The organism is Rathayibacter sp. AY1B8 (assembly GCF_002932775.1).
Lineage (GTDB): Bacteria > Actinomycetota > Actinomycetes > Actinomycetales > Microbacteriaceae > Rathayibacter.
In genome coordinates this window covers 1-55,110 of record NZ_PSWJ01000013.1, presented here as the reverse complement: position 1 = coordinate 55,110, position 55,110 = coordinate 1, and the positions used below count along the sequence as shown (strand labels likewise).

The window sequence follows — 55,110 nt, the reverse complement described above, 5'->3', positions numbered from 1 at the left end:
TTGGTCGGGTTCGCGCCGAGGTTCGGCATGTCCCGGATGGCCTGCTCGATGTCGCGCAGCGAGCCCTTGTCGTAGGGCGTCAGGACGAGCGTGCGGGCCTCCTGGTTCTGCATCGAGGCGAGCTGCGACAGCGGCGTCGGGGTGCCGTAGTAGCTCACCAGCACCTTCTGGAACATGCCGGGGTTCGCGCGTCCGGTGCGGACCGTGGAGAAGTCCTCCTTGGCGACCTCGACGGCCTTGCCCATCTTGGTCTTCGCGTCGGCCAGTACATCCGAGATCACAGGGAGCTCCTTAAGAGAGGGAAGTGGTCAGTCTAGTTCGAGACGAGCGTGCCGAGCTCGGCGCCGCGGATGGCCTTCGCGACGTTGCCCGAGGGCTCCATGCCGAAGACCTGCATCGGCATGCCGTTGTCCATGCAGAGGCTGAACGCGGTGGAGTCGACCACCTTGAGGCCCCGCTGGAGCGCCTCCTGGTAGGTCAGCGAATCGAGCTTCTTCGCGTCGGGGTTCGTCCGCGGGTCGGCGTCGTACACGCCGTCCACACCGTTCTTGGCGACGAGGACCACGTCGGCGTGCGTCTCGAGCGCGCGCTGCGCGGCGACCGTGTCGGTCGAGAAGTACGGGAGTCCGGCGCCGGCGCCGAAGATGACGACGCGGCCCTTCTCCATGTGCCGGATCGCCCGGCGGGGGATGTAGGGCTCCGCGACCTGCGTCATCGCGATCGCGGACTGCACGCGCGTCTCGGCGCCCGCCTGCTCGAGGAAGTCCTGGAGGGCGAGGGCGTTCATCACCGTGCCCAGCATGCCCATGTAGTCGGCCCGGCCGCGGTCCATGCCGCGCTGCGAGAGCTCGGCTCCGCGGAAGAAGTTGCCGCCGCCGACGACCACCGAGATCTCCACCTCGGTCGCGGCATCGGCGATCTCGCGCGCCAGGGCGCTGATCACGTCCGGGTTCACGCCGAGCGTGCCGGCTCCGAACGCCTCCCCCGACAGCTTCAGAAGCACCCTGCGGCGCTTGCCCGTCGTCATCGCATCCGTCTCCGTCATGGACGTTTCCTCCCGTAGACCCGTACAAACCTATCCCGCGCGGAGCGGACCCCGCGACCACGCCCGGGGCCGCCCCGGGCAGAGCGAAGGGAGCCCGGGTCGACTGAACGACCCGGACTCCCTCCTGCAGTGCTGTTAGGCGCCGACCTTGAAGCGGGCGAAGCCCGACACGCTCAGGCCCGCGTCGCTCAGGACCTTGCTGACGGACAGCTTGTTGTCCTTCGCGTAGTCCTGGTCGAGCAGGGCGACCTGCTTGAAGTACGCGTTCACGCGTCCCTCGATGATCTTCGGCAGGGCGGCCTCGGGCTTGCCCTCGCCGCGCGAGATCTCCTCGACGATGCGGCGCTCGTTGTCGACCTCGGACTGCGGCACGTCCTCGCGCGAGAGGTAGGACGGGTTCGCGAACGAGATGTGCTGGGCGACGGAGCGCGCGGTCTCGGCGTCCTCACCCGCGTAGCCGACGACCACGCCGACCTGCGGGGGCAGGTCCTTGTTCGTCTTGTGGAGGTAGATCGCGAAGTGCTCGCCCGAGACGGAGGCCACGCGGCGCAGCTCCACCTTCTCGCCGAGGATCGCGGCCTCGTCGTTGATCAGGTCAGCGACGGTTTTGCCGTCGGCGGGGGCCGCGAGGGCCTCCTCGACCGTGGTGGAGCCGGCGGCGACGACCGCGGCGAGCACGGCGTCGGCGAGGGCGATGAACTTCGTGCCCTTGGCGACGAAGTCGGTCTCGCACGCGAGCTCGATCATCGTGGCGACGCCGTCCTTCTCGGCGGCGGCGACGAGGCCCTCGCTCGTGGAGCGGTCGGCGCGCTTCGCGTTGCCCTTGGCACCCTTGAGGCGGAGGATCTCGACCGCCTTGTCCAGGTCGCCGTCGGCCTCGACGAGCGCGTTCTTCGTGTCGACCATGCCGGTACCGAGCTGCTCGCGCAGCGTCTTGACGTCAGCGAGGCTGAAATTTGCCATGTTCTCGGAACTCCTCTTGGTTCGGAAACCCTGTGGCGCCGTCACTCGCGGCGGCGGGCTCACGGGAGGAGCCCAGCACGCCGAGGTGACGGCGGTTCTTACTCGTGGTGAACGTGCACCGACCGAGCGGGGGCCGGACGACCGCGGGTGCGGCGTCCGACCCCCGTCACGGAACGGGGTGTCAGGCGGTGGCGGTCTCGTCGGTCGCGGTCTCGTCGGTCGAGGTCTCGGCGGCGTCGGCCTCGGGGGCCTCCTCCGCGGCGGGGGCCTCGGCCTCGACGACGGCCTCGTCGGCGGTCTCGGTCTCGGCGTCGGCGACCTTCTCGGTCTCCGCGCCGGCCTGCTCGTTCGGCTCCTGCACGTCGGCGGCGGGCGCACCGGTGGAGAGCAGCTCCTGCTCCCACTCGGCCAGCGGCTCGACGGCGGAGACGTTGCCCTCGGCCTCGGGCTTCTGGTGGCGCTGGATGAGGCCCTCGGCCGCGGCGTCGGCGACGATGCGGGTGAGCAGGCTCACCGAGCGGATCGCGTCGTCGTTGCCCGGGATCGGGTACTGGACCTCGTCCGGGTCGCAGTTCGTGTCGAGGATGCCGATGACCGGGATGCCCAGCTTCTTGGCCTCGTCGATCGCGAGGTGCTCCTTCTTGGTGTCGACGACCCAGAGGGCCGACGGCGTCTTCGAGAGGTTGCGGATGCCGCCGAGCGACTTGTGCAGCTTGTCGAGCTCGCGCTTCTTGATGAGGAGCTCCTTCTTGGTGAAGCCGCTCTTCGACGTGTCGTCGAAGTCGAGCTCCTCCAGCTCCTTCATGCGGGCGAGGCGCTTCGAGACCGTCTGGAAGTTGGTCAGGAGGCCGCCGAGCCAGCGCTGGTTCACGTAGGGCTGGCCGACGCGGGTCGCCTGCTCCGAGATCGCGTTCTGCGCCTGCTTCTTGGTGCCGACGAAGAGGATGGTGCCGCCGTGGGCGACCGTCTCCTTGACGAAGTCGTAGGTCTTGTCGATGTAGGCCAGCGACTGCTGGAGGTCGATGATGTAGCTGCCCGAGCGCTCGGTCAGGATGAAGCGCTTCATCTTCGGGTTCCAGCGACGGGTCTGGTGCCCGAAGTGGACGCCGCTGTCGAGCAGCTGGCGCATGGTGACGACTGCCATGAGTCGTTCTCCTTGTCTCGGGGCCCGGGCGCACGACGGCGCCGAACTCCCGTTCGGTTGTCTGCGACGGCCGGTCGGCACGTCGCCCTGGCGCCCGGCGCACTCCCGCCCCGGCCGCATGAGCGGAGAGGGACCGTGGGGAGCGGAGGCCGAATGGGCGCGCGTAGTCACCCCGACGAGCGAGGTGCTCCGTGGAGTCTAGCACCAGGACGGCCGCCTCCCCCGCTGCTGCGGGAGGGCGGCCGTCGGGGCGCGGGAGGCCGGTGCTACTTGCGCGCCGACTTCATCACGGTGCGGATGTGCAGGGTGTCCATCTCCTCCAGAGAGCGGCCCTTGGTCTCGGGCACGAACATGAAGACGAAGACGAACGAGATCGCCGCGAAGGCGGCGTAGAGGCCGTAGGCCAGGGTGAGCGACACGTCCTGCGAGAGGATCGGGAAGGTCACCGTGATGGCGAAGTTCGCGATCCACTGGGCCGAGGCCGCCAGGCCGAGCGCGGCCGCTCGGATCCGGTTCGGGAAGATCTCGCCGAGGAGGACCCATACCAGCGGGCCCCAGGTCGCACCGAAGAAGACGACGAACGCGTTCGCCGAGACGAGGGCGATCGGCCCCCAGGCGCCGGGCAGCGAGACGTCCTCTCCGCTGATCGTCGACTGGCTGAAGGCGATGGCCATCAGTGCGAGCGAGACGGCCATGCCGGCCGAGCCGACCAGCAGCAGCGGCTTCCGGCCGACCTTGTCGACCAGGAAGATCGCCACGAAGGTGACGACGACGTTCACGACCGAGGTGAAGACCGAGATCGCGAAGGAGTTGGACTCGTCGAATCCGACCGCGCTCCAGAGCGAGGTGGAGTAGTAGAAGATCACGTTGATGCCCACGAACTGCTGGAACACCGACAGCAGGATGCCGACCCAGACCACGGGGAGCAGGCCGAGGGCGGGGCCGCGGAGGCTGGAGCGCTTCGCGTTCTCGGAGTCCTCGTCGATCTTCTTCTGGATGTCCGCGAGCGCCTCGTCGACCTCGTCGCGCGGCGTGACCGTCGCGAGCACCGCGCGGGCGTCCTCGGAGCGGCCGCGGGTCGCGAGGTAGCGGGGCGACTCCGGCAGGGTCAGGGCCAGGAGGCCGTAGATGACGGCCGGCACGGCACAGGCGATGAACATCCAGCGCCAGGCGGCGACGCCGAACCAGAAGGGCTCGGAGGCGCCGTCCGCGCCGTTCGCGATGAGGGTGTCCGAGAGCAGGGCGGCGAAGATGCCGAGCGTGATCGCCAGCTGCTGCAGCGACGCGAGAGCTCCGCGGATGGCCTTGGGCGCGATCTCCGAGATGTAGGTCGGAGCGATCACGGAGGCGATGCCGATGCCGAGGCCTCCGACCACGCGCCAGAGCACGAGGTCCCAGACCGCGAACGCCGCGCCGGCGCCGATGGAGGAGATGAAGAAGAGCCCGGCGCCGAGCAGCATGACCTTGATGCGGCCCCAGCGGTCGGCCAGGCGCCCAGCGAGGTACGCGCCGAGCGCACAGCCGAGCAGCGCGGAGGCGACGGCGAAGCCGATCAGGGCGGCCGAGAGCTGGAACTCGCCCTGCACCGCCTCCACGGCACCGTTCACCACCGACGAGTCGAAGCCGAAGAGGAAGCCGCCGACCGCCGCCGCGATCGCGAGGCCGATCACCTTCCTCTTCAGCTTCGCCGCCGAGGGGTTCGGGATGTCCGCTCTCCCGCTGGTCGTGTCAGATCGTCCGCTGGTCATGGTCGTCTCCGATTCTCGCCGCCGGTGGGGGCGGGGTGCCGCTCCCGAGCCGGATCACCGGCACGTTACTCCTCGCCGCGGCACCGCCGGGACGGGTTGCGCTCTCCCCCGGCCGATGTCCTCCCTCCACAGCCGGGCCCGTCGCGCTCTCCTCCCCTGATCCGCTCGGCCGACCACCGGTCTCGGACCGGCTCCAGGAGGGTGGCCGCATGCTCCGATCCCGACTCCTGCGCCCGGGCGTGTTCGCCCTCGCCGCTCTGCTCGTCGGGGCGCCTCTCGGCGCCTCGCCCTCCGGCACCTCGTCCCCCGGCCGGTCCGACCCGCGGTGGACCTCCCCCGTCGCGGGCTTCTCCGTCGTGGAGCCGTGGGGCGCGCCAGCGCACCGCTACGCCCCCGGGCACCGCGGGATCGACCTCGCCGCAGCGGCCGGGCAGCCCGTGGTCGCCGTCGCTGCGGGTACCGTGTCGTTCTCGGGCAGGGTGGTCGACCGGTCCGTGGTGAGCATCGTGCACGCGGACGGTCTGGTCTCGACGGTCGAGCCGGTCGACGGATCGGTGACGGCCGGGCAGGTCCTCACCGCGGGCCAGCCCGTCGGAGCAGTGGGTGCGGGCGGCCACTGCGACGGGAGGTGCGTGCACCTCGGCGTCCGCGAGGGTGGCGACTACGTCTCGCCGATGCGGTTCTTCGGCGGGATCCCCCGGGCGGTGCTCCTGCCGATGGACGACGTGGCGCAGGGTGTTCAGCGAGTGGCGCGGAAGGGTGCGTCCAGCGACTCGCGCGTCCGGTCAGGCGCGGGGGTGGGCGAGGCGGTAGGCGTCGCGGATCCGCTCGGTCGAGACGTGGGTGTAGATCTGCGTGGTGCCCAGGCTCGCGTGGCCGAGCATCTCCTGGACGGCGCGGAGGTCGGCTCCGCCGTCGAGCAGATGGGTCGCCGCGGTGTGGCGGAGGGTGTGCGGACCGGACGGTCCGGAGCCCTGCCCGCCGTCGAGGAGCCTCGCCACGACGCCGTAGACGGTGCGCGGGGTGAGCCTCGCCCCCCGTCGGCCGAGCAGGAGCGCGCGGCCTCCGTCACCGGTGGCGAGAGCGGGACGGGCGCGGTCGAGGTAGGCGACGAGCGCCTCCTTCGCGGGTACGCCGAACGGCACGACCCGCTGCTTCGCGCCCTTGCCCGTGACGAGCACGGTGAGCCGGCCGAGATCGACGTCGCCCAGGTCGACGGCGACCAGCTCCGAGACGCGGATGCCGGAGGCGTAGAGCAGCTCGACGATCGCGAGGTCCCGCAGCGCCACCGGGTCCTCGGTTGCGCCTCGCGCCGCGACCGTGTCGAGCACCTGTTCCGCCTGCGGGAGCGTCAGGACCCGCGGCAGTGTCCGTCCCGACTTGGGCGTCTTGAGGCGCGCGGCGACGTCGAGGGGAAGCCGCTCGGTCCGCTGCGCCCAGGAGGAGAAGGAGCGGACGGCTGCGGTGCGCCGGGCGAGGGTCGCGCGAGCGATGCCCGACTCCGACTCGCGCCAGAGCCAGTCGCGCAGCAGCTCGAGGTCGAGCTCGGCGGTGAGGAGCCGCCCCTTCTCCTCCGTGTGGGCGATCAGGCGCGCGAGGTCGGAGCGGTAGCCCTTCGCGGTGGCGGGCGAGAGGGACCGCTCGTCGAGGACGTAGCGGAGGAAGTGCTCGACCGAGTCGGCGAGCGTCTCGCCGGTCATGATCCGTCTGGCATCCGCGACCAGAGGTCGATGCGCCCCTGCTCGTCGAGCCCCTCGAGCCGTTCGATCAGGTCGGTGCCGAACCGCGTCGCGATCGGGGCCGGCGCCGTCGGCACGAACGAGGCGGCCACCGTCTCCGGGTGGACGTGGACGAGCGAGAGGCTCTGCGCTCCGTCGATGCCGGCGAGCTCACGCTCGGGCGCTCCGAGATCCATCGTGTAGCTGGTGGCGCCGGCCACGAGCACGGGCACGCCCGCGAAGGTCGCTGCCGTGGGGTAGTGCAGGTGGCCGCCGAGGATCGCGCGGACGTCGGTACCGCGCACCACCTCCTCGAGGCGGTCGATCCCCCGCAGCTCGAGCACGGTCATCGCGCCGAGCGGCGTGGGCAGCGGAGGGTGGTGCAGGGCGAGGATCGTCCCCAGCGGGGCCGGTGCGGCGAGCTCGTCCTTCAGCCAGGCCAGCTGGGCGTCGGTGAGGTCGCCGTGGTGGAAGCCGGGCACCGCGCTGTCGAGCGCGATGAGCCGGAGCCCGCCGAGGTCGACGACCTGGTCCACGGGTCCCGCGCCCGCCGGGTCCTGCTCGAGGAGCACCCGCCGGAAGGCTCCGCGCTCGTCGTGGTTGCCCATCACCCAGACGATCGGGCAGCCGAACCGCTCGCCCACGGGGTCGAGCTGCTCGCGCACGCGCCGGTAGGCGTCCTCCTCGCCGCGGTCCGCGACGTCCCCGGTGACGACGATCGCGTCCAGGCGTCCGCCGCGCTCGGCCAGCCGGCCGACCGCCTGCGCGAGGCGGGCGGCCGTGTCGACCTTCCCGTAGAGCGGAGCGCCGTCGGCCAGCAGGTGCGTGTCGCTCAGATGCGCGATGACCCTGTCGGCGGCGCGGAAGTGCCCGAGCCGCGGGCGCTCCCCGCCGTGTCCTGCTGCCGTGGCGTCCATGCCGCTCCCCTCGCCGATGCCCCTTCAGCGTAGGGCGGACCGCCGACAGCGCCGCGGCGGCGGGGCCGCTCACCCGGGTGCACGCTCCCAGTCCCCGTCCTCGGAACGGCGGACGTGTCCGTCGGCGAGGAGCGCACCCAGCGCCGACAGTGCCGAATCGAGCGATTCCCCGGAGAGCCCGGCGACGGTTGCGGCGTCACAGCCTCCTTCGGATTCGACGACGGCCAGGACTCGCGCCTCAGCCGCGGTCAGCGCTCGGCACGATCCGTCGGCGTCGCCGACAGCGAGCAGTTCGAGCACATCCGCCGGCGAGGTGACGCAGGTCGCCGCGTACTCGCGGAGGAGCCGGTGGCAGCCGGCGGAGGAGGCACTGGTGACCGGGCCCGGGACCGCACCGAGGGGGCGGCCCAGGGCAGCCGCGTGGCCGGCGGTGTTGAGGGATCCGGAGCGGGCGCCGGCCTCGACGACGACGGTGCCCACGGTGGAGGCGGCGATGAGGCGGTTGCGCTGCAGGAATCGCCAGCGGGTGGGCGTGGTGCCCGGCGGGACCTCCGTCGCGACGGCGCAGCCGGGGGTGGCGATGATGCGGTGGAGGAGGTCGGCGTGAGCCGTCGGGTAGAGGCGGTCCGCTCCCCCGGCGAGGAAGGCGACCGTCCGGCCTCCGGAGCCGAGGGCGGCGCGGTGGGCGACCGCGTCGATCCCGAAGGCACCGCCCGAGACGACGGAGACGCCTCGCGCCGCGACGCCCGCGGCGAGCTCGGCGGCCACGTGCTCGCCGTAACCGGTCGCAGCGCGGGCGCCGACGAGGGCGAGGCGGTGCGGCGGATCGAAGGCGGCGGGATCACCGCGCAGCCAGAGCAGGAGTGGCGCGTGCGGCCCGAGGTCGTCGAGCGACTCGTGCCACACGGGAGCCCCGGGCAGGAGCAGTCGGGCGCCGAGTCGCTCGGCGATCTCGAGACGTCGGAACAGGAGCCTGCGGTCCAGGCGCGGTCGCCAGCGCGCCAGCCCCGACTGGAGCGCGGCGACCTCGGAGTCGAGGGGCGCGAGCGCCCCGCCTCCTTCGTCGGAGGGAGCGCGATGCGGGGGCGCGAGGATCTCCTCCGCGGACGACGAGGACACGACGTGGGCGAAGGCCTCGGCCGCGCCGACCCTCTCGATGAGGAGGGCGGCGACGGAGTCGCCGGGCTCGGTCAGAGAGTTCCAGCCGCACCGGGCAGCAGCGTCGACGAGTGCGCTCCGAGCGCAGCCGGACTCACCCGAAGGCTCGCCGTCGGCCGCCGAGTCCGGATCGGCTGCGCCGCTCGGCAGCAGTCGGCGAACAGCGTCGAGCTCCGCTCCGTCGAAGAGCGCGTCGGGCCGGATCACGCGGCACCTCCTCGAAGGGCGAGCGCGCGCGCGAGGTGGGCTGCTGACGGCCGGTCGGCTGCGTCGAGGTCCGCGAGCGTCCAGGCCAGGCGCAGGACCCGGTCGTAGCCGCGCATGGTCACCAGACCTCGCTCCAGAGCCCGGTCGAGCGTGCGGGACTCGGCACTGGTCGGGCGCACCGCGTCCGAGCGCAGCCAGGCGCCGGAGACCTCCGAGTTGAGCGTCCACGGAGTTGAGGCGAGGCGAGCCGCTGCCAGGGACCGCGCCGCGGCGACACGGGCGCGAGCCTGCGCCGTCGACATTCCGGACGTGTCTCGACGTGCAGCCAGCTGAGCCGCGCTGATGCGGCGGACCGTCAGGCGGATGTCGACGCGGTCGAGCAGCGGTCCGCTGAGCCGCGCGAGGTAGCGGCGGCGGACCGAGGGAGCGCAGGTGCAGGTCTCTCCGGGGATGCCGAAGCGGCCGCACGGGCACGGGTTCGCCGCGAGGACGAGCTGCACCCGCGCGGGGAACTCGGCGACGGCGTTCGCGCGGTGGATGCGGATCACGCCGGATTCGAGCGGCTGGCGCAAGGCGTCGAGGGCGACGGACGAGAACTCGGGGGCCTCGTCGAGGAACAGCACGCCCCTGGTGGCGCGGGCGACCGCGCCGGGACGGATGCGGCCGCTGCCCCCGCCGACGATCGCTGCGGAGGAGGCCGAGTGGTGCGGACTCTCGAACGGCGGCCTGCGCACCAGCGCGCCACCGGTCGGCGCTCCGACGAGCGAGCGCATGCAGGTGGCCTCGAGCGCTGCATCGTCGTCGAGGTCGGGGAGGATGCCCGGCAAGCGCGAGGCGAGCATCGTCTTCCCGGCGCCGGGAGGCCCCAGCAGGAACACGTGGTGCCCGCCCGCCGCCGCGACGACCATCGCCTCGGCCGCCTCCTCGTTCCCCACCACGTCGGAGAGGTCGAGGCGGGCCTCCGGCTCGGACACCGTCTCAGACGGCGGCGCGGCCTCGGGGAGCACCGGCACTTCCCACTCGGCTCCGTGCCAGACGGCGGCCGCCGCCAGCGAGGAGACCGCGATCACCTCGACGCCGTCGACCAGCTCCGCCTCGAGCCGGTCCTCGACGGGGACCATCACGCGGCGCCTGCCCTCGCGGGCGGCCGCGAGCACCGCGGGCAGCACGCCCGGGACGGAGCGCAGCCGGCCGTCCAGGCCGAGCTCCCCGATGTGGACGACCGCGGCGACCGACTCCGCATCGACCTCACGGAGCGACGCGAGCGCGGCCAGCCCGATGGCGAGATCGAAGGCGGAGCCGTGCTTGGGCATCGCGGCCGGCGAGAGGTTCACGGTGATCTTGTACTCGGCGATGGTGCTGCCGGAGTTGATCGCCGCCGAGCGCACCCGCTCCTTCGCCTGCGCGAGCGCGGCGTCGGGCAGGCCGATGATCACCATTCCCGGGGTGCCGTCGGCCGAGTGCGCCTCCACCCCGACCACGGCTCCCGCGAAGCCGACGAGACCGACCGCCGTGGTCCTTCCCAGGCCCATCAGGCCACCGCCCGCAGGTGCCGGATCTGCGACGGGACTCCCCCGGGAGCGACGACGCCGACCGCGTCGATCCGCAGATGCCGGGAGCGCTCGTGGTGCTCGTCGGCCCAGGCGTAGGCGAGTCGGCGCAGGCGCTGCGCCTTGGCCCGCGTGATGGCCTCGACCGGCAGTCCGAAGCGCGTCGATGAGCGCGTCTTCACCTCCACCACGACCAGTGCCGACCCGTCGCGGGCCACGATGTCGAGCTCGCCCTCGCGGACCCGCCAGTTGCGGTCGAGGATCTCGAATCCGTTGTCTCTCAGGTGCGCCGCCGCGATCTCCTCGCCGCGCCGCCCCAGTTCGTCCTTGTCCATGCGTCCTCCTGCCGGAAGCGTGCAGGACCAGGGAGGAGCGCTGGACGGCCGAGAGGGGGATCCGGGGAGAAGACGGCCGAGGAGGTGCGTGGGGAGGGACCTCGGTCCGGGGTCTGGATACGGCGCCGGGACCGCTACGCGACCAGCAGGAGGAATGCGCGCCGCGTGAAGACGAGACCCTCGGAGCCGCGCATCCGAGAGAGCTCCGGAGCGGGGTGGGGCTCCTGGCACCGGGTCTCGATGCGCCGTCGGAGGCGGCTACGCGACCAGCAAGGGGTCCGGAGCCTGCCGCGACAGCGTCCTACTCGTCGAGCGCGAGCTCCTTGGGGAGCTCGAACTCCTTGCGGGAGAGCTCCTCGACGTTGACGTCCTTGAAGGTCAGCACGCGCACCGACTTCACGAAGCGGTCGGAGCGGTAGACGTCCCAGACCCACACGTCGCGCATGGTGAGCTCGAAGTAGAAGTCGTGCTCGGTGTCGCGGCGAACCAGGTCGACCTCGTTCGCCAGGTAGAACCGGCGCTCGGTCTCGACGACGTACGAGAACTGCGAGACGACGTCGCGGTACTCCCGGTACAGTGCCAGCTCGACCTCGCGGTCGTAGTCCTCGAATTCGTCCTCATCCATCGTTGGACAATCCTACGCCGAGCCGACGGGCACGAACGCCGGGAGCGGCTCCTCGACGCTCTCCCGCGACTTCGACAGCCAGGTCACCCGGTGCAGCGGGGACGGGCCGACCCGCTCGATCCCCGCCCAGTGCGCGGCGCTGCCGTAGCCCTTGTTGCTGTCCCAGGCGTAGTCGGCGAAGTCGTCGTGGTGGCGCACCATCTGACCGTCCCGGCCCACCTTCGCGAGCACGGAGGCGGCGGAGACGGCGGCGCAGTCGCGGTCGGCCTTCACGCGGGTGACGATCGTCAACTCGGCCGCCCACTCGCCCAGCGCGGGCGTCAGCCAGTCGTGAGCGCCGTCGAGGAGGACGACGGCGGTGGCGAGGTCGACGCCCTGGTCGGCGAGGCGCTCGATGCCCCTCGACGCGGCGCGGCCGAGGCCGGCGATGATCCCGGTCTCGTCGATCTCGTCCGCCGAGGACTCGCCGATCGCCCAGGCGGAGACCCACTTCGCCACCCCCGGCAGGAGCGCCTCGCGGCGGGCGGGAGCGAGCATCTTGGAGTCGCGGAGCCCCTCGGGGAAGCGCCCGCAGCGGCTGCCGATCGACACGACGCCGACCGACACCGGGCCGGCGATCGCGCCGCGGCCGACCTCGTCGCAGCCGATGACCGTCTCGTAGCCCTGCCGGAAGAAGCGCCGCTCCTGCGTCAGCGTCGGCTCGGCGACGACCACCTAGCCCTGCCCGCTCTGCGCGTCGTCCGAGCCCTCCTCGGAGGCCTCGGTGTCGACTCCGCGGAACACCGACGGGTAGTCGTCGAGCCACGCCCACTGCTGCACGGGCCAGGTGACGAGGATCGCGCGGCCCACGACGTTGTCGATCGGCACGAAGCCGCCGCCCGGCTTGTCGGTGTTGTAGCGGGAGTCGGCGGAGTTGTAGCGGTTGTCGCCCATCACCCAGAGCGAGCCCTCGGGCACGACGACGTCGAAGGGGGTGGCCGAGACGGCCTGCACCCCGTCCGGCAGCTTCACGTAGGGCTCGTCGATCGGGTTGCCGTTGATCTCGACCTGGCCGAGCGGTGTGCAGCAGGTCACGTGATCGCCGGGCAGGCCGATGACGCGCTTGATGAGGTGGTCGTTGCTGTCGGGAGCGGTGAGGCCGACGAGCGCGAGGGCGGAGTCGACCGCAGCCTGGAACGGCGGCACGTTGGGCTCGGAGCTCGGCGAGAGCCATCCGCCGGGATCGCGGAAGACGACGACGTCGCCGCGCGAGATCTTCACCACTCCGGGTACGAGCTCGTTCACGAGGATGCGATCGTTCTCGACGAGCGTCTGCTCCATGGAGGAGGAGGGGATGTAGAACGAGCGGATCAGGAAGGTCTTCACGAGGAAGGAGACGAGCACCGCGACCACGAAGATGATCAGCACGTCGCGGAGGAAGAGCAGGACACCCCGGCGCTTGCGCGGGCGCTTCTCGGACGGATCCGCCGAGTGGCGGGCGTGGTCCTCGCCTCCGGGGAGGCGGACCGGGGCCGTGCTGTCTGTCATCGCTCGCCGTCGCCCCTACTGTGCATCACCGGGTGGACTCCCCGGACGGATCGCCCCCGAGAAAGGGAGGAACCCCGGTCCATCATAGGTGGACCGGGGTTCCCGAGAAGTCGTGCGGAAGCCGCTCAGGCGTCGCGCTTCTCCTTGATCTTGGCCTTCTTGCCGCGCAGGTTGCGCAGGTAGTAGAGCTTCGCGCGACGGACGTCACCGCGGGTGACGACCTCGATGTGGTCGATGACCGGCGAGTGCACGGGGAACGTGCGCTCGACGCCGACCTGGAAGCTCACCTTGCGGACGGTGAAGGTCTCGCGGACGCCCTCGTTGGAGCGGCCGATGACGACGCCCTGGAAGACCTGGATGCGCGAGCGGGAGCCCTCGACGATGTTGACGTGGACCTTGACGGTGTCGCCGGCGCGGAAGTCCGGGACATCGCTGCGGAGGGACGCCGCATCGACGGAATCGAGGATGTGCATGCTGTATCGCTCTCCGTGCCCGCCACAGGTCGAACACCGTTTCGTTGATGGAAGTCGGTCGTGCCCACGTCGTCGCGGCTCCCCTGTGGCAGAGCCTGCGCGAGGCACAAGCGCTCATTCTGCCATGCCGCGTCGATACGAGTCAAAGCAGGGTCGTCGGGAGGGCAGAGTCACCTGGAGGACAGGGACGCCCTGAGGCCAGAGCCGCGCAGAGGGCGGATCCGTCGAGAGGGCCGAGCCGTGGAGCAGGGCGGGGCCTCGCAGTGGGACAGCGTCTCGCAGGAGGCCCGAGCCCTCAGAGGACGATGGTCTGCCCGTCCTGCGGGCGCTCCGGGTCGAAGCCCTCGCCGGCGACGGGGCGGTGAGCGCCCTCGGCCTGCACGGACGCCGCCTCCGAGAAGGCGAGGAGAGTGGCCCTCGCGTCGGCGAGGAACCGCCACCCCGAGTGCCAGAAGGCCGCCACTCCGAGGACCACCGAGAGCAGGCCCAGCGCCCAGGCGCCGGGCGGGAAGAAGCCGAAGGCGATCAGGGAGAGGTGCCAGGCGCCGACCACGGCCACGTCGCCCCACGCGGGAGTGCGCGTGGGCCGAACGGTCACCCGGAATGCGACGATCGCGGCCACAGCCGCCAGCGCGACCGCCAGAATGGGGAGGGCGATCACCAGGCCGAGCACGGTCCAGCCGCTCGATCCTCCGAAGACCCCGTAGCCGAGGAGGATCCACAAGGGCAGCACGATCGCCGCCGGGAACTGCCAGGAACCGAATGCCCGTCGCGTGCGCATGCACCGACCGTACCCACCACCGCTGAGCGACGGCTCAGCGGACCCCGAGAGGATCAGGATGATCGAGCTACGCACCCCCGCCGAGATCGAGGAGATGCGTCCCGCCGGCCGCTTCGTCGGCGAGGTACTGAAGGCCACCTCCGCTGCCGCCGCGGTCGGCGTGAACCTGCTGGAGCTCGACCGGCTCGCCCACGACATGATCCGCACGGCCGGCGCCGAGTCCTGCTACATCGACTACCACCCCTCCTTCGGCGCGAGCCCCTTCGGCAAGGTCATCTGCACCTCCGTCAACGACGCGGTGCTGCACGGCCTGCCCTTCGACTACCGGCTGAAGGACGGCGACCTGCTCACCCTCGACTTCGCCGCCTCCGTGAACGGCTGGGTCGCCGACTCGGCCATCAGCGTCGTGGTCGGGACGCCGCGCGAGGAGGACCTCGCCCTCATCGACACCACCACCCGCGCGCTCGAGGCCGGCATCGCCGCCGCGCAGCCCGGGAAGAAGATCGGCGACATCTCCGCGGCCATCGCGGCCGTCGCACACGCCGAGGGCCTGTCCATCAACACCGACTTCGGCGGCCACGGCGTCGGCCGCACGATGCACGGCGATCCGCACATCCCCAACGACGGACGCGCCGGCCGCGGCTACCCGCTCCGCCCGGGCCTCGTCGTCGCGATCGAGCCGTGGTTCCTGCAGACGACCGACGAGATCTACACGGACAAGGACGGCTGGACCCTCCGCAGCCGTGACGGCTCTCGCGGCGCCCACATGGAGCACACGATCGCCATCACCGAGACGGGAAACATCGTCCTGTCAACGCGGGACTGACCAAGCGGTGGACAGTACTGCTATCCGATAGCGATACTGTCCACGTGCGAATCTCGGAGCTCAGCCGCAGCAGCGGCGTCAGCCTGCCCACGATCAAGTACTACATCCGGGAGGGGCTGCTGCCGCCGGGCGACGCCGCCGGCCCCCAGCGGGCGGAGTACGGGGACGCCCATGTCGCCCGCCTGACGCTGCTCCGGGCGCTCATCGAGAGCGGCGGCGTCGGTATCGCCGGCGCGAAGCGGATCACGGCCGCGCTCGACGCGGGCGTCGGTCCGACAGCAGCGTTCGAGGTGGCGCAGGACGTGGTCTCCGTGAGCGCCGACTCGACCGCGTCCGCCACCGAGGCGTCGACGCGGCGGATCGCCGAGGCCGCGGGCTCCGACCACTGCGGCCACCCTGCCGTCGCGACGGCGGCACGGGCGCTCGACGCGCTCGAGCTCTCCACCGGACCGATGAGCGCCGGCTGGCTCGAGACCTACGCCCGCGCCGCCGCCCTCGTCGCCTCCGCCGACCTCGACGAGCTGCAGGCCCGCGAGAGCGTGAGCGAGCAGGCCGCCGTCGCCGCCGTCGGCACCGCGCTCGGAGACGTGGTGCTGCAGTCGCTCCGGTGCGTCGCCCAGGCGCGCGAGACGCAGAGCCGCTTCGGCCCGACGGAGGTGCCCCGATGAGCGCCGCGACCGAGACGCCCGCGCCCACAGCCTCCGCTGCTCCGCACCGGCCGCTCCTGGTGCTCGCTGCCGCGATGGCGGTCGGCGCCCTCCTCAGCGCGATCGCGCTGGTCGTCGATCCCCGCGAGCTCGGCGGGCAGCCGCTCTGGGGCAAGCCGCTGAAGTTCTGCCTCTCGATCGCACTGTACGCCGTGACGCTCGCCTGGCTGATCGGGCTCGTGCCCCGCCGGCGCCGCCCCGCCCGAGCGCTGGGCACGGTCGCGGCAGTCGGCCTGGCGGTCGAGATGGTCGTGATCGGAGGCGCCGCCCTGGTCGGCGAGCGCAGCCACTTCGACGTCTCCACTCCCCTGCACGCCGCGCTCTGGGCCTCGATGGCCGTCTCGATCGTGGTGGTCTGGCTGGCGACGCTGGTCCTCGCCGCCCTCCTGGCGCGGGTGCCGCTCGGCGACCCTGCGCTGACGCTCGCCGTCCGCGCCGGACTCGTGATCGGGCTCGTCGGGATGGCCCTCGCGTTCCTGATGACGGGGCCCTCGCCCGGCCAGATCAGCGACTACCAGGGCGTCGTCGGCGCGCACGCCGTCGGAGTCGCGGACGGCGGACCCGGCCTCCCCCTCCTGGGCTGGAGCACCATCGGGGGCGATCTGCGCATCCCGCACTTCGTCGGGATGCACGCTCTGCAGGGGCTCCCGCTGCTCGCGCTGCTGCTCGGACGGCTGGCACCGCGGATCCCCGTGCTGCGCCCCGGATCCACCCGGCTGCGGCTCGTCGCACTGGCCTCGGCGGGCTGGGCGGCCGCGGTCGCCCTCACCTGCTGGCAGGCGCTGCGCGGACAGGCGCTGACCGCACCGGACGCGCTGACCCTCGTCGTCGCTACTGTGGCGGTGGTCGCCCTCGCCGGAGGGACGATCCTCACCCTCGCACGAACGGAGGCCCGCGCATGAGCCGGCTGCTCCGCGGCTGGACGCCGCTCGGGATCGTCTACCTCGTCCTCGCCCTCGCCGGGCTGATCGGGACCTGGACCTGGAACGTGAGGGCGATGCAGGAGGGCGCGGACGTCCTCGCCGGCCTCGCCGCGGGCGGGCCGTGGGTGTCGTCGTTCTCGACCGACCTGCTGGTCGTCGCGATCGCGGCCGTCGCCTTCATGGTGGTGGAGGGCCGCCGGATCGGGATGCGCCGCGTGTGGATCCTGGTGCTGCTCGCGCCGCTGGTCGCCCTCGCGTTCGCGTTCCCCCTCTTCCTCGCCCTCCGCGACCGGCACCTGGCCCTCGCGGCTCGGTGACCGTGCGCCGCGGGGCTAGGGAAGCAGTTCGGGGCGGACGCGGCGCGTGCGCTCGACGCTCTGCTCGTGGCGCCAGGCGGCGATCGCCCCGTGGTTGCCGCTGAGGAGCACCGGAGGGACGTCGAGGCCCCGCCAGGAGGCCGGCTTGGTGTAGCTCGGGTACTCGAGCAGCCCGTCGGAGTGGCTCTCCTCGACCAGGCTCGCCGGATTGCCGACCACGCCCGGGACCAGGCGTCCGACGGCCTCGATCATCGCCATCACGGCGACCTCTCCTCCGTTGAGGACGTAGTCGCCGAGGCTGATCAGCCGGACCCGCGCGCGCTCGGCGGTGTGGTCCACGACGCGCTGGTCGATGCCCTCGTAGCGGCCGCAGCCGAAGACGAGGGTGGACTCCTCCGCGAGCTCGCGGGCGGTCGCCTGGGTGAACAGCTCGCCCGCGGGCGACGGGAAGATCACGACGGGGTCGTCCGCGCCGTCGAGGATCGTGTCGAGCGCCTCGCCCCACGGCTCCGGTCGCATCACCATGCCGGCGCCGCCGCCGTAGGGCGTGTCGTCGACGGTGCGGTGGCGGTCGTGGGTGAAGTCCCGCAGGTCGTGCACGCCGAGCTCGATCAGCCCGCTCTGCCGAGCACGGCCGAGCAGGCTGATGTCGAGCACGCCGAAGAACTCCGGGAAGATCGTGACGATGTCGATCCTCACGACCGGGGCTCCTCCTCGGAGGCGGCCGGGGGCTCGTCGTCGGCGGGCTCCTCGAGAGCGGCGTCCGCGTCAGCGGAGTCCGCGTCATCGGAGGCGTCCGTCGCGTCGGCGTCCGCAGGCGCGCTCAGCGCCGGGTCCGCGAGGTCGACACCGCTGAGGTCGACCGCGGCGGGCTCCTCCTCGGGGGCCTCCTCGAACAGGCCGATCGGAGGCGTGACCGTGACGATCCCGGCCGCGGCGTCGACGGAGGGGACGATCGCGTTCACGAACGGCACCATCACCTCGCCGGAGGGGGTGCCGACGATGAGCAGGTCCTGCGCGGGGAAGTGGTCGACGCGGCGGACGGTGCCGACCTCGACGCCGTCGCGGACGACCTTCATGCCGACCAGCTGGTAGTCGTACCAGGAGTCGTCCTCGCCCGGCTGGGTCTGCACCTCCTCGTCGATCCAGAGGATCGCCTTCAGGAGGGTCTCAGCGGCGTTGCGGTCGTCGACGCCTCGGAAGAATGCGACGGGGTGGCTGTTGTACCAGCGAAGCTCGACGAGCTCGAGCTTCCTGCCGTGCCACTCGGAGGTGCGCGGGACCTGCAGCGTGAACGTGGATCCGGGGGTGAAGCGCTTGTCGGGCTCGTCCGTGTAGAGCTCGAGCTTGATGGCGCCCTTGAGCCCGTGTGCCTTGGTGAGTCGGGCGACGCGGAGCTGCGTCGTGCCCGGTCCGGTGACCGACACCTCTACTTGTCGGTGTCGACGACGTCGACGCGCACGCGGCGCCCGTCGGCGAGCGCGGCGACGAGAGTGCGGACGGCCTTGGCGGTGCGACCGGAGCGTCCGATCACGCGGCCGAGGTCCTCGGGGTGCACGCGCACCTCGAGGACCTCTCCGCGCGGGGAGCTCGTGGCCACGACACTGACCTCATCGGGGTTCTCGACGATCCCCTTGACGAGGTGTTCGACGGCGGGAGCGAGCACTGACTACGCCTCGGTGGAGGTCTCGTCGGCGGTGTCCTCGACCGGGGCGGCCTTGGCCGGAGCCTCGGACTTCGGCTTGAGGACGGGCTTCTTCTTCGCGTCGACGACGAACGGAGCCTTGGGCTCCTTCACCTGGACGGTGCTGACGGCGTCGGCGTCGCCCTTGAAGCGGCCCCAGTCGCCGGTCAGCTTGAGGATCGCGGCGACCTGCTCGGTCGGCTGCGCGCCGACTCCGAGCCAGTACTGCGCGCGCTCCGAGTCGACCTGGATGAACGAGGGCTGCTCGGTCGGGTGGTACTTGCCGATCTCCTCGATCACGCGGCCGTCGCGCTTGGTGCGCGAGTCGGCGACGACGATGCGGTAGTAGGGCGCCCGGATCTTGCCGAGGCGCTTCAGACGAATCTTGACAGCCACAATTCTCCTGTGTGGTCGTTGACCGGTGTCCGGTCGATGATGGATGAACTGAGCCGTGAGCGTGGGGGCACACCCGGCGGAAGCTCGAGGGGGTTTCGTCGGCGGTGAGTAGAGGGTCGACCGCCTCGGACCCGACGGATCATTCTGCCAGAAAAACCGCCCCGGTGCGGGCCCGGCACGCCGCCGACCAGCGGCACCCTCGCGGGAGCGGGCCGCGCGGGACCCGGAAGGCCTCCGCCGGGGCTCGGCGTCCGCCCCGGCCGCAGGTGGCAGGATGGCGAGGCGCGTCCCGATCGGCGGACGCCCGGATCCGATGAGGACCACGCCATGGAGATCAGCTTTGCCGCATCAGACCGCTCGACGCTCGGGATCGAGTGGGAGGTCGCGATCGTCGACCGGCAGACGGGCGATCTCGCCAACGTCGCCGATGTGGTGCTGGAGGCGCTCCGCAGCGACGACGGCGCCCCGCACCAGCACATCACCGGCGAGCTCCTGCGCAACACGGTCGAGCTGGTCTCCGGAGTGCACACCTCCGTCCGCGACGCCGTCGCCGACCTGCAGGACCAGCTGCGGCAGGTGCGCGAGATCACCGACCCCATGGGACTCGACCTCGTGTGCTCGGGCACGCACCCGTTCGCGCAGTGGTTCGACCAGGCCATCACGGACAAGGAGCGGTACCACCGCCTCATCGACCGGACCCAGTGGTGGGGCCGGAACATGATGATCTGGGGCATCCACGTGCACGTCGGCATCGAGCACCGCGACAAGGTGCTGCCGATCCTCAACTCCCTGCTCGACTACTACCCGCACCTGCAGGCGCTCTCGGCGTCGAGCCCGTTCTGGGGCGGAGTCGACACGGGCTACGCCTCGAACCGCGCGCTGATGTTCCAGCAGCTGCCGACGGCGGGCCTGCCTCCGCAGTTCGGTGCCTGGGCGAACTACGAGGAGTACGTCGACGACATGATGCGCACCGGCGTCATCGACGACCACACGGAGGTCCGCTGGGACATCCGCCCCTCGCCGCAGTGGGGCACGCTCGAGATGCGCGCATGCGACGGCCTCTCCTCCGCGGAGGAGATCGGAGCGGTCGCCGCGCTGATCCAGTGCCTCGTCGAGCACCTCTCGTCGCGGCTGGACGCGGGCGAGGACCTGCCGACGATGCAGCCCTGGTACGTGCGCGAGAACAAGTGGCGCGCGGCGCGCTACGGACTCGACGCCGAGATCATCCTCGACGCCGCTGGAGCGGAGCGGCTGGTCACCGACGACATCCGCGACCTGCTCGTCACCCTCGCACCGGTCGCCGAGCGTCTCGACTGCGTGAAGGAGCTCGGCGACGTCGAGCTGATCCTGGTCGCGGGAGCGAGCTACCAGCGCCAGCTGCGGACGGCGGCGGCGAACGACGGCGACCTGAAGGCGGTGGTCCGGGCGCTCGCGGGCGAGCTGCGCGACGGGCTCCGGGATCCCCGCTCATGACGCGTCCCGTCCTCCTCGCCGCAGCCGCGATCGGCGCGCTGGCCCTCGGCCTCGCCGGCTGCTCGTCCTCGACGACGACCGGCCCGGCGACCGCGTCCCCCGCCGGCACCGCCACTCCCCTCCCGACCGTCACCGCCGATCCGCTGCCGCTCTCGATCGGCGGCTCTCTTCCCGCCGGCTCCCGGGTGACGATCGTCGGCGACAGCATCGTGCGCGGTCTGACGGTCGACCCGGAGCAGGCCTGGCCCGCTCTCGTCGGCGACGACCTCGGCTGGGAGGTCACGAACCTGGGCTGCGACGGCGGCGGCTTCATCGAGCCGGGCGACTGCGGCGTCGCGATCGGCGACCGCGCGGAGGAGATCGCCGACACCCGGCCCGACGCGATCGTGCTGATCGCCAGCAGCAACGACCTGGGCTGGGATCCGGAGGACGTGGACGCCGCGATCGGGCCGGCGGTGGACGCGATCGTGTCCGCCTCGCCCTCGGCCCGGCTCATCGCGCTCGACTCGGTCTGGGGCCCCGACCCGCGCCCCTCCGATCTCGACGAGTACGACGCGGCGCTGGTCGAGGCCGTGACGGCCGCCGGCGGCGGGGCGCTGGAGTACCCGGACCCCCTCCGCGAGGACGGGCTGCTCGGCGAGGACGGCGTGCATCCCACCGTCGAGGGCCAGCGCGCCCTGGCCGACGCGTTCGAGGTGGCGGCCGAGAAGTCCGGCCTCGCCCGGGCGGTACCGACCGGCCAGAAGGCGACGGACGCGCAGGCGGCCTGACTCCGACACGGGGCGCCGCCGTGACGGCGCCCCGCCGGGTCAGCGGGCGGTGCTGTTCCGGCCGTCGCGCCAGCCGAGCAGGTCGCGCACGGGCGCGAGGTCGATGTCCGGACCGGTGATGCCGAGCGTGAACAGGCGGGCGCCCAGGTCGTACTGCTGGTCGAGCACATCGAAGGAGGCGTCGCCGACACCGCCGCGCACGCTCGCGCCGGTCGAGATCTCGATCGCGGCCGGGTCGCGGTCGACGCGGCCGCACCACTCCGAGAGCACGCCGAGCTTGCGCTCGAGCGTCGGGACGTCCGAGAAGCTGTGCCAGATGTCGGCGTGCTCGGCGACGATCCGCAGCGTCTTCTTCTCGCCGCCGCCGCCGATCATCACCGGGATGTCGCGGGTGGGCGCCGAGTTGAGCATCGACCACCGGCTGCGGATGCGCGGCATCGCCTCGGAGAGCTCGTCGAGGCGGGAGCCGGGAGTGCCGAACTCGTAGCCGTACTCCTCGTAGTCGCGCTCGAACCAGCCCGAGCCGATGCCGAAGATCAGACGGCCCTCGGCGCCCTTGGCGCTGATGTGGTCGACCGTGCGCGCCATGTCGGCGAGGAGGTCGGGGTTCCGGTAGCTGTTGCAGGTGACCAGCGGGCCGAACTCGATGCGGCTGGTCTGCTCGGCCCAGGCCGCGAGCATGCTCCAGCCCTCGAAGTGCAGGCCGTTCGGCTCTCCCGAGAGCGGGAAGAAGTGGTCCCAGTTGAAGGCGATGTCGACGCCGAGGTCCTCGAGCTCGGCGAGCGTGTCGCGGATGACCTCGTAGGGGACGTGCTGCGGTGCGATCTGGACGCCGATGCGGACGGGGCGCGCGTGTGCGGTTGTCATGCCCTCACGCTAGCGAGCGGTGCGCCTCACGGGGATCCCCGCTGCGGCCCCCGGAGGGACGGCGCGCTACTCCCCCGCCGGGTCCGGCGACGCCGAGGGCGCCTCGTCGCTCGTGGAGCGGGCGAGCTTGACGACGGTGGCCCCCTCGTCGTCGAACAGGCGGAGCCGTCCGCCGTCGATCGAGGCCATCGCCGCCTCCGAGAAGATCATCGGCAGTGCGACGCCGTCGCAGGCGATCAGCGTGCTCGGCCCGGCCGAGACGGTGAGGGCGCCCTCCTGATCGATCGACCACTCGCCCTGCGCGCCGTTGCATCCGTCCGAGCCCGTCCAGGACCCGTCCTCCGCGATCAGGAGGAACGGCACGTCGGGCGCGTCGTAGGACACGCCCGTCACCCAGCGGCCGACCAGGTCCTCCGGGGAGGGCGCCGACATCGCGTCGACCCCGGAGCCCTCGGCGCAGCCGGTGAGCCCGAGCACGGCCGCGAGGACGAGGATCCCGCCCGCGCGTCCGGCCGCGACCCGCCTCATCGCCCGAGGAGCTTCTGCAGCTGCTCGAGCTCCTCCGGCGTGGGCTGGGCGCCCTTGCCGGCGCCGCCCCCCAGGCCGAAGCCGGAGCCGCCCGCGTCGCCCGCGCGGGGCCCGGAGGTGATCGCCGCGTTCTCGGCCGCGCGCTTGGCGGGGTTGCCGGACTTGCTGCTCTTCTTCTTCTGCGGCTTCGGGCGGCCCTGGTAGCCGGCGCCCGGCACGGGGCCCATCCCGGGGACCGAGGGCATGCCGCCCTTGGCGACCGTCTTCATCATCTTGGCGGCCTGCTCGAAGCGCTGGACGAGCTGGTTGACGTCCGTGACCGTCATGCCGGAGCCGCGGGCGATGCGCAGGCGCCGCGAGCCGTTGAGCAGCTTCGGGTTGACCCGCTCCGCCTTCGTCATAGACTGGATGATCGCCTCGGTGCGCACGATCTCGCGCTCGTCGAACTGGTCGAGCTGCTCTCGCATGCCCTTCGCGCCGGGCAGCATGCCGATCATCTTCTTGATCGAGCCCATGTTGCGCAGCTGCTGCATCTGGCCGAGGAAGTCGTCGAGGGTGAACGTGTCCCCCATGATCTTCTCGGCGATCTTGCGCGCCTCGTCCTCGTCGAACGCGGACTGGGCCTGCTCGATGAGGGTCAGCACGTCGCCGAGGTCGAGGATGCGGCTCGCCATGCGGTCGGGGTGGAACTGCTCGAAGTCGTCGAGCGACTCGCCCGTGGAGGCGAAGAGGATCGGGCGGCCGGTGAGCGAGGCGACCGAGAGCGCCGCGCCTCCGCGGGCGTCGCCGTCGAGCTTGGAGAGGACGACGCCGGTGAAGTCGACTCCCTCCTGGAAGGCCTTGGCGGTCGCGACCGCGTCCTGGCCGATCATCGCGTCGATGACGAACAGGACCTCGTCGGGGTTCGTGACGCGGCGGATGTCGGCGGCCTGCTTCATCATGTCGGCGTCGACGCCGAGGCGTCCGGCCGTGTCGATGATGACCGTGTCGTACTGCTTGTCGGTCGCGAAGCGGATCGCGTTCTGAGCGACCATGACCGGGTTGCCGACGCCGTTGCCCGGCTCCGGCGCGTAGACCGCGACTCCGGCCTGCTCGCCGACGACCTGCAGCTGCTGCACGGCGTTGGGGCGCTGGAGGTCGGCCGCGACGAGCAGCGGGGTGTGGCCGTCCTTGCCGAGGTACTTGCCGAGCTTGCCCGCGAGGGTCGTCTTGCCCGCGCCCTGGAGGCCGGCGAGCATGATGACGGTCGGCGGGCGCTTGGCGAACTCGAGCCGGCGCGACTGCCCGCCGAGGATCGCGACGAGCTCCTCGTTGACGATCTGGACGACCTGCTGGGCCGGGTTGAGCGCCTTGTTGACCTCGTCGCCGAGGGCGCGCTCGCGCACCTTGCCGGTGAACTCCTTCACGACCTCCAGCGCGACGTCGGCGTCGAGGAGGGCCCGCCGGATCTCGCGGACGGTGCCGTCGACGTCCGACGCGGAGAGCTTGCCCTTCGTCCGGAGGTTCTTGAAGGTCTCGACGAGTCGATCGGAGAGGGTGCCGAAAGTAGCCATGATGCCCGGAATTCTACCTGAGGCCCGGAGGGTCGGCGGGCGGGGCCGCCGATCGGCTCGCGATCGGCGCGATCACCGCGGAGCGGATTAACTGGTCCGGGTCCAAGAACAGGGCTAGGGTGGCCCGGTGATCGAGACACTGGTGGCGGGCGACTCCGCGGAACCCCTGGACTACGCCGACGGCTGGGAGCTGCAGCGCCGCCTGCACGCCGAGGTGGTGGCGGGCTCGAGGCCGGACACCCTCGTGCTCTGCGAGCACTCCTCCGTCTACACCGCAGGCAAGCGCACCGAGGCGCACGAGCGCCCGGTCGACGGCTCGCCCGTGGTCGACGTCGACCGCGGAGGGCGGATCACCTGGCACGGCCCGGGGCAGCTCGTCGGCTACCCGATCGTGCGGCTCGGCGAGCCCGTCGACGTGGTCGCCTACGTCCGCTCGCTGGAGGGCGTGCTGATCGCCGCTCTCGACGACCTGGGCGTGCAAGGGCGGCGCGTCGACGGGCGCTCGGGAGTGTGGATCCCGAGGGACGGCGGCGCCGACAAGATCGCCGCGATCGGCATCCGCGTCGCCTCGGGCGTGACGATGCACGGATTCGCCCTCAACGTCTCGAACAGCCTCGAGCCCTACGCCCGCATCGTCGCCTGCGGCATCGCCGACGCCGGAGTGACCACGCTCGAGCGCGAGCGCGGCGAAGCTCCGCCCATGGAGGCGGTGCGGGCGCGGGTGGCGGCGCGCTTCTCGGAGGCGGCCCCCGCCTTCTCCGCCCGCATCGAGGAGGTCGCCGCGTGAGCGCCGAGGCCGGCGGCCGCAAGCTGCTGCGGCTGGAGATCCGCAACGCCGAGACGCCGATCGAGCGCAAGCCCGAGTGGATCCGAACGAAGGCCTCGATGGGCCCGGAGTACCGGCAGCTGCAGTCGCTGGTGAAGAGCGAGGAGCTGCACACCGTCTGCCAGGAGGCGGGCTGCCCCAACATCTTCGAGTGCTGGGAGGACCGAGAGGCGACCTTCCTCATCGGGGGCGCCCAGTGCACCCGCCGCTGCGACTTCTGCCAGATCGACACCGGGAAGCCCGCGGACTACGACGCGGACGAGCCCCGGCGCGTCGGCGAGTCCGTGGCGCGGATGAACCTCCGCTACGCGACCGTCACCGGAGTCGCCCGCGACGACCTGCCCGACGAGGGCTCCTGGCTCTACGCCGAGACCATCCGCCAGATCCACGCCCAGGCTCCGGGCACGGGGGTCGAGATCCTGGTCCCGGACTTCACCGGCCGCGCCGAGCACCTGCAGCGGGTGTTCGACGCGGAGCCGGAGGTGTTCGCCCACAACGTCGAGACAGTGCCGCGGATCTTCAAGCGCATCCGGCCGGCCTTCCGCTACGAGCGCTCGCTCGACGTGCTCACCCAGGGCCGGGAGGCGGGGCTGATCACGAAGTCGAACCTCATCCTCGGCATGGGCGAGGAGCGGGAGGAGATCTCGCAGGCGCTGCAGGACCTCTACGACGCCGGCACCGACATCGTGACCATCACGCAGTACCTCCGCCCGACGCCGCGGCATCTGCCGGTGGACCGCTGGGTGCACCCGGAGGAGTTCGTGGCGATCAAGGAAGAGGCCGAGGACATCGGCTTCCTCGGCGTCCTCGCGGGGCCCCTGGTCCGCTCCTCCTACCGGGCCGGCCGGCTCTGGGCGCGCTCGATGGAGTCGAAGGGGCTGCCGGTCCCGGAGCACCTGCGCCACCTCGCCGACGCGGCACTGGGCTTCTCGCAGGCCGTGTAGCCCGCCACCGGGACGGCGCCGGCGCGTCGTCCCGGGCGGGGCCGCTCAGCTGACGAGCTGCTGGGCGAAGACGTGGGGGGTGAAGCCGGTGAGGTCGCCGATGCCCTCGCCCTGGCCGACGAGCTTGATCGGGATGCCGGTGCGCTCCTGGACCGCGAGGACGAAGCCGCCCTTCGCTGAGCCGTCGAGCTTGGTGATGACCAGGCCGGTGACGCCCGCGTGCTCGATGAACGCCTCGGCCTGGCTCAGCCCGTTCTGACCGGTCGTCGCGTCGAGCACGAGCAGGATCTCGGAGATCGGGGCCTGCTTCTCGATGACGCGCTTGATCTTCGTGAGCTCGTCCATCAGCCCGCCCTTGGTGTGCAGGCGGCCGGCCGTGTCGATGATGACCATCTCGACGCCGGTGTCCTTCGCGAACTGCACGGTCTGGAAGGCGACGGACGCCGGATCCTGGCGCTCCTGCTGCGGGCGGACGATCTGGGCGTCGGCGCGCTGCGCCCAGGTGGCGAGCTGGTCGACCGCCGCGGCGCGGAAGGTGTCGGCCGCGCCGACCACGACGCTCCGGCCGTAGTTGCGGAGGAACTTGGCGAACTTGCCGATGGTCGTGGTCTTGCCGACGCCGTTCACGCCGACCACGAGGATCACGGCGGGGCGCTCGCTGAGCTTGAGGGTGGTGTCGTACTTCGACAGGCGCTCCTCGAGGGACTCGCGGAGCATCCGCTGGAGGTCGCGCGGGTCGGTGGTGGAGTATCGGGCCACCTTGGCGCGGAGGTCGTCGACGATCTCCTCGGTGATGTCGGGGCCGAAGTCGGCGGTGATCAGCGCCGTCTCGAGGTCGTCCCAGGTCTGGTCGTCGATCGTGCGCTTCTCGAACAGGCCGCGCAGTGCGCGGCCGAGCGACCAGGAGGTGCGTTCTGCCATGGGTCCAGGCTACCGGCGGGCGCGCCTCCGAGCGGTCGGGGAGGCGGGTTCAGGCCGGGGGCGCGGCGACGCGCTGGCCGACGACGGCCGAGACGCCGTCCTGCCGCATCGACACGCCGTAGAGGGCGTCCGCGATCTCCATGGTCCGCTTCTGGTGGGTGATGACGATCAGCTGGCTCGAGGTGCGCAGGTCCTCGAAGATGCTGAGCAGTCGGCCGAGATTCGCGTCGTCGAGGGCGGCCTCCACCTCGTCCATGATGTAGAAGGGGCTCGGCCGCGACTTGAAGATGGCGACCATGAACGCCACGGCCGCGAGCGAGCGCTCCCCTCCGGAGAGGAGCGACAGCCGCTCGATCTTCTTGCCGGCCGGCCGCACCGCGACCTCGATGCCGGTGGTGAGCAGGTTCTCCGGGTCGGTCAGCCGGATGCTGCCGGTGCCGCCGGGGAAGAGGACGGGGAACACGTCCGCGAACGCCGCCTGCGTGTCGTCGAACGCGGAGGCGAACACGGTCTGCATCGTCTCGTCGAGCTCCTCGATGATGGTGAGCAGGTCGCGCCGGGTCCCGGTGAGGTCGGCCAGCTGCTCGGTCAGGAACGCGTGCCGCTGCTCCAGCGCGGCGAACTCCTCCAGCGCGAGCGGATTGACGCGGCCCAGCTGCCCGAGCTGCTTCTCGGCCTTCTCGAGGCGGCGGCGCTGCTCCTCGCGGACGTAGGGCCGCGGCTCCTGCTCCTCGTCCGTCTCGTCGGGGACGCCGACTCCGGGACCGTACTCCTCCACCAGCACGTCCTCGGCGAGCCCGAGCTCGGACGCGGCGCGCTCGAGCAGACCGGTGAGCTGCAGCCTCTTCTCGTAGATCTGCAGCTCGAGGCCGTGGACGCTCTCGGTGACGGACTGGAGCCGGTCGCGCACGCTCCCCTCCTCGCGGCGGAGCCCCTGCAGCTCGGCGTTCTGCTGCGAGCGCGCCGCCTCGGCCGCGACGAGCTCGGCCCGGGCCTGCTGGACGGAGCGGTCGACGGAGGCGAGGACGGCGGGGAGCGCGGCGGTCACCTCGGCCGCGGCGTCGCGCTGGCGACGGCGGATCACGGCGCGGCGCGCGGCCTCGTCGGCGGCGGCGCGGTCGGCGGCCAGCTGGCGGGCCAGCGCCTCCCCGCGGGACTGCTCCGCCCGCACCCGCTCCTTGTCGGTCTCGACGCCGAGCCGCGCCTCGATCTCGCGCTCGCGTGCGGTGTCGACGTCGCGCTGCAGACCGTCGCGGGCGCTCGCGTCGAGCACCGGCCGAGGCCGGGCGCGCGCGGCGTCGAGCGCCGACCTCGCCTCCTGGGCCGCGCGCTCGGCGTCGCCGACCCGGTCCGAGGCGACGGCCAGCGCCCTCGAGCCCCGGCCGTGCTCGGCGGTGGCCGCCTCGAGCTGGGCGCGCACGCCGCCGAGCCGCTCGGTGTGGGCGGCACGGGCGGCGTCGTGCTCGCGGAGGGCCGAGAGCGCGCTCGCGGCCTGCTCCTTCGCGCCGCGGAGCGCACCGGTCTGCTCGGCGAGCTCGAAGCGGAGCCGGTCGATCCCGCCCTCGACCTCCTCCAGCCGGGCGGCGGCCGAGTCGCGCTCGGAGACGAGCTCGATCCGGCTGCGCTGCCCGCCGGAGCCGGCGCTCTGCACGGCGTCGGAGACGGTCGCGCCGTCGCGGGTGACCAGGACGGTGCCCGGGTCGATGCGCTCCCTCAGGCGCCGCGCCGCGGCGAGGTCCTCGACCACGAGGAAACGCTCGAGGAGCGAGAGGACCCCGGCCGGCGCCGTGACGAGGTCGCCCGCGCGTTCCGCCCCCTCGGGAACGGTGAGAGCGACGTGCGGCCGGGCGGCGTCGGCGACCAGCAGCTCGACGCGTCCGAGGTCGCGCTCCAGCGCGGCGTCCAGAGCCGCGTCGGCCCGGGCGGTCGACTCGACCAGCACGGCGTCGGCGACCGCGCCGAGGGCGGCGGCGATCGCGGCCTCGGAGCCCGGCCGCACCTGGATCCGCTCGGCGACCCGGCCGCGCACCCCCTCGATCCGGGCGGCGATCAGCTCGGCCGAGCCGTCCGAGACGTCGAGGGCCAGCGACAGGGCACCCGTGCGGGCGGCCAGCGCCTCGCGCTCGCGCTCCAGGGCGTGCAGCTCCTCGCGCAGCCGCTCGATCCCGCCCTCGGCGGCCGAGACCGCGGACTGGGCGAGCTCGTAGCCCTCGTCGAGGCCGCCGTCGGGGCCGCGGCCCGCGTCGTCCAGCTCGGCCTCCAGAGCGTCGAGCGCCCGCCGCGCCGCCTCCTTCCGCCGGTCGGCCGCGTCGAGGGTGTTCTGCGCGCGCAGGACCTCGCCCCGGACGGACGCGAGACGGGAGGCGGCGGTGTCGGCCTGCCCCGAGAGGGTGGAGAGTTCGAGGTCGTAGCGCGAGACGAGGGCCGCCTGCGCGGCGATCTCCTCGTCGACCGCGTCGAGGGCGGAGCGGGCGGCGACGGTCGTGCCCTGCGCCTGGACCCACGCCGACTCCGCGTCGAGGACGGCCTGCCGCAGGCGCTCCAGCTCGACCCGCGCCTCCTCCACCTGCGCCGGCGTCACGCGCGGCTGGATCTGCGGCTGCTCGGACTCGAGCTCGAGCATCGCGAGCCGCTGCCCGGCGAGGGCCGAGAGGTTGCGCAGCCGCTCCTGCACCGACTCCAGCTCGAACGAGGTGCGCCGGGCGTCGTCGACCGCGTCGCCGACCACCTCCGCCTCGATCCGCGCTCGCCGGAGCGTCGCCTGCTCGAGCCGCTGCTGCAGGACCACCCGCTCGCTGTGCCGCTCGCTCTCGGTGCGGGCGAAGCCGTCCAGAGCGGTCCGGAGCTCGACCACGTCGTCGGCGAGCAGGCGCGCCCGGGCGTCGCGCACCACGGCGGCGATCGTCTGAGCCTGCCGTGCGACCTCGGCCTGGCGCCCGAGGGGCTTGAGCTGGCGCCGGATCTCGCCCGCAAGGTCGGAGAGGCGGGTCAGGTTCGCCTGCATCGCCTCGAGCTTGCGGAGCGTCTTCTCCTTGCGGCGTCGGTGCTTGAGGATCCCGGCGGCCTCCTCGATGAACCCGCGCCGCTCCTCGGGGGTCGCGTGCAGCACGGCGTCGAGCTGTCCCTGCCCCACGATGACGTGCATCTCGCGCCCGAGACCGGAGTCGCTCAGCAGCTCCTGCACGTCGAGCAGCCGGCAGCCGCGTCCGTTGATCGCGTACTCGCTGCCGCCGTTGCGGAAGAGGGTCCGGGTGATCGTCACCTCGGTGTACTCGATCGGCAGGGCGCCGTCCGAGTTGTCGATGGTGAGCGCGACCTCGGCGCGGCCGAGGGGTCCGCGGGTGGAGGTGCCCGCGAAGATGACGTCCTCCATCTTGCCGCCGCGGAGCGTCTTCGCCCCCTGCTCCCCCATCACCCAGGCGAGCGCGTCGACGACGTTGCTCTTGCCCGAGCCGTTGGGGCCGACGACGCAGGTGACCCCCGGCTCGAAGGCGAACGTGGTCGGCTGAGCGAAGGACTTGAACCCCTTGAGGGTCAGGCTCTTCAGGTACACCCGGCCGCCTCGCTCCCGTCCACAACGCCTCCACGGTAGCCGACGGCCGCGGCCGGGCCGGGAGGCGGAGCCCCGACCGGCCGACGGACCGCCGCGATCCCGCACCGGAACAGGCGCAGGAGGCCGCCGCGGGCGCCGGGACGTGCACACTGGGGTGGTGAACCGCACCTCCGACCCGGCGCTCCGGATCCGCGAGCTCGCGATCCCCGAGGCCGTGGGCGCCGACGGCTGGAGCGACTTCCTCGCCCTGACCGCGATCGGCGATGCGGTGGGGACCGCCCCGGACTGCCGGGCCGTCTACACCTGGAACGCCGAGGAGAACCGACCGATGCTCGCCGTGAACGAGGCCGTCGGCTTCACCCCCGTCGCCCACGAGGGCCAGGGGAGGAAGGAGCTCCCATGACCCCGCTCGTCGAGCCCGGACCGCCGCTGACCGCCGCCGAGCGCGAGCGGTTCGCCCGGCAGATCCGCCTGGCGCCCCTCGGGGAGGTCGGACAGCGGCGCCTCCGGAACGCGCGCGTGCTGATCCTCGGCGCGGGTGGCATCGGCTCGCCGGTGATCACGGCGCTCGCCGCGGCCGGGATCGGGCGGCTCGGCATCGTGGACGGCGACGTCGTCGAGCTCTCGAACCTGGCGCGGCAGACGGCGCACGACGACTCCTCGGTGGGCCGGTCGAAGGCGGAGTCGGCGGCGGCGACCGCGCGGCGGCTCTCCCCCGGCATCGACGCCCGGGCCTTCCCGGTGTCGCTGACCTCGGCCAACGTCGACGCCCTGGTGGCGGGCTGGGACGTCGTGGTCGACGGCTTCGACACCTTCGGCGCGCGCTACCTCGCCTCGGACGCGACGACGCGCGCCGGGATCCCGCACGTGTGGGGATCGGCACTCGGCTTCGACGGGCAGCTCTCGACCTTCTGGGCCGGCGCCCCGGGCGGAGGGGTGACCCTGCGCGCGCTGCACCCCGAGGCCGAGGACGCGGGCGACAGCTGCTCGACGGTGGGCGTGCTGGGCGCGCTCTGCGCGCTGATCGGCTCGGCCATGGCGGCCGAGGTCGTCAAGCTCGTGACCGGGGCGGGCGAGCCGCTGTTCGGTCGCGTCCTCGTGCACGACGCTCTCGACTCCTCCTGGGCCGAGCTCCCTCTCGAGCGGCGGGTGCCGCCGGTCCCGGAGCGGCGGGCCGCGGCGGGCTCGATCACGGCGGCCGAGCTGCGGGAGCGGCTGGCCGGGCCGATGCCCCCGACCGTCGTCGACCTCCGCGAGGACGACGAGGACCGGTCCGTCGCGGTGCCCGGTGCCGTGCGGATGCCGATGTCGCGCTTCGACCCCGCCGCTCTGCCGGCCGGTCCGCTCGTGCTGCACTGCGCCTCCGGGGTCCGGTCGCGTCTCGCGGCGGAGCGCGCGGCGGCGGCGGGCGTGGCGTCCGACTCGCTCGACGGCGGGATGGCGTCGTGGCGGGAGCGGTGACCCGCCCCGCGGCCGCGTGCGCCGTGGAACGGGAGGGGTGAGGCGCACCCAGCGCCCTGCCGATCGGCGACCCGGGATGTTCGGTGCTCGCAGCGGAGAGGATCCGTCCTTCTCCGCGGATCAGGGCGGAGCAGTGTCCGAAGCTGATCGGCGGTGGCGTGCTCGCGGCCACCGTTCCGAGGAGAGCACCCATGCCGACGCCTTCACCGCACTCCGCGCGGCAGGCGGCGCTGCTCGATCCTCCCGACCCGCCCGACCCCGGCGCGGAGGCGTGATGCCCGGGGTCTGGAGTCCCGCCGAGAGGCGGCTGCGTCGGCTCGGCTGGATTCCGCGGCGCCCCCTGCCGCGAGGTGCCGTCTGCGACGCGATCGTCTCGCCGCGCCTCAGCCTCAGCCGCGCCTGGCTGCAGACCGGGGAGTTCGAGGTCCTCCCCCATCCCGGAAGGCTCCGCGTGCTCTTCAGCCTCGACGGGACCGGCCGCCTCTCCGCCCGGGGCCGCGACCACCGGCTCCCGGCCGGCAGCGCTCTCGTGACCCGCGCCTCGACGGTGCAGTACGCGGCGGCGCTCAGTCCGTGGGCGCGCTTCGAGTGGCAGCTGCGCCCCTCGGTGCTCCGCGCGAGCGAGTTCGCCTCGCTCACGGACCGGGTCCTCGCCCTCCCCGAGGCCTACTGGCGCGCACTCACCGGTGCGGCGAACACCGTCCTCAGTTTCGGCGTCGAGCCCTCGGACGCGGCCTTCGAGCACTTCGAGATCGCGAGCGAGCACCTCCTGGCCTCGGCCTTCTCGGCGCTGCTGCCCTCCTCCGACCGGGAGGACCGGTCCCCCGCCGCCGTGTATGCGAACGGCACGCGCCTGATCGAGCGGCACTACCGCGACCGCTCCTTCACGGTGGAGACGCTTGCGGAGAGCCTCGGCGTGTCGGTCAGCCACCTGCACCGGGCGTTCTCGGCCGCCGGCACCACCCCTCGTCAGCGGATCGAGCGCGCGCGGGCCTTCGAGGCGCAGCGCCTCCTCGACGAGCTCGGCCCGCGGGCGGCGACGGACCTGGACCGCGTGGCGCGGTCGGCCGGCTTCAGCTCGCGGATCCACATGCAGCGGACCCTCCGCCGGATCGACGACGCGAGCTGACGTGGGCCGCCGCGCCCCCCGCGCCGGACGGGCTCCCGGCGAGGAGGCGGCCTGAGCGGCTCCCCCGGTCCGGCGGCGCGACGGAACGTCCACGGTCGGGCATGGAACCTCGTCGCGGCCCGTTCCGCGTCGACCGGAGGCCGGACGTTCGGCAGGATCGGCGCGTCCACCACCCCTCGCACGAAAGAAAGAAAAGGAACACCATGACGGACACCAACGCCCTGGACCCGACGGCAGCGCACTCGCGCTCCCTCCCACCGCGGATCGACTCGACCCGCGGGGGGCTCGCCCGGCGGACGATCATGTCGGGTGCGGCCTGGTCCGTCCCCGTCGTCGCCGCGGCGGTCGCGACCCCCGCGGCCGCCGCGTCCACCGGCCTCACCCTCGCCTTCGACGCCCCGGCGTACTCCTTCCCCGCCTGCACCACGAGAACGGTCTCCGTCCTCGCCACGACCAACGGCGCTCCCGCTGCCGGCGACACGGTCGCCATCACTCTCCCCGCCGGCCTGACCAGCGGCGGCGCGCAGACCGTCAGGGCGACGACCGGCGCGGACGGACGCGTGAGCATCCCGGTCACGGCCGGGAACGTGGCGCAGAACGGCATCACCCTCTCCGCCGTCTCCGGCGCCGCGGGCGCGACGGCGACCGCGAGCACCACCGCGACCACGGGGACCGCCGTCCGGTACGTCACCGACGGCGGACGGACGACGACGGAGTCGAACGGCAACGTGCCCTCGGGAGCCAAGACCGTCGGACCCCGGTACTACCTGACGGAGTCGGGCGAGCTCTATCACGGCGGGGGGCGGATCGCGCGCGGCGTCACCAGCGTCCAGGGCTTCCGCGACGAGCAGAACCGCGACGTCGCCGACTTCGTCGTCGACGGCGTCTTCTACCGCTTCGTCACCGGAGAGGCCGCGCCGAAGGCCATCGGGAGCGGCGTGCCGGCCGGATCGACGGTCCATGCGCCCGCCTTCTACGTCACACCGAACGGCGAGCTGCGGCGCGCCGGCGGAGCCCTCGTGACCACCGGAGTGACGAGCGCGGACTCCTTCCGCGACCAGAGCAACAACGACGTCATCGACGTGATCGTCGGCTCGGAGCTAGTCCGCTACATCTCCTCCACGAAGAACCAGGTCTACGCCAGGAACGTTCCGGCAGGATCGACCGCCTTGGCGCCCTCGTACCACCTGACGCCGGACGGGCGCCTCTTCAACAGCAGCATCCTGGTCGCTACCGGGGTGACCAGTGCCGACGCCTACCGCGATCGACAGAACCGTGACGTCGTGGACGTGATCCAGAACGGCGCTCTCGTCCGGTACGGCGCGTTCGCGGACAGGACGCAGCCGCAGATCCGCGTCGCCTCCGGTGTGCCCTCCGACGCCACCATCTTCGCGCCGGACGCCTACGTGACCCGGGACGGCCGGGCCTTCGTCAGCGGCGTGCTGGTCGCCACCGGAGTCTCCTCGGCGTTCGGATTCCTCGACGTGCAGAACCGCAACGTGCTCGACACGATGACCAACGTCCTGTGCCCGTGACGCACGGGATCGGCCGCTGATCCGGTCCTGCCCCGCCGCACGCGGGTCCGAGGGAGGCGTCCCGCGGGTCCCTGTGCGGCGGGACAGGACCAGTCCGTCCTCGGGATGCAGCGTCCTCCAGAAGCGCGGACGCACCTGCTGCGGACCGCGCGGAGCGGACGCACCGGTCCGGTCGAGGACGGCTCGTCACGGAGGGCTCTTCGGGGTCAGCCGCCGGCGAACGGCGGCAGGACGTCGACCGCGGCATCGGGACGCAGCGGCGTGGCCCTGTTCGCGGTCGACACGCCGTCGACCAGGTAGGTGCACCGTGCGAGCACGTCGGCGGCCGAGGGCGCGGAGGCGACGAGTCTCTCCTCGAGAGCGCCCAGGTCGGGCACCTCGTCGAGCTCGTCGGAACCACGGCCGAGGGCGGCCTTGGCCGCCGCGAAGTAGCGGACCCGCATGCTCATCCGCCGATCGCGCTCATCGTGCGCTCGGGCTGCACGAAGCCCGCCCGGTTCATCTCGTGTCCCGCGGGCTTGGCCCACATCGCCCCGCGCCAGAGCTGGGCGACCTCGTGGTCGTCCGCGCCCGCGCGCATCGGGCCGAGCAGGTCCGTCTCCTCGTTCGAGAAGAGGCAGCTGCGGACACCTCCCTCGGCGGTAAGCCGGGTGCGGCGGCAGTCGTCGCAGAAGTTCTCGGTGACGGACGCGATGATCCCCACCTGGCCGAGCACCTCGGACCCCCCGGCCTCGCGGACGTCGAAGAGCTCGGCGGGGGCGCCGTCGCGGGGGGCCGCGTGCGGGCTGAGCGAGAAGCGCTCCGAGAGCAGCGCCCGGATGTCCGCGGCGGTGATCATGGTCGCGCGGTCCCAGCCGTGGTCGGCGTCGAGCGCCATCTGCTCGATGAAGCGGAGCTGGTGGCCTCCCGCGAGGGCCCAGGCGAGCAGCTCCGGGGCCTCGTGGTCGTTGATCCCGGGCAGGAGCACTGCGTTGATCTTGGTCTGGTCCAGGCCGGCGGGACCGAGCGCGTCGATGCCCGCGAGCACGCGGTCGAGGAACGGGCGACGGGTGACCTTCGCGAAGGTCTCGGCGCAGATCGAGTCGAGCGAGACGTTGACGCGGTTCAGGCCGGCGTCGGCGAGCGCCGCCGCCCGACCCGACAGGCCGATCGCGTTCGTGGTGAGCGAGATCTCGGGGCGCGGGTCGAGGGAGGCGACGTCGCGGATGATGTCGACGAGGTCCTTGCGCAGGAGCGGCTCGCCGCCGGTGAAGCGGATCTGGCGGACGCCGAACTGCTCCACGGCGATGCGCGCGAGGCGGAGGATCTCCTCGCGGCTGAGCAGGGACGCGGGCGGCTGGAACGGCAGGCCCTCCGCCGGCATGCAATAGGTGCAGCGCAGATTGCACTTGTCCGTCAGCGAGATCCGCAGATCGTCCGCGACGCGCCCGTAGGTGTCCAGGAGGAGCGGGGTGGCGGGGCGGTCGGCCGGGAGGACCGCGCTGCGCTGTCGGGGCCGGAAGCCCGGGATCCCCAGTGCTGTGCTCATCCGCTCACACTACGCCGCGGAACCGGGCGCGACCCGGCAAGATGGACTCGGTCCCGCCGCCGGTCGGGCTCCGCCGCTCGCGAGAGGACACGATGACCTCGATCGACCTGCACGCCGCCCGGGTGCGGGCGCTGCTCGCGCCGCTGGCCACGCGGGGTGCCCGCGAGACCCTGAGCCTGGAGCCGGCCGCCGTCGCCGCCGATCCGGGCGCGTACGACCGGCGGGTCCTCGCCCGCTCCGTCGACTCCCCGCTCGACCTGCCGCGCTTCGACAACTCGCAGATGGACGGCTTCGCGGTGCGGGCGGCCGACCTCGACGCGGCGGCGCCGGAGCATCCCGTCGCCCTGCCCGTCTCGGCGCCGATCCCCGCGGGCGACCGGGCGCCGCGGCACGAGCCCGGCACGGCGACACCGATCATGACCGGCTCGCCGCTGCCGGAGGGGGCCGACGCCGTCGTCCCGGTCGAGCGCGTCGATCCTCCGCGCTTCCCCGCGGCGGGCAGCGTCGCCTTCGCGCACCCGGTGGTGCCGGCGACCTTCGTCCGAGCCCGGGGCAGCGACGCCCGCCGCGGCGAGCTCGCCCTCCCGGCCGGCACGGTCCTCCGCGCGGCCCACTACGGACTCCTCGCCTCCCTCGGGCTGACCGAGGCGGAGGTGCTGCCGCGACTCCGGGTGCTCGTCGTCCCCACCGGCAACGAGATCCGTCCCGCAGGCGCCGTCCTCGAGGAGGCGCAGATCCACGACGCGAACGGCGCCCTGCTGGCCGAGGCCGTCCGCGAGGCGGGCGCGCTGCCCGTCGTCGTCGCCTGCACGAGCGATCGGGCCGAGGACCTCCTGGCGCTGCTCGAGGAGCACGCGGGCGCGGCCGACCTGGTGATCACGGTCGGCGGTGTCAGCGCGGGCGCGTACGAGGTCGTCCGCGACGCGCTCGGCCCGGCGGGCTCGGAGTTCGGCCACGTCGAGATGCAGCCGGGCGGCCCGCAGGGCCTCGGTCTCGTGCGCGTGGCCGAGGGGCTGCACCTGCCGGTCGTCTCGCTTCCCGGGAACCCGGTGAGCGCCCTGGTCTCGTTCGAGGTGTTCCTCCGGCCCGTGCTGCGCTCGCTCGCGGGACGGACGCCCGCCGAGCGGCCGCGGCTCCGTGCGCGCCTCGGCACGGCGCTCGACTCGCCCGCGCACCTGCACCAGATCCGCCGCGGAGTCCTCGACGACGAGGGCCTCGTGCACCCGGTGGGCGGGCCCGGCTCGCACCTGCTGGCGTCCTACGCCCGCTCCACCGTGCTCATCCACGTCCCCGTCGGGACGGACCACGCAGCGACCGGCGACACGGTCGAGATCTGGAGGATCGATGACTGAGAGCGATCGGCTCACCCATGTGCGCGGCGACGGAGCCGTGCACATGGTCGATGTGAGCGCGAAGGAGGTCACGGCGCGCACCGCCGTCGCCGAGGGCTACGTCGAGACCTCGCCCGAGGTGGTGCGGCTCCTCGAGCAGGGCGAGCTGCCCAAGGGCGAAGCGCTCGGCGTGGCGCGGATCGCCGGGATCCTCGGCGCGAAGGCGACCTCGACCCTCATCCCGCTCTGCCACCCGCTGGCGCTGGACGGCGTCGACGTGGACCTCGAGCCGCAGGACGGCCGCGTCCGGATCGAGGCGCGCGTGCGCACGACCGGGCGCACCGGCGTCGAGATGGAGGCGCTGACCGCGGTCAGCGTGGCCGCCCTCACGGTCTACGACATGATCAAGGCGGTTGATCGCGGTGCCGCGATCACCGGTATCCGTGTGCTCGCGAAGGCGGGCGGGAGGAGCGGCTCGTGGACGAGCGGAGGAACCCCGTGACGCGGCGGGCGGTGGCGGTCGTCGCCTCCACCCGTGCCGCCTCCGGCGTGTACGAGGACCGGACGGGACCGGCGCTGGAGGCCTGGTTCACCACCCGCGGCTGGGAGTCCCGGGTGGTCGTCGTGGCCGACGGCGACGCGGTGGGCGAGGCGATCGCCGACGCGATCGGCAGCGGAGTCGACGTGGTCGTGACCACCGGCGGGACGGGCGTCGCCCCGAGCGACGTCACCCCGGAGCAGACCGCCCCCCTCCTGGAGAGGCCCCTGCCCGGCCTCGCCGAGGCGGTGCGCGCCAAGGGCGCCGCCCACGTCCCGACCGCCGTGCTCAGCCGCGGGCTCGCCGGCGTCAGCGGCCGCACCGTCGTAGTGAACCTCCCCGGCTCCCCCGGCGGCGTCCGCGACGGGATCGACGTGCTCGACCCGGTGATCGGGCACCTCCTCGATCAGCTCGGAGGCGGCGACCATGCCCGCTGAGCCGGTCGCCCTCGCCCGGCTCGCGGCCGAGGCCATCACCGTCGACGAGTGCGAGCAGGCGGTCGACTCCCCGACGCACGGCGCCGTCGTGACCTTCGCGGGCGTCGTCCGCGACCACGACGAGGGCCGCGGCGTGCTCCGGCTGTCCTACGAGGCGCACCCGGACGCCCCCGCCGCACTCCTCGCCTCCGCCCGCCGCATCGCCGAGCGCTGGCCCGACGTCCGGATCGCCGCCGTGCACCGGGTCGGCGACCTCGTGGTCGGCGACCTCGCCCTCGCCTGCGCCGTGGCCTCGGCCCACCGCGCAGCGGCCTTCGAAGCCTGCGCGGCACTGGTCGACGACATCAAGGCGTCGGTGCCGATCTGGAAGGAGCAGTCCTTCGTCGACGGCAGCTCGGAGTGGGTCGCGAGCTTGGGCTGATCTTCCTTCGAGCCCGTCCCCGCCGGGCTCGGCGCGGTCGGCCGGAGAGGGTGGTCACGTTTCGCAGAGCGGGGAGCGGAGCCGCGGCAGGACGGGGTGGGGAAACACGGGCGTCACACGGGTGGGGTTCACTGGGGGGAGACGCCCGACGGGCGCGGGACGGAGGCGCGGCATGGACCTGAACACGATCCAGCGCGTCCGGGTGGTGCGCGAGCGCTCCGAGCTGGCGGGCCGCGGGCCGCGCTCAGCGGTCATCGGAGGCGGCTCCTGGGTGTTCTCCCTCCCCCACGACCACCTCGACGAGCTCCTCGACCTGCAGGGATTCGCGTGGGAGCCGATCGTGCGCACGGACGCCGGGCTCTCGATTGCAGCGACCTGCACGCTCAGCGAGCTCGCCGCGATGCCCGACGCGGGCGACACCGCCCATCCGCTCTTCTTCCAGTGCTGCACGGCCCTGCTGGGCTCCTTCAAGATCTGGAACGTCGCCACTGTCGGCGGCAACATCGCCAACGCCCTGCCCGCAGGACCGATGATCAGCCTCGCCGCCGCGCTCGACGCCACCGCCCTCGTCTGGCGGGCCGACGGCTCGGACGTCGCCGTGCCGGTCGCCGAGCTCGTGACCGGCAACATGACCACTTCCCTGGCCCAGGACGACGTCATCCGCTCGATCGAGTTCCCGCTCTCCTCCCTCCGGGCGCGCACCGCGTTCCGCAAGACGGCGCTCTCCCCTCTCGGACGCTCCGGCGCCGTCGTCATCGGCCGCCTCGACACCGACGGCGCGTTCGTGCTCACGATCACCGCGGCGACCGTCCGGCCGGAGCGGCTCCGCTTCGCCGCCGTTCCCTCCTCGGCCGAGCTCGCCGCGGCCGTCGACGGCGTCGCGACCTGGTTCACCGACCCGCACGGAGCCGCCGACTGGCGCCACGCCGTTGTCCGCGTGCTCGCCGAGGAGATCCGCACCGAGCTGGCCGGAGGCGCCCGATGAGGTTCACCGTCAACGGGGAGCCGGTCGACGCCTCCCCCCGCCCCGGCCAGGTGCTGCGCACCCTCCTCCGCGACCACGAGCACTTCGAGGTGAAGAAGGGGTGCGACGCCGGTGACTGCGGCGCCTGCTCCGTCCTCGTCGACGGGACGCCGTTCCACTCCTGCCTCTACCCCGCCCACCGCGTCGAGGGGCGCGAGGTGACGACAGCGGCCGGCCTCGGCACGCCCGAGGAGCCGAGCGCGGTGCAGGAGGCGTTCGTCGAGGCCGGCGCGTTCCAGTGCGGCTTCTGCACGGCCGGCATGGTGGTCACGGCCACGGCGCTCGACGGAGTCCGCGCCGAGGACGTGCCGCGGCTGATGAAGGGCAACCTCTGCCGGTGCACGGGCTACCGCCCCATCCGCGAGGCCGTGACGGGCGCCTGCGCGTCCGGGCACGGCGCGCACGCGGCCGAGCCGTCCGGAGCGGATCGCACGGAGGCCCCGGTCCGCGGACGGCACGCGGCCCCGCCGTCGGGTCTCACCCCCGTCCGCCGCACCGGTCGCCCGTCGGCCGAGGAGTCCCGGGTCGGCCGCTCGCTCGGCGCGCCCGCCGGCCGGCGGATCGTCCAGGGCCGCGAGCCGTTCACCCTCGACGTCGCCGTCCCCGGCCTGCTGCACCTGAAGGTCGTCCAGAGCCCGCACGCCCACGCGCGCATCCGCTCGATCGATACGACCGCCGCCCGCGCGATGCGGGGCGTCGTCGCGGTCCTCACCGCCGAGGACGTCCCGGACGTCCTCTACTCCACCGCCCGCCACGAGTCCCGGCTCGACGACCCGGACGACACCCGCATGCTCGACACCGTCGTCCGGTTCCGCGGGCAGCGCGTGGCCGTGGTGGTCGCGGAGTCGGTGGCCGAGGCGGAGGCGGCCTGCCGCGCCGTCGAAGTCGACTACGAGGTGCTGCCCGCCGTCTTCGACCCGGAGGAGGCGCGCTCCCCCGGCGCGCCGCTCCTGCACGCCGACAAGGATCCGATCGCCTCGCGCATCGCCCGGCCGGAGGCGAACGTCGTCGCGGAGCTCCACGGAGAGTACGGGGACGTGGCCGCCGGACTCGCGGAGGCCGACGTGGTCGTCGAGGGCCGGTACTCGACCTCCCGGGTCGCGCACACGGCGCTCGAGACCCACGGCACCATCGGCTGGCTCGAGGGCGGAGAGCTGGTGCTGCGGACCTCGACGCAGGTGCCCTTCCTCGTGCGCGACGAGATCGCGCGCCTGTTCGACCGCGATCCGTCGACCGTCCGCGTCTTCACGGCACGGGTGGGCGGCGGCTTCGGCGGCAAGCAGGAGATCCTGACGGAGGACGTCGTCGCCCTCGCCGTGCTCGCCACCGGCCGGCCCGTGCAGTTCGAGTTCACCCGGAGCGACGAGTTCACGATGGCCCCCTGCCGACACCCGATGCGGGTCGGCGTCACGCTCGGCGCCCGACGCGACGGACGGCTGACCGCCCTCGCCGTGGACGTGCTCTCGGACACCGGCGCCTACGGCAACCACGGACCCGGCGTGATGTTCCACGGCACCTCGGAGTCGGTCGCCGTCTACAGCGCGCCCAGCAAGCGCGTCGACGCGCAGGCCGTCTACACGAACAACCTCCCCTCGGGGGCGTTCCGCGGCTACGGCCTCGGGCAGGTGATCTTCGGCATCGAGTCGGCGATGGACGATCTCGCCCGCGAGCTCGGGATCGACCCGTTCGAGCTGCGGCGGATCAATGCGGTGCGCCCGGGCGAGCCGCTGGTGGTCACGCACGTCGAGGGCGACGACATCGGCTTCGCCTCCTACGGGCTCGACCAGTGCCTCGACCTCACCGAGGCGGCACTGGCCGGCGGCGGCGGCTCCCCCGCCCCCGACGGACCGGGGTGGCGGACAGGGCAGGGCACGGCACTGGCGATGATCGCCACCATCCCACCGCGGGGCCACTTCTCGGAGGCGACCGTCACCGTCGACGCCGAGGGAGTGCTGACCATCGGCGTCGGCACGGCCGAGTTCGGCAACGGGACGACCACCGTGCACACGCAGCTGGTCGCGAGCGCCTTCCGCGCCTCGGCCGACCGGGTGCGGATCCGCCAGTCCGACACGGACGCGGCCCGCTACGACACCGGAGCGTTCGGCAGCGCCGGCACGGTGGTCGCGGGCAAGGCCGTCCACTCGGCCGCGACGCGCCTCCTCGCCGAGCTGCAGGCGCTCGCCAAGCGGCTGACCGGGCACGACGAGACCTTCGAGCCCGACGACGAGGGCCTGCTCGCTCCGGACGGCACCCGGGTCGCGTTCGCCGATCTGGTCCGCGCGGCCGGCGGACCGGTCACCGCGACCGGGAGCGAGGACGGCGCTCAGCGCTCGCTCGCGTTCAACGTCCAGGGCTTCCGCGTCGCGGTGCACGAGCCGACGGGCGAGGTGCGGATCCTGCAGTCGGTCCAGGCGGCCGACGCCGGCTTCGTGATCAACCCGGCGCAGTGCCGCGGGCAGGTCGAGGGCGGAGTGGCGCAGGCGATCGGCTCGGCGCTGTACGAGGAGGTGATCCTCGACGGCGAGGGCACCGTGACCACGGCGATCCTCCGGAACTACCACATCCCGCAGATGGCGGACGTGCCCGAGACCGAGGTGCTCTTCGCGGACACCGCCGACGAGCTCGGGCCGTTCGGCGCGAAGTCGATGAGCGAGGCGCCCTACAACCCGGTCGCCCCCGCACTCGCCAACGCCGTCCGCGACGCGATCGGCGTGCGGCCGACCGAGCTGCCGCTCTCCCGCGACCGGATCTGGCGGCTCCTGCACCCGGACGCCGCCCCGGTCGCGTCCGTCGAGGCGGAGGCGCCGCCCGGTTGAACGACGACGGGCTGAGCGCCGATCGGCTGCCGCAGCTCAGACGCGCGACGCCAGCTCCGTGCTCGCCCGGGCGACCTCGCGGGCGATCCCGTCCTCGTCCGCGTTCACCAGCCGTCCCTCCCGCACCGTCGGGCGACCCTGCACCAGGAGCAGGCTCAGCGGGGGCTGCGCTCCGAGCGCGAGGGCCGCGACCGGGTCCGCGATGCCCGCGTGCTCGATCCCGTCGATCCGCCAGAGCGCGAGGTCGGCGAGCTTGCCGACCTCGATCGAGCCGATCTCGTCCTGCCGGCCGAGCACCCGGGCCCCGCCGATGGTGGCGACCGAGAGCGCCTGCCGGGCGCTCATCCGGTCGGCGCCGGCGCGCAGGCGGTTCATCAGCACCGCGGCGCGGATCTCGGAGCCGAGCTGACCGGACTCGTTCGACGCCGCGCCGTCCACGCCGAGGCCGACCGGGGCTCCCGCAGCCAGCAGCTGCGGGATCGGCGCGATACCCGCCGCGAGCCGGCCGTTCGAGGACGGGCAGTGCGCGACTCCGGTGCCCGAGGCCGCGAACTTCGCGATCGCGTCGGCGTCGAGGTGGACGCAGTGCGCCATCCAGACGTCATCGCCGAGCCAGCCGAGCGACTCCAGGTGGTCGGTGGGCGAGAGGCCGAACGCCTCCCGCGTGTAGGCGTCCTCCTCCACGGTCTCGGAGCCGTGGGTGTGCAGCCGGACCCCGAGCTGACGGGCGAGGACGGCCGACTCGCGCAGCAGGTCGGTGGTCACCGAGAAGGGCGAGCACGGGGCGATCGCGACCCGCACCATCGCGTCGGCGGAGGCGTCGTGGTACCGCTGGACCGCCTCTCCACTGGCCTGGAGCGCGGCCGCCGTGGTCTCGACGGCGAAGTCCGGCGGGAGGCCGCCCCGGGACTCGCCGAGGTCCATCGACCCGCGGGTCGCGTGCAGCCGGAGGCCGAGGGTGCCGGCCGCGTCGACGATGCCGCCGACGATGTCGCCGGAGCCCCGCGGGAAGACGTAGTGGTGGTCGGCGACGGTGCTGCAGCCGGACCGGGCGAGGACGCCCATCGCGCCGAGGGCGGCGGAGCGGGTCAGGTCGGCGTCGATGCGGGACCAGGCGGGGTAGAGCGCGACGAGCCAGTCGAAGAGGATCGAGTCCTGCGCCCAGCCGCGGGTGAGCCACTGGTAGAGGTGGTGGTGCGTGTTGACGAGCCCGGGAGTGAGCAGGCGGCCGCGGCCGTCGACCCGCGTGAGCGCGATCGCCTCCTGCGCCGGCAGGCCCGTCGGGGACCGTCCGTCGAGGGCCCACGCCGGAGGGTCGCCGGCTCCGACGGCGACGATGCGGGAGTCGTCGACGACGACGTGGCCGACGGGGTGCTCGGTCCCGTGCGCGTCGACGGTGGCGACGTGGGCTCCGGTGAGGACGTGGCGCTGCATGCCCCGAGCATGGCAGCGCGGTGTTTCGCGGCCGTTTCCCGCCGGAGTGCGAGCAGGCCGGCGCGATCACGACGGCGCGCCGTCAAGGGAGGACGTGCGGCTCAGCGCGCCGCGTGGATCGGGCCCGAGCGCCCCGCGAGCGGCTCCCCGGACGTCCCCGTGCGCGCGGCGAGGACCTCCGCGAGGATCGACACGGCCGTCTCCTCCGGCGTCGACGCGCCGATGTCCAGGCCGATCGGCGAGTGCAGGCGGGCGAGCGCCTCCTCCGTCACTCCCGCCTCGCGCAGCAGCCGCAGCCGCCGCTCGTGGGTGCGCCGCGATCCCATCGCGCCGACGTAGACGACCGGGAGCGCGAGCGCGGTCTCGAGCAGCGGGATGTCGAACTTCTCGTCGTGCGTGAGCACCGCGATCACGGTGCGCGAGTCGACCTCGGCGCGGGCGAGGTGGTCGGACGGCCACTCGACCACGACCTCGTCGGCGCCGGGGAAGCGCTCGGCGGTCGCGAACACCGGACGCGCGTCGCAGACGGTCACGCGGTAGCCGAGCAGGGATCCGGCGGAGCAGAGCGCGGCGGAGAAGTCGACGGCGCCGTAGATCAGCAGGCGCGGCCGCTCGGCGTGCACGATGTAGGCGATCTCGAGCTCGGCGCTCCGGCAGGCGGTGTCGACCGTGGCCGAGCGGCCGGAGGCCAGGCGCGCCTCGCGCTCGGCGAGGATGCGGCGGGCGGTGTCCTCGTCCAGGTGCGGGCCGACGACGTCCTGGAGGCGCGTCGCTCCGGTGAGGACGAGGCCGATCAGCTCCTCCGGGCCGCCGACGACGATCGCCAGCGCGGCCGAGCGGCCGGCGCGGGCGGCGCGCAGCTCGGCGAGGACCGCGGTGGAGCCGGAGTCGACGACCTGGCCGAACACGCGCAGCTGCCCCCCGCAGGACAGGCCCGCGGCGAAGGCCGCCTCGTCGTCGAAGCCGAAGTGCTCGGACGCGCTGCCCGAGGTGCCGAGCACCTCCTGGGCCAGCGCGTACGCCTGCGCCTCGACGCAGCCGCCGGAGATCGAGCCGATCGCGCGCCCCTCCGCGTCCACCGCCATCGAGGACCCGAGAGCGCGGGGAGCCGAGCCGAAGACGTGCGTGACCGTGACGACCGCGACGCTCCCGCCCGCCTCGACGCGCTCGAGCAGGGGGTCGGCGATGTCGAGCACGACGGCCTCCTCTTCTCGGACGGGAGGCGACGGCGCCGGGGCTGCGGGGAGGCCGGGCGGAGCCGCCGACGGGCGCTCACACGCAGGAAACATGCCGAGTATAGGGTCGATCCATGCCTGACGACGCTCCCTTCCTCGACCTCGTGATCCGCGCCTCCGACGTGCTGACCGAGAACGGCCGGCGTCCGGCCAGCATCGCGATCGCCGAGGGCCTGATCGTCGCGGTCGGCGAGCGGGACGCCCCCTGGCGGACCACGGAGGAGATCGTCCTCCCCGAGGGCCAGGTCCTGATCCCGGGGATCGTCGACACCCACGTGCACGTCAACGAGCCGGGCCGCACGGAGTGGGAGGGCTTCGCCTCCGCCACCCGCGCGGCCGCCGCCGGGGGCGTCACCACGATCATCGACATGCCGCTGAACTCGATCCCGCCGACCACCACGGTGGCGGGGCTCGAGGCCAAGCGCGCGGCCGCCGGGCCGCAGGCGCAGGTGGACGTCGGCTTCTGGGGCGGGGCGATCCCCTCGAACCTCGGCACGCTGCGCGAGCTCCACGACGCGGGCGTCTTCGGCTTCAAGTGCTTCCTCTCGCCGAGCGGCGTGGACGAGTTCCCGCACCTGAGCCGGGAGCAGCTCGTTGAGGCGATGCGCGAGATCGCCGCCTTCGACGGACTGCTGATCGTGCACGCCGAGGACCCGGCCGAACTGGAGGCGAGCGCGCTGGAGCCCGGCGCCTCCTACGGCGCGTTCGTCGACTCCCGCCCGCCCGCCTCCGAGCGCAGCGCGATCCTGCACGTGATCGAGGCCGTCCGCGAGACCGGCTGCCGCGCGCACATCCTGCACCTCTCCTCCGCCGACGCGCTGCCGCTCCTGCGCGAGGCGAAGGCCGAGGGGCTGCCGATCTCCGCCGAGACCTGCCCGCACTACCTCACCTTCGACGCCGGCTCGATCCCCGACGGCGGCACGCAGTTCAAGTGCTGCCCGCCGATCCGCGACGAGCGCAATCGCGAGCAGCTCTGGAAGGGGCTGCTCGACGGGACGATCGACATCATCGCCTCGGACCACTCCCCCGCCACCGCCGAGCTGAAGCTCCCCGCCGGCGGCGATTTCGGCGTCGCCTGGGGCGGGATCTCGGGACTCGAGCTGAGCTTCCGCGCAGTCTGGACCGGGGCCCGCGAGCGGGGCATCCCGCTCGAGCAGGTCGTCGCCTGGATGTCCACGGCGACCGCCGCGTTCGCCGGGCTCGGCCAGAAGGGCCTGCTGCACGCGGGGTCCGACGCCGACCTGGTCGCGTTCGACCCGGAGGCGCAGTGGCGCGTGGACGTCGACGCCCTCTCGCACCGGAACCCCGTCTCGGCCTACGAAGGCCGCGTCCTCCGCGGCGCCGTCGCCGCCACCTGGGTGGGCGGCCGCCGCGTCACCGCCGAGACGGTCCCGCCCGCCGGGCGCCTCCTCACCCGCCCCTGACCTCGATCCGCCGATGCCCCGCCTCCACGACGACACCTCGGGGAGCTCCACGGCTCACGCCGACCGCCGCCGTGTCATCGGCAGGTTTCGAGCGTGTGAACGGAGGCGGGTCGGAGCCGCGGAGCGGGCGGATCGCACAAGACTCGGAGTCCCGGCGGCGGCTCCTCGGGATGCTCCGCCGGTGCGCGGAGCCCCCGCCAGGCGCGAGGCTGGCAGACGGGCTCGCAGGAGCCGCGAGCAGGACGGGCACCACCGCGTGACCGGGCCCGGCCGAACGGAACGGACAGGAGCGGACATGTCGATCATCCTCGGGGACCACCAGTACGGGAAGGCCGAGAACCGCGTCGTGCGGATCTACCGCGAGACCCCGCGGCACGAGATCCACGACGTCAACGTCTCCACGGCCCTCCGCGGCGACTTCGAGGCCGCGCACCGAGAGGGCGACCAGTCGGCCGTCCTGCCCACGGACACGCAGAAGCAGACGGCGTACGCCTTCGCCAAGGAGAAGGGCCTGCGCTCGATCGAGCCCTACGGCCTCGAGCTGGCCCGCCACTTCGTCGACGGCTACGAGCCCGTCCACGGCGCCCGCATCGAGATCGAGGAGTTCGCCTGGGAGCGCGTGCTGGTGGACGGGCGCGAGCACGACCACACCTGGGTCCGGAAGGGCCAGGAGACGCGGATCGCGTCGGTCACGGTCGAGGGCTCGGGCGACGAGCGGCGGATCTGGATCACCGGCGGCTTCAAGGACCTCACGATCCTGAAGTCCACGGGGAGCGAGTTCCACGGCTTCCTCACCGACCCGTACACGGTCCTGCAGCCGACGAACGACCGGGTGATGGCGACCTCGCTGGTCGCGAAGTGGCGCTTCGCCCTGAGCGAGGACGAGATCGCGGCGATGGACTGGGAGGCGGTCTACGCGGGCGTCAAGGCGCTCATGACGAGCCGCTTCGCGACCGTGCACTCCCTCGCCCTCCAGCAGACGCTCTTCGAGATGGGGAAGGCGGTCCTGGAGGAGTACCCGCAGATCGTCGAGATCCGTCTCTCCGCGCCGAACAAGCACCACTTCGTCTACGACCTGTCGCCCTTCGGCGTCGAGAACGACAACGAGGTCTTCCACGCCGCCGACCGCCCCTACGGGCTGATCCAGGCGAGCGTCACCCGCGACGACGCGCCGCCCGCGGGATCCGCCTGGACCGCCTACACGGGCCTGGTGTGACCGGCGCCGGGGGCGTCCACCGGGGGCACGTGCTGCACGTCGCCGGGGGTGCGACGCTCACGACCGCGCGGGAGTCGCTGGTGTCGATCCCGGACGGCGCTCTCGCCGTGGACGAGGACGGCACGATCGCCTGGGTCGGTCCGTACCGCGAGCTGCCGGACCGCTTCGCGCTCCTGCCGGTCTCCGGCGACGCCGCGTCGATCCTGCTGCCCGGCTTCGTCGACGCGCACGTGCACTTCCCCCAGACGTTCTCGACCGACGGCTTCGGCGGCGGCCAGCTGCTCGAGTGGCTCGACCGGACGGTGTTCCCCGCGGAGGCGCGGCTCGCCGACCCGGAGTTCGCCGACGTCGTCGCGCGCGCCTTCACCCGGCGGCGGGTGGCCGCGGGCACGACCGCCGCGATGGTCTTCGGCTCCGCGTTCCCGGCCGCGCAGGACGCCCTCTTCGAGCGCAGCCGCGAGGCGGGGCTGCGGATCGTGTCGGGGCGCGGCATCCAGACCACGGGCCCGGCCTCGGCGGCTCCCCTGATCACCTCCGAGGAGGAGGCGCTGACGCTCGCGTCGGAGGAGATCGACCGCTGGCACGGGAGGGACCCGCTCCTGCAGGTCGCGCTCGTCCCGCGGTTCTCGCTGTCCGTCACTCCCCGGACCCTCGGAGCGCTCGGCGACCTCTACGACGACGTCCGCGGACGCGGCGTCTACGTGCACAGCCACCTCAACGAGAACGACCGGCCCGGCGACGGCGAGATCGCCGCCGTGCTCGGCGCGTACGGCACCCGCAGCTACCTCGACACCTACGACGGGCTCTTCCTCCCCGGCTCCGCGCGCGGAGGCTCCTCCCTCCTCGGGCCGCGCACGATCCTCGCCCACGCCGTGCACTGCCAGGACGCGGAGCTGCACCGGATGGAGGAGACCGGCACCTCGATCGCCCACTGCCCGACCTCGCAGCAGTTCCTCGGCTCCGGCACCATGCCCTGGCGCCGGACCGTCGCCTCGGGGGTCACCGTCGCCCTCGGTTCGGACGTGGGCGCGGGCGACGAGTGGCTGCTGGCGCGAGTGGCGAACGACGCCTTCAAGGTGCACCTCTCGGAGCCCGGCGACGCGGCCGTCGCCCTGCATCCGGCCGAGCTCCTGTTCACGGCGACGCTCGCCGGCGCGCGGGCGCTCGACCAGGAGGAGCGGTTCGGCAGCCTCGACCCCGGGAAGGACGCGGACTTCCTCCGCATCGAGCCCGACCGGTGGGAGCCGCTCGCCGACGTCCTCGCCCACGGGATCCGCGCGGACGAAGAGGAGGAGGCGACGGCCCAGCTGCTCTTCGCCCTGCTGATGACCCTGCGCGAGCCGGCGATCGCCGCGGTGCACGTCCGGGGCAGGCGGATCGTGGCTCCGGAGTGACGGGGCCGGCCCGGGAAGCGCGGTGCGGACCGCGCGCACCCGGCCGTCAGCGCAGGCGCAGCGCCAGGAACAGGTCGGCGCGGTCCGCGGTGTCCGACAGGTCGCGCTGCGTCAGCTCCTCCACCCTCGCGATGCGGTACCGCACCGTGTTCAGGTGCAGGTGCGTCTGCTCCGCCGTGCGCACCCACGAGCCGCCGCAGTCGAGGAACGCCGCGAGCGTGGCGACCAGCTGCGAGCCGTAGCGCGCGTCGTGCTCGACGAGCCGCCCGAGCACCAGCTCGACGAACACTGAGCGCAGGTGGTCGGGGACCGCGCTCAGCAGCTGCACGGCGGAGGTGACCTCCCCGGAGTCGCTGACCCGCACCGGAGCGTCGTCGCCCGGAGAGCCCGGCAGCAGCATCCCGTAGCGTGCCGAGCGGAGGGCGCCGCCGAGCGCGGGCAGCGGAGTCGCGGCGCTCGTCCCGACGCGCAGCACGGCGCCCGGCCACGCGGCTCCCGCTCGTCGCAGCGCCGAGGTGACGACGGCGAGCGGATCCGCGCCGGTGGGGATCGCATCGGTCGCCTCGGTGGGCAGCACCGCCACCGCGCAGCCCTCGGCGTCGCGTCCGACCACGGCGCGGCCCAGGTGCGCGGCGGCGTCGACCAGGACACGGCGCGCCAGGTCCGGGGGCGCGTCGCCCTCGAACTCGGCGGCGACCACGGCGCACCGCCCGGCGCCGCCGAGTCCGAGCTGCCGCAGGTACACCGCGGCCTCGGGCTGCTCGCTGTCCTCCTCCACGAGCTCGAGCAGGCGGTCGGCGAGAGCGGAGTCGGCCGAGAGCGCCGCCTCCCGCTGCAGCCGGTAGACCCCCACGACTCCGGCGAGCTCGGTCACGGCGTCGAGTACTGCGGCGGGCCAGTCGTTCCAGTCGCCCCCGACGACGACCAGCCAGGAGGTGGCGCGGTGCTCGCCCGCGCCTGCGACGGTGAGGACCGACAGGGCGCCGCCGCGGGCGTCCGCGACCACGACCGGGCTGCGCCGGGCCGTGAGCGCCGCGTGCACGACCCGCTCGATCTCCCCCAGCCCCAGGGGCGAGGCGGAGGCCGCGGTCCGGCCGGTCGCGGTCAGCACCGACACGGGGAGTCCGAGCTCGCGCGAGGTGCGCGTGACGAGCTCGTCGAGCTGCTGCCCCCGGTAGACCTCGGTCAGCAGCTCCCGCTGGCGGGCGAGGGCGGCCGTCAGCCGGGCCACGCGGTCGCCGGCGAGGGCGTTCGACAGGTGCGCCGTGATCGCGCCGAACGACACATCGGCCGGCACGGCGATCAGCGGGACGTCGTGCTCGCGGCAGGCGACGACGAGGTCGTCCGGCACGAAGCCCAGCAGCCCCTCGCCGGCGAGCAGAGCGCTGGCACCCGAGTCCGCGACCGCGGCGACGAAGGCCGCGCTGTCCTGGGCGTCCCGACGCCAGACCAGACCTGTCAGCACCAGCTGGTCGCGCGAGATGTAGCGGCGCGGATCGGAGAGGTCGGTCGTGAAGATGCCGTCGACCGGCCGGGCGAGCGCCCCGTCGCCGGCGACCAGCACGCGCAGCCGCAGCTGCGGCGCGTCGAGGACGTCCTGCAGCTGCATCAGCTGCCCCGGTAGGTCGAGTAGGCGAAGGGACTGAGCAGGAGCGGGATGTGGAAGTGCGCCTCCTCGTCGTCGAGGCGGAAGGCGACGACGACCTCGGGGTAGAACGACTCGGTGCCCGAGGCGGCGAACCAGGCGCCGGTGTCGAAGACGACCCGGTGGACCCCGGCGGCCAGGCGCTCCGGCCCGAAGGCCGCCACGCGGCCGTCGTCGTCGGTGCGGGCCTCGGCGAGGCGCTCCCAGCCGGAGCCGACACGGGCGTCGAGAGCCACCGGGACGCCGCGTGCGGGGCGGCCGCGGACGGCGTCGAGCACGTGGGTGGTGACGCGGCTGGCGTGCCCGCTCATCGTGCGGCCTCCGCCCGGACGAGGCGCCCGTCGTCGAGGCCGCGGACGCGCAGCACCGTGATCTCCCGCAGCTGCTCCGCGACGATGCGGGCCTCCGTCTCGTCGTCGAGCCCGAGCCTCCGCTCCAGCTCCGCGACGACCTCGGCCCGGTCGCGGCCGGCCGCGCGGAGGAGGAACACGCGCCCGAACCGCTCCTCGTAGGCGCGGTTGCCGGCCAGCAGCCGCCGGGTCAGCTCCTCGTCGCCCGTGCGGCTCGCCGCCTGCTCCGCGGCCGAGAACGCGGAGGAGCGACCCGCGCCCGCGTGCCGCTCGCCGATCCGGGGGTGGTCGGCCAGCGCCGCCTCCACCTCCTCCTCGGTGAGCGTGCGCGCGGCCCGCTCGGCCGCGTCGGCGAGCGCGTCGGCCGACGGGTAGGGCGCGCCGGAGGCGACCTCGTCGGCCCAGCGGGGGACGGCGAGGCACGCGAGCAGCACGTCGCGGGCGGTCTCGGATCGGGTGTCGGTCATGCGGTCTCCTTCGTCCGGCGGAGCAGGGGCTCGGCCTGCGGCACGATGGTCGGATGGATCTGGTCGGGAGTCGGGACCTCGTCGGGCTGGTGCTCGCGGCGGGTGCGGGGCGCCGGGCGGGCGGTCCGAAGGCGCTGCGGTGCGACGCGGCGGGAGTTCCCTGGGTGGAGCGGGCCGTCGAGAGGCTCCGCGCGGTGGGCTGCGAGCGGGTGCTCGTGGTCCTGGGCGCGGAGGCCGGACGGGCGCGCCTCCTGGTGCCGCCGTCCGCGGACGTGGTCGTCGCGGCGGAGTGGGAGAGCGGCCTCTCGGCGTCGCTCCGCGCGGGTCTCGCCGCGGCCGAGGGCGTCGCCGCGCTGGTCGCCCTGGTCGACCTGCCCGAGGAGCCGCCGAGCGTGGGGGCCCGGCTGCTCGCGGAGGCGCCGGTCGCGCCGGACGTGCTCGCCCGCGCGGTCTTCCGCGGTCGGCCCGGTCATCCAGTGCTGCTGGGACGGGACCACTGGCCGGAGCTCCTCGAGGGCGTGCACGGCGACTCCGGCGCGCGCGACCTGCTCCGCGCGAGGGGCGCGCGCGGGGTGGAGTGCGGCGATCTGTGGTCGGGAGCCGACCGCGACGGGCCGGACTGAGCGGTTCACGCCAGGCCCGCGTCGTCGAGGGCGGCGGCCAGCGCCCGCCAGGCCAGCGTCGCGCAGACGGAGCGGACGGGGTTGCCCGCCACCGCGAGCAGCGCCTGCTCCTCGCCTGCGAGTGCACCCTCCCGGTGCGCCATCGCCGCGAGGAACACGTCGATCCGCTCCCGCATGTCCGACGCCGGCAGCCCGTCGAGACCGTCCGCGAGCAGCGACGCGGATCCCCGCGAGACCTCGCACCCCCGCCCGCTCCAGGCGAGGCGCACCTGCTCCGCGCCGCCGTCGACGCGCAGCTCGATCCGGTCGCCGCAGGTGGGGGTGATCAGCTCGGCCCGGCCGAGGGCCGGAGTCGGGTCGGCCTGCCCGACGGGGTCCTTGGCGTGCGCGCGGATCAGCTCCGCCGCCTCGCTCACGGCCGGTCCTCCAGCTCGGCGAGCTCCGCGTAGGCCGTGCTGATCCCGGCGATCCGCTCGCGCGACTCCCTCGGCGACGCCCCGAGCACTCCGGAGGCCACGAGCGCGACCGCGCTCATCGCCGCCGCGTAGCTGTCCAGCGCCGTGCCGCTGTCGACCGGGCACTCCAGCCAGACCGCCGCGTGCTCCGCGTAGCGCCGGGCGGGCGGATCCGCGAGGAGCACCACGGGCACCTCGCGCGCGGCGAGCGTCCCGATCAGGGCCGCGAAGGAGGCGGGGCGGCGGCGGAAGCCGACCAGCACCACGACGTCCTCGGCTCCGAGCCCCTCGAGCTCCTCACCGAGCGACTGGCCGGGCTGCGGGGCGATCCGGACGCGTCCGCGCGCCTGCGCGAGCTGCTGGCGCAGGTGCAGCGCCACCGGGTAGCTGTTGCGCAGTCCGATCACGACGACCTCGCGCGCTCCCGCGATCAGCCGCACCGCCTCCTCCAGCCGCCCGTCGCCGAACGCGGCGGCCAGCCGGGCCAGGTTCGCCCGCTCGCTCTCGAGGTGCGCGGCGAGCGGATCCCCCTGCCCCTGCGCGGGACCGACCGGCACACCGGAGGACCGCAGCGCCCGGGCGTGCTCGCGCACCTCCTGCGAGTTCGAGAACCCCAGGCGGCGGAACAGCCGCGAGACCGTGGCCTTGGACACTCCGCTGTGCTGGGCGAGCTCGGTCGCCGTGTAGACGGCCAGGTCGCCGAGGTGGTCGAGGATGAAGTCGGCCGCCCGCTGCTCCTGCCGCGACAGCGCGGCGTAGCCGGCATCGATGCGGTGACCGATGCTCGTCGAGGGGGCCGGGGCGGGGGTCACGCGGTCGGCGTCCCGTCGGCGAGCGCCAGCACGGCCGCCTCGAACGCGTCGAGCGCGGTCGCGACGTCGGCCTCGGTCACGTTCTCGTCCGGGTGGTGGCTGACGCCGCCCTCGCAGCGGAGGAAGAGCATCGCGTACTCGGCGAGGTCGGCGACCGCCATCGCGTCGTGGCCGGCCTTGGAGAACAGCACCATCGGCTCCGCGTCCCCGGTCGCGCGGATGCCCGCGCGCACGACGTCCTGCAGCCGAGAGGAGGCGACGACCGCGGGGGCCGAATGGGTCTCCTCCACCGTCAGCGCGAGACGGCGGCGCGACGCCGACTCCGACATCGCGTGCTCGATGGCGTCCCACGCCGCGTCGCGCTGGGCGTCGGTCTCGGCGCGGAGGTCGAGGCTGAACTCGACCCGGCCGGGGATGACGTTGACCGCGCCCGGGAAGGTCTCGAGCCGGCCGACCGTGGCGATCACGCCCTGCTCCCGCGCGATGCGCTCCACCGCGAGCACGGCCTCGGCCGCCCCGGTGAGCGCGTCGCGGCGGCGGTCGAGCGGAACTCCGCCCGCGTGCCCGGCCTTGCCGGTGAGGGTGAGTGCGAAGCGGCGGGCGCCCGCTATCGAGGAGACCACGGCGAGGGCGCGGTCCGCCTCCTCCAGGTAGGGGCCCTGCTCGATGTGCGCCTCGAGATAAGCGAGAACGTCCTGCGCGTCGCGCGCGGCGGTGCGGATGCGCGAGGGGTCCAGCCCGAACTCGTGGAACGCCTCGACGAGCGTCGTCCCGTCGGCGTCCTCGAGCTCCCACCAGTGCTCGTCCCAGGTGCCGGCGAGGGCGCGGGAGCCGAGGAGCGCCGTGCCGAAGCGGGTGCCCTCCTCGTCGCCGAACGCGACGACCTCGACGGCGAACGGCAGGCGCCGGCCCGCCCCGTGCAGGCGCGACACCACGGCGATCGCGAGCGTCACGCCGAGGATCCCGTCGTAGCGGCCCGCGTCGGGGACCGTGTCGAGGTGGGAGCCGAGCAGGAGCGCCGGGAGTCCCGGAGTCGCGCCCTCGTAGCGGCCGCACTGGTTGCCGGCCGCGTCCTGCCAGGTGCGCATGCCGGCCTCGGTCATCCAGCGCGCGGCCATCGCGTTCACCCGGGCGTGCTCGGGCGAGAGGTAGACCCGCTCGATGCCGTCGCGGCTGGAGGAGACCGCGGCGAGCTCGTCGCAGCGGGCCATGATCGCGGCGGCGTCGAGGGCGGGGGCGGCGGTGGCGGCGGGCGGGGGGGGGGGGGTGGGAGGTCGCGGCGAGGGGGGTCCCGGAGGCGACGAGCTCGCCGAGGAGCCGCGTCATCAGCATCGTGTCGCCCGGGTCGTCCAGCTC

General features: G+C 73.5%; 56 protein-coding genes and 2 pseudogenes (1 of these 58 only partly in view). 23 read left to right on the top strand and 35 right to left on the bottom strand.

Going from position 1 to position 55,110, the window contains the following annotated elements; genetic code table 11:
* The 5 genes from frr to C5C63_RS09590 form a co-directional block, all read right to left on the bottom strand.
* Positions 1-281: the 5' portion of a ribosome recycling factor gene (gene frr / locus C5C63_RS09610; RefSeq protein ID WP_104232499.1), read on the bottom strand. 274 nt of this gene lie to the left of the window's left edge; only the first 281 of its 555 coding nucleotides appear in the window; the start codon lies at positions 279-281; its stop codon lies beyond the left edge, outside the window.
* Positions 282-313: 32 nt separating this feature from the next.
* Positions 314-1,027, bottom strand: a complete 714-nt coding sequence (gene pyrH / locus C5C63_RS09605) for a UMP kinase (RefSeq protein ID WP_374953771.1) — start codon at positions 1,025-1,027, stop codon at positions 314-316.
* Positions 1,028-1,180: 153 nt separating this feature from the next.
* Positions 1,181-2,008 carry a translation elongation factor Ts gene (gene tsf / locus C5C63_RS09600; protein WP_104295447.1) on the bottom strand — a complete coding sequence of 276 codons (828 nt, stop codon included), beginning with the start codon at positions 2,006-2,008 and terminating at the stop codon, positions 1,181-1,183.
* Between the two features lie 181 nt (positions 2,009-2,189).
* Positions 2,190-3,152, bottom strand: a complete 963-nt coding sequence (rpsB, locus tag C5C63_RS09595) for a 30S ribosomal protein S2 (protein ID WP_104295446.1) — start codon at positions 3,150-3,152, stop codon at positions 2,190-2,192.
* Positions 3,153-3,418: 266 nt separating this feature from the next.
* A complete protein-coding gene (locus C5C63_RS09590; protein ID WP_104223897.1) occupies positions 3,419-4,900 on the bottom strand; it encodes a sugar porter family MFS transporter in 1,482 nt (493 codons plus the stop codon).
* Between the two features lie 209 nt (positions 4,901-5,109).
* Here C5C63_RS09590 and C5C63_RS17565 point away from each other — a divergent pair.
* Positions 5,110-5,562 (top strand): annotated as a pseudogene (locus C5C63_RS17565) (murein hydrolase activator EnvC family protein); the annotation flags it as partial.
* Between the two features lie 123 nt (positions 5,563-5,685).
* Here C5C63_RS17565 and C5C63_RS09580 read toward each other — a convergent pair.
* The 10 genes from C5C63_RS09580 to C5C63_RS09535 all read right to left on the bottom strand — a co-directional run bounded on the left by C5C63_RS09580 (position 5,686) and on the right by C5C63_RS09535 (position 14,191).
* Positions 5,686-6,600: a tyrosine recombinase XerC gene (locus tag C5C63_RS09580; RefSeq protein ID WP_104262837.1), complete on the bottom strand. Its 915-nt coding sequence runs from the start codon at positions 6,598-6,600 to the stop codon at positions 5,686-5,688.
* Entirely contained in the window at positions 6,597-7,535 is a 939-nt protein-coding gene (locus tag C5C63_RS09575) for a phosphodiesterase (RefSeq protein WP_104262838.1), read from the bottom strand. Before C5C63_RS09575 ends, C5C63_RS09580 begins: the two co-directional genes overlap by 4 nt.
* A gap of 69 nt (positions 7,536-7,604) precedes the next feature.
* Positions 7,605-8,900, bottom strand: a complete 1,296-nt coding sequence (dprA, locus tag C5C63_RS09570; RefSeq protein WP_258065424.1) for a DNA-processing protein DprA — start codon at positions 8,898-8,900, stop codon at positions 7,605-7,607.
* On the bottom strand, positions 8,897-10,432 hold the full coding sequence (locus tag C5C63_RS09565) for a YifB family Mg chelatase-like AAA ATPase (protein WP_104325939.1): 1,536 nt from the start codon (positions 10,430-10,432) through the stop codon (positions 8,897-8,899). Before C5C63_RS09565 ends, dprA begins: the two co-directional genes overlap by 4 nt.
* Positions 10,432-10,785, bottom strand: coding sequence for a YraN family protein (locus tag C5C63_RS09560; protein WP_104325938.1), 354 nt, complete (start codon positions 10,783-10,785; stop codon positions 10,432-10,434). The genes C5C63_RS09565 and C5C63_RS09560 overlap by 1 nt, the downstream gene beginning before the upstream one ends.
* 301 nt (positions 10,786-11,086) lie before the next feature.
* Positions 11,087-11,410 (bottom strand): DUF2469 domain-containing protein, encoded by a 324-nt coding sequence (locus tag C5C63_RS09555; protein WP_055792576.1) that lies wholly within the window; start codon positions 11,408-11,410, stop codon positions 11,087-11,089.
* A 12-nt stretch (positions 11,411-11,422) separates the two neighbouring features.
* Positions 11,423-12,124, bottom strand: a complete 702-nt coding sequence (locus C5C63_RS09550; RefSeq protein WP_104292189.1) for a ribonuclease HII — start codon at positions 12,122-12,124, stop codon at positions 11,423-11,425.
* Entirely contained in the window at positions 12,125-12,937 is an 813-nt protein-coding gene (gene lepB / locus C5C63_RS09545; protein ID WP_104223903.1) for a signal peptidase I, read from the bottom strand. It abuts the gene before it with no gap.
* 125 nt (positions 12,938-13,062) lie between these two features.
* Positions 13,063-13,410 (bottom strand): 50S ribosomal protein L19, encoded by a 348-nt coding sequence (gene rplS / locus C5C63_RS09540; RefSeq protein ID WP_104223904.1) that lies wholly within the window; start codon positions 13,408-13,410, stop codon positions 13,063-13,065.
* Positions 13,411-13,705: 295 nt separating this feature from the next.
* A complete protein-coding gene (locus C5C63_RS09535) occupies positions 13,706-14,191 on the bottom strand; it encodes a hypothetical protein (RefSeq protein WP_104247628.1) in 486 nt (161 codons plus the stop codon).
* 58 nt (positions 14,192-14,249) lie between these two features.
* Between C5C63_RS09535 and map the strand changes: the two genes are divergently transcribed.
* From map to C5C63_RS09515, 4 genes are read left to right on the top strand one after another with little or no spacing between them, the layout of a single operon-like run.
* Positions 14,250-15,017 carry a type I methionyl aminopeptidase gene (gene map, locus C5C63_RS09530; protein WP_104325937.1) on the top strand — a complete coding sequence of 256 codons (768 nt, stop codon included), beginning with the start codon at positions 14,250-14,252 and terminating at the stop codon, positions 15,015-15,017.
* Positions 15,018-15,061: 44 nt separating this feature from the next.
* A complete protein-coding gene (locus C5C63_RS09525; RefSeq protein ID WP_104325936.1) occupies positions 15,062-15,685 on the top strand; it encodes a MerR family transcriptional regulator in 624 nt (207 codons plus the stop codon).
* Positions 15,682-16,626, top strand: coding sequence for a hypothetical protein (locus C5C63_RS09520; protein ID WP_104325935.1), 945 nt, complete (start codon positions 15,682-15,684; stop codon positions 16,624-16,626). The genes C5C63_RS09525 and C5C63_RS09520 overlap by 4 nt, the downstream gene beginning before the upstream one ends.
* Complete coding sequence (locus C5C63_RS09515; protein WP_104325934.1) at positions 16,623-16,964, top strand: DUF2834 domain-containing protein; 342 nt, start codon at positions 16,623-16,625, stop codon at positions 16,962-16,964. Before C5C63_RS09520 ends, C5C63_RS09515 begins: the two co-directional genes overlap by 4 nt.
* Positions 16,965-16,979: 15 nt before the next feature.
* On the opposite strand, the gene trmD is transcribed toward C5C63_RS09515, so the two are convergent.
* Genes trmD through rpsP form a run of 4 tightly spaced genes read right to left on the bottom strand, consistent with a single transcriptional unit; the run spans position 16,980 to position 19,044 of the window.
* The gene (trmD, locus tag C5C63_RS09510; RefSeq protein WP_104226875.1) at positions 16,980-17,663 is read right to left on the bottom strand and encodes a tRNA (guanosine(37)-N1)-methyltransferase TrmD; all 684 of its coding nucleotides are present in this window, start codon (positions 17,661-17,663) and stop codon (positions 16,980-16,982) included.
* Positions 17,660-18,391 carry a ribosome maturation factor RimM gene (gene rimM, locus C5C63_RS09505; protein ID WP_104325933.1) on the bottom strand — a complete coding sequence of 244 codons (732 nt, stop codon included), beginning with the start codon at positions 18,389-18,391 and terminating at the stop codon, positions 17,660-17,662. The genes trmD and rimM overlap by 4 nt, the downstream gene beginning before the upstream one ends.
* 2 nt (positions 18,392-18,393) lie before the next feature.
* The gene (locus tag C5C63_RS09500; RefSeq protein WP_068210678.1) at positions 18,394-18,630 is read right to left on the bottom strand and encodes an RNA-binding protein; all 237 of its coding nucleotides are present in this window, start codon (positions 18,628-18,630) and stop codon (positions 18,394-18,396) included.
* 3 nt (positions 18,631-18,633) lie between these two features.
* Complete coding sequence (rpsP, locus tag C5C63_RS09495; protein WP_104223912.1) at positions 18,634-19,044, bottom strand: 30S ribosomal protein S16; 411 nt, start codon at positions 19,042-19,044, stop codon at positions 18,634-18,636.
* Positions 19,045-19,371: 327 nt separating this feature from the next.
* Here rpsP and C5C63_RS09490 point away from each other — a divergent pair, with 327 nt between their 5' ends.
* Positions 19,372-20,517, top strand: a complete 1,146-nt coding sequence (locus C5C63_RS09490; protein ID WP_104260574.1) for a glutamate--cysteine ligase — start codon at positions 19,372-19,374, stop codon at positions 20,515-20,517.
* On the top strand, positions 20,514-21,287 hold the full coding sequence (locus C5C63_RS09485) for an SGNH/GDSL hydrolase family protein (protein WP_104325932.1): 774 nt from the start codon (positions 20,514-20,516) through the stop codon (positions 21,285-21,287). The genes C5C63_RS09490 and C5C63_RS09485 overlap by 4 nt, the downstream gene beginning before the upstream one ends.
* Positions 21,288-21,326: 39 nt before the next feature.
* Here the strand turns inward: C5C63_RS09485 and C5C63_RS09480 are convergent, their stop codons facing one another.
* From C5C63_RS09480 to ffh, 3 genes are all read right to left on the bottom strand, one after another.
* Entirely contained in the window at positions 21,327-22,154 is an 828-nt protein-coding gene (locus tag C5C63_RS09480; protein ID WP_104325931.1) for an LLM class F420-dependent oxidoreductase, read from the bottom strand.
* 66 nt (positions 22,155-22,220) lie between these two features.
* On the bottom strand, positions 22,221-22,682 hold the full coding sequence (locus C5C63_RS09475) for an META domain-containing protein (protein WP_104325930.1): 462 nt from the start codon (positions 22,680-22,682) through the stop codon (positions 22,221-22,223).
* Positions 22,679-24,235 carry a signal recognition particle protein gene (gene ffh / locus C5C63_RS09470; protein ID WP_104325929.1) on the bottom strand — a complete coding sequence of 519 codons (1,557 nt, stop codon included), beginning with the start codon at positions 24,233-24,235 and terminating at the stop codon, positions 22,679-22,681. The genes C5C63_RS09475 and ffh overlap by 4 nt, the downstream gene beginning before the upstream one ends.
* A 127-nt stretch (positions 24,236-24,362) precedes the next feature.
* Here ffh and lipB point away from each other — a divergent pair, with 127 nt between their 5' ends.
* Together lipB and lipA are read left to right on the top strand one after the other, a co-directional pair.
* Positions 24,363-25,022 carry a lipoyl(octanoyl) transferase LipB gene (lipB, locus tag C5C63_RS09465; RefSeq protein ID WP_104269060.1) on the top strand — a complete coding sequence of 220 codons (660 nt, stop codon included), beginning with the start codon at positions 24,363-24,365 and terminating at the stop codon, positions 25,020-25,022.
* Positions 25,019-26,005, top strand: coding sequence for a lipoyl synthase (gene lipA, locus C5C63_RS09460; RefSeq protein ID WP_104226884.1), 987 nt, complete (start codon positions 25,019-25,021; stop codon positions 26,003-26,005). The genes lipB and lipA overlap by 4 nt, the downstream gene beginning before the upstream one ends.
* 45 nt (positions 26,006-26,050) lie before the next feature.
* Here lipA and ftsY read toward each other — a convergent pair whose 3' ends face one another.
* Positions 26,051-26,926 (bottom strand): signal recognition particle-docking protein FtsY, encoded by an 876-nt coding sequence (gene ftsY / locus C5C63_RS09455; RefSeq protein WP_104223920.1) that lies wholly within the window; start codon positions 26,924-26,926, stop codon positions 26,051-26,053.
* Between the two features lie 49 nt (positions 26,927-26,975).
* Positions 26,976-30,479, bottom strand: coding sequence for a chromosome segregation protein SMC (gene smc / locus C5C63_RS09450; protein ID WP_104325928.1), 3,504 nt, complete (start codon positions 30,477-30,479; stop codon positions 26,976-26,978).
* A gap of 157 nt (positions 30,480-30,636) precedes the next feature.
* Between smc and C5C63_RS17520 the strand changes: the two genes are divergently transcribed.
* From C5C63_RS17520 to C5C63_RS09430, 4 genes are all read left to right on the top strand, one after another.
* The gene (locus tag C5C63_RS17520; RefSeq protein WP_146086019.1) at positions 30,637-30,882 is read left to right on the top strand and encodes a hypothetical protein; all 246 of its coding nucleotides are present in this window, start codon (positions 30,637-30,639) and stop codon (positions 30,880-30,882) included.
* Entirely contained in the window at positions 30,879-31,940 is a 1,062-nt protein-coding gene (locus C5C63_RS09440; RefSeq protein ID WP_104325926.1) for a ThiF family adenylyltransferase, read from the top strand. The genes C5C63_RS17520 and C5C63_RS09440 overlap by 4 nt, the downstream gene beginning before the upstream one ends.
* Before the next feature lie 274 nt (positions 31,941-32,214).
* Positions 32,215-33,069, top strand: a complete 855-nt coding sequence (locus C5C63_RS09435; RefSeq protein WP_104267284.1) for an AraC family transcriptional regulator — start codon at positions 32,215-32,217, stop codon at positions 33,067-33,069.
* Positions 33,070-33,272: 203 nt separating this feature from the next.
* Positions 33,273-34,604, top strand: a complete 1,332-nt coding sequence (locus tag C5C63_RS09430) for a hypothetical protein (protein ID WP_104325925.1) — start codon at positions 33,273-33,275, stop codon at positions 34,602-34,604.
* A gap of 206 nt (positions 34,605-34,810) precedes the next feature.
* Here C5C63_RS09430 and C5C63_RS09425 read toward each other — a convergent pair whose 3' ends face one another.
* Together C5C63_RS09425 and moaA are read right to left on the bottom strand one after the other, a co-directional pair.
* Positions 34,811-35,053: a MoaD/ThiS family protein gene (locus tag C5C63_RS09425; protein WP_104247637.1), complete on the bottom strand. Its 243-nt coding sequence runs from the start codon at positions 35,051-35,053 to the stop codon at positions 34,811-34,813.
* Positions 35,050-36,132: a GTP 3',8-cyclase MoaA gene (moaA, locus tag C5C63_RS09420; protein WP_104226889.1), complete on the bottom strand. Its 1,083-nt coding sequence runs from the start codon at positions 36,130-36,132 to the stop codon at positions 35,050-35,052. Before moaA ends, C5C63_RS09425 begins: the two co-directional genes overlap by 4 nt.
* A 92-nt stretch (positions 36,133-36,224) precedes the next feature.
* Between moaA and glp the strand changes: the two genes are divergently transcribed.
* From glp to C5C63_RS09390, 6 genes are all read left to right on the top strand, one after another.
* Complete coding sequence (gene glp, locus C5C63_RS09415) at positions 36,225-37,484, top strand: gephyrin-like molybdotransferase Glp (RefSeq protein ID WP_104295490.1); 1,260 nt, start codon at positions 36,225-36,227, stop codon at positions 37,482-37,484.
* The gene (gene moaC / locus C5C63_RS09410) at positions 37,477-37,965 is read left to right on the top strand and encodes a cyclic pyranopterin monophosphate synthase MoaC (protein WP_104232482.1); all 489 of its coding nucleotides are present in this window, start codon (positions 37,477-37,479) and stop codon (positions 37,963-37,965) included. The genes glp and moaC overlap by 8 nt, the downstream gene beginning before the upstream one ends.
* Positions 37,941-38,438 (top strand): molybdenum cofactor biosynthesis protein B, encoded by a 498-nt coding sequence (locus C5C63_RS09405; RefSeq protein WP_244229433.1) that lies wholly within the window; start codon positions 37,941-37,943, stop codon positions 38,436-38,438. The genes moaC and C5C63_RS09405 overlap by 25 nt, the downstream gene beginning before the upstream one ends.
* Entirely contained in the window at positions 38,428-38,859 is a 432-nt protein-coding gene (locus tag C5C63_RS09400) for a molybdenum cofactor biosynthesis protein MoaE (protein WP_104226891.1), read from the top strand. The genes C5C63_RS09405 and C5C63_RS09400 overlap by 11 nt, the downstream gene beginning before the upstream one ends.
* A gap of 172 nt (positions 38,860-39,031) precedes the next feature.
* Positions 39,032-39,844: an FAD binding domain-containing protein gene (locus C5C63_RS09395; RefSeq protein WP_104251164.1), complete on the top strand. Its 813-nt coding sequence runs from the start codon at positions 39,032-39,034 to the stop codon at positions 39,842-39,844.
* The gene (locus C5C63_RS09390; protein WP_104325924.1) at positions 39,841-42,699 is read left to right on the top strand and encodes a molybdopterin cofactor-binding domain-containing protein; all 2,859 of its coding nucleotides are present in this window, start codon (positions 39,841-39,843) and stop codon (positions 42,697-42,699) included. Before C5C63_RS09395 ends, C5C63_RS09390 begins: the two co-directional genes overlap by 4 nt.
* A 36-nt stretch (positions 42,700-42,735) precedes the next feature.
* On the opposite strand, the gene C5C63_RS09385 is transcribed toward C5C63_RS09390, so the two are convergent.
* Both C5C63_RS09385 and C5C63_RS09380 read right to left on the bottom strand, forming a co-directional pair.
* Positions 42,736-44,133 carry an 8-oxoguanine deaminase gene (locus tag C5C63_RS09385; RefSeq protein ID WP_104325923.1) on the bottom strand — a complete coding sequence of 466 codons (1,398 nt, stop codon included), beginning with the start codon at positions 44,131-44,133 and terminating at the stop codon, positions 42,736-42,738.
* A 101-nt stretch (positions 44,134-44,234) separates the two neighbouring features.
* Entirely contained in the window at positions 44,235-45,329 is a 1,095-nt protein-coding gene (locus tag C5C63_RS09380) for an XdhC family protein (RefSeq protein WP_181110589.1), read from the bottom strand.
* A 113-nt stretch (positions 45,330-45,442) separates the two neighbouring features.
* Between C5C63_RS09380 and allB the strand changes: the two genes are divergently transcribed.
* From allB to C5C63_RS09365, 3 genes are all read left to right on the top strand, one after another.
* Positions 45,443-46,792, top strand: coding sequence for an allantoinase AllB (gene allB, locus C5C63_RS09375; protein ID WP_104283542.1), 1,350 nt, complete (start codon positions 45,443-45,445; stop codon positions 46,790-46,792).
* Positions 46,793-47,087: 295 nt separating this feature from the next.
* Positions 47,088-48,008, top strand: a complete 921-nt coding sequence (pucL, locus tag C5C63_RS09370; RefSeq protein WP_104234587.1) for a factor-independent urate hydroxylase — start codon at positions 47,088-47,090, stop codon at positions 48,006-48,008.
* Positions 48,005-49,402: an amidohydrolase family protein gene (locus C5C63_RS09365; protein WP_104325921.1), complete on the top strand. Its 1,398-nt coding sequence runs from the start codon at positions 48,005-48,007 to the stop codon at positions 49,400-49,402. Before pucL ends, C5C63_RS09365 begins: the two co-directional genes overlap by 4 nt.
* A 46-nt stretch (positions 49,403-49,448) precedes the next feature.
* Here C5C63_RS09365 and C5C63_RS09360 read toward each other — a convergent pair whose 3' ends face one another.
* The 3 genes from C5C63_RS09360 to uraD are packed head-to-tail and all read right to left on the bottom strand — an operon-like array spanning position 49,449 to position 51,864.
* Positions 49,449-51,011: a PucR family transcriptional regulator gene (locus C5C63_RS09360; RefSeq protein ID WP_104325920.1), complete on the bottom strand. Its 1,563-nt coding sequence runs from the start codon at positions 51,009-51,011 to the stop codon at positions 49,449-49,451.
* Positions 51,011-51,358 carry a hydroxyisourate hydrolase gene (uraH, locus tag C5C63_RS09355; protein ID WP_104223494.1) on the bottom strand — a complete coding sequence of 116 codons (348 nt, stop codon included), beginning with the start codon at positions 51,356-51,358 and terminating at the stop codon, positions 51,011-51,013. Before uraH ends, C5C63_RS09360 begins: the two co-directional genes overlap by 1 nt.
* Positions 51,355-51,864: a 2-oxo-4-hydroxy-4-carboxy-5-ureidoimidazoline decarboxylase gene (gene uraD, locus C5C63_RS09350; RefSeq protein WP_104234584.1), complete on the bottom strand. Its 510-nt coding sequence runs from the start codon at positions 51,862-51,864 to the stop codon at positions 51,355-51,357. Before uraD ends, uraH begins: the two co-directional genes overlap by 4 nt.
* Positions 51,865-51,917: 53 nt before the next feature.
* Between uraD and C5C63_RS09345 the strand changes: the two genes are divergently transcribed.
* Entirely contained in the window at positions 51,918-52,487 is a 570-nt protein-coding gene (locus C5C63_RS09345) for an NTP transferase domain-containing protein (RefSeq protein ID WP_104234583.1), read from the top strand.
* 5 nt (positions 52,488-52,492) lie between these two features.
* On the opposite strand, the gene C5C63_RS09340 is transcribed toward C5C63_RS09345, so the two are convergent.
* From C5C63_RS09340 to zapE, 4 genes and pseudogenes are all read right to left on the bottom strand, one after another.
* Positions 52,493-52,903 carry an iron-sulfur cluster assembly scaffold protein gene (locus C5C63_RS09340; protein ID WP_104325919.1) on the bottom strand — a complete coding sequence of 137 codons (411 nt, stop codon included), beginning with the start codon at positions 52,901-52,903 and terminating at the stop codon, positions 52,493-52,495.
* Entirely contained in the window at positions 52,900-53,754 is an 855-nt protein-coding gene (locus tag C5C63_RS09335; RefSeq protein ID WP_219812189.1) for a MurR/RpiR family transcriptional regulator, read from the bottom strand. The genes C5C63_RS09340 and C5C63_RS09335 overlap by 4 nt, the downstream gene beginning before the upstream one ends.
* Positions 53,751-54,968 (bottom strand): allantoate amidohydrolase, encoded by a 1,218-nt coding sequence (locus C5C63_RS09330; RefSeq protein ID WP_308471542.1) that lies wholly within the window; start codon positions 54,966-54,968, stop codon positions 53,751-53,753. The genes C5C63_RS09335 and C5C63_RS09330 overlap by 4 nt, the downstream gene beginning before the upstream one ends.
* 37 nt (positions 54,969-55,005) lie before the next feature.
* Positions 55,006-55,110, bottom strand: a pseudogene (gene zapE / locus C5C63_RS17400) (AFG1/ZapE family ATPase); the annotation flags it as partial.

Coding starts and splice junctions, on each gene's coding strand:
- pyrH (WP_374953771.1), bottom strand. CDS start 1,027: ATGACGACGGGCAAGCGCCGCAGGGTGCTTCTGAAGCTGTCGGGGGAG.
- tsf (WP_104295447.1), bottom strand. CDS start 2,008: ATGGCAAATTTCAGCCTCGCTGACGTCAAGACGCTGCGCGAGCAGCTC.
- rpsB (WP_104295446.1), bottom strand. CDS start 3,152: ATGGCAGTCGTCACCATGCGCCAGCTGCTCGACAGCGGCGTCCACTTC.
- C5C63_RS09590 (WP_104223897.1), bottom strand. CDS start 4,900: ATGACCAGCGGACGATCTGACACGACCAGCGGGAGAGCGGACATCCCG.
- C5C63_RS09580 (WP_104262837.1), bottom strand. CDS start 6,600: ATGACCGGCGAGACGCTCGCCGACTCGGTCGAGCACTTCCTCCGCTAC.
- C5C63_RS09575 (WP_104262838.1), bottom strand. CDS start 7,535: ATGGACGCCACGGCAGCAGGACACGGCGGGGAGCGCCCGCGGCTCGGG.
- C5C63_RS09565 (WP_104325939.1), bottom strand. CDS start 10,432: ATGGGCCTGGGAAGGACCACGGCGGTCGGTCTCGTCGGCTTCGCGGGA.
- C5C63_RS09560 (WP_104325938.1), bottom strand. CDS start 10,785: ATGGACAAGGACGAACTGGGGCGGCGCGGCGAGGAGATCGCGGCGGCG.
- C5C63_RS09555 (WP_055792576.1), bottom strand. CDS start 11,410: ATGGATGAGGACGAATTCGAGGACTACGACCGCGAGGTCGAGCTGGCA.
- lepB (WP_104223903.1), bottom strand. CDS start 12,937: ATGACAGACAGCACGGCCCCGGTCCGCCTCCCCGGAGGCGAGGACCAC.
- rplS (WP_104223904.1), bottom strand. CDS start 13,410: ATGCACATCCTCGATTCCGTCGATGCGGCGTCCCTCCGCAGCGATGTC.
- C5C63_RS09535 (WP_104247628.1), bottom strand. CDS start 14,191: ATGCGCACGCGACGGGCATTCGGTTCCTGGCAGTTCCCGGCGGCGATC.
- map (WP_104325937.1), top strand. CDS start 14,250: ATGATCGAGCTACGCACCCCCGCCGAGATCGAGGAGATGCGTCCCGCC.
- C5C63_RS09520 (WP_104325935.1), top strand. CDS start 15,682: ATGAGCGCCGCGACCGAGACGCCCGCGCCCACAGCCTCCGCTGCTCCG.
- C5C63_RS09515 (WP_104325934.1), top strand. CDS start 16,623: ATGAGCCGGCTGCTCCGCGGCTGGACGCCGCTCGGGATCGTCTACCTC.
- C5C63_RS09490 (WP_104260574.1), top strand. CDS start 19,372: ATGGAGATCAGCTTTGCCGCATCAGACCGCTCGACGCTCGGGATCGAG.
- C5C63_RS09485 (WP_104325932.1), top strand. CDS start 20,514: ATGACGCGTCCCGTCCTCCTCGCCGCAGCCGCGATCGGCGCGCTGGCC.
- C5C63_RS09480 (WP_104325931.1), bottom strand. CDS start 22,154: ATGACAACCGCACACGCGCGCCCCGTCCGCATCGGCGTCCAGATCGCA.
- C5C63_RS09475 (WP_104325930.1), bottom strand. CDS start 22,682: ATGAGGCGGGTCGCGGCCGGACGCGCGGGCGGGATCCTCGTCCTCGCG.
- ffh (WP_104325929.1), bottom strand. CDS start 24,235: ATGGCTACTTTCGGCACCCTCTCCGATCGACTCGTCGAGACCTTCAAG.
- ftsY (WP_104223920.1), bottom strand. CDS start 26,926: ATGGCAGAACGCACCTCCTGGTCGCTCGGCCGCGCACTGCGCGGCCTG.
- C5C63_RS09440 (WP_104325926.1), top strand. CDS start 30,879: ATGACCCCGCTCGTCGAGCCCGGACCGCCGCTGACCGCCGCCGAGCGC.
- C5C63_RS09435 (WP_104267284.1), top strand. CDS start 32,215: ATGCCCGGGGTCTGGAGTCCCGCCGAGAGGCGGCTGCGTCGGCTCGGC.
- C5C63_RS09430 (WP_104325925.1), top strand. CDS start 33,273: ATGACGGACACCAACGCCCTGGACCCGACGGCAGCGCACTCGCGCTCC.
- C5C63_RS09425 (WP_104247637.1), bottom strand. CDS start 35,053: ATGAGCATGCGGGTCCGCTACTTCGCGGCGGCCAAGGCCGCCCTCGGC.
- moaA (WP_104226889.1), bottom strand. CDS start 36,132: ATGAGCACAGCACTGGGGATCCCGGGCTTCCGGCCCCGACAGCGCAGC.
- glp (WP_104295490.1), top strand. CDS start 36,225: ATGACCTCGATCGACCTGCACGCCGCCCGGGTGCGGGCGCTGCTCGCG.
- moaC (WP_104232482.1), top strand. CDS start 37,477: ATGACTGAGAGCGATCGGCTCACCCATGTGCGCGGCGACGGAGCCGTG.
- C5C63_RS09400 (WP_104226891.1), top strand. CDS start 38,428: ATGCCCGCTGAGCCGGTCGCCCTCGCCCGGCTCGCGGCCGAGGCCATC.
- C5C63_RS09395 (WP_104251164.1), top strand. CDS start 39,032: ATGGACCTGAACACGATCCAGCGCGTCCGGGTGGTGCGCGAGCGCTCC.
- C5C63_RS09390 (WP_104325924.1), top strand. CDS start 39,841: ATGAGGTTCACCGTCAACGGGGAGCCGGTCGACGCCTCCCCCCGCCCC.
- C5C63_RS09385 (WP_104325923.1), bottom strand. CDS start 44,133: ATGCAGCGCCACGTCCTCACCGGAGCCCACGTCGCCACCGTCGACGCG.
- allB (WP_104283542.1), top strand. CDS start 45,443: ATGCCTGACGACGCTCCCTTCCTCGACCTCGTGATCCGCGCCTCCGAC.
- pucL (WP_104234587.1), top strand. CDS start 47,088: ATGTCGATCATCCTCGGGGACCACCAGTACGGGAAGGCCGAGAACCGC.
- C5C63_RS09360 (WP_104325920.1), bottom strand. CDS start 51,011: ATGCAGCTGCAGGACGTCCTCGACGCGCCGCAGCTGCGGCTGCGCGTG.
- uraH (WP_104223494.1), bottom strand. CDS start 51,358: ATGAGCGGGCACGCCAGCCGCGTCACCACCCACGTGCTCGACGCCGTC.
- uraD (WP_104234584.1), bottom strand. CDS start 51,864: ATGACCGACACCCGATCCGAGACCGCCCGCGACGTGCTGCTCGCGTGC.
- C5C63_RS09345 (WP_104234583.1), top strand. CDS start 51,918: ATGGATCTGGTCGGGAGTCGGGACCTCGTCGGGCTGGTGCTCGCGGCG.